At 44.8% G+C, this 57,671-nt stretch carries 50 protein-coding genes and 1 tRNA gene (2 of these 51 cut by a window edge); 23 read left to right on the plus strand and 28 right to left on the minus strand.

Annotated features, from left to right (window positions below):
* The 3 genes from AWV70_RS01445 to AWV70_RS01455 form a co-directional block, all read left to right on the plus strand.
* Positions 1 to 475 carry the 3' portion of a DUF2243 domain-containing protein gene (locus AWV70_RS01445; protein ID WP_201024296.1) on the plus strand. It extends 32 nt beyond the left edge of the window, so the window shows 475 of its 507 coding nt (coding positions 33–507); the start codon falls outside the window, past its left edge; its stop codon occupies positions 473 to 475.
* Complete coding sequence (locus tag AWV70_RS01450; protein WP_060203621.1) at positions 468 to 1,256, plus strand: cytochrome c oxidase assembly protein; 789 nt, start codon at positions 468 to 470, stop codon at positions 1,254 to 1,256. The genes AWV70_RS01445 and AWV70_RS01450 overlap by 8 nt, the downstream gene beginning before the upstream one ends.
* Positions 1,257 to 1,693: 437 nt before the next feature.
* Positions 1,694 to 2,758, plus strand: a complete 1,065-nt coding sequence (locus AWV70_RS01455; RefSeq protein ID WP_060203623.1) for a M24 family metallopeptidase — start codon at positions 1,694 to 1,696, stop codon at positions 2,756 to 2,758.
* Positions 2,759 to 2,861: 103 nt separating this feature from the next.
* Here AWV70_RS01455 and AWV70_RS01460 read toward each other — a convergent pair whose 3' ends face one another.
* From AWV70_RS01460 to AWV70_RS01490, 7 genes are all read right to left on the minus strand, one after another.
* The gene (locus AWV70_RS01460; RefSeq protein WP_060203625.1) at positions 2,862 to 3,788 is read right to left on the minus strand and encodes an AEC family transporter; all 927 of its coding nucleotides are present in this window, start codon (positions 3,786 to 3,788) and stop codon (positions 2,862 to 2,864) included.
* 364 nt (positions 3,789 to 4,152) lie between these two features.
* Entirely contained in the window at positions 4,153 to 5,283 is a 1,131-nt protein-coding gene (gene yfkAB / locus AWV70_RS01465) for a radical SAM/CxCxxxxC motif protein YfkAB (protein WP_060203627.1), read from the minus strand.
* 145 nt (positions 5,284 to 5,428) lie between these two features.
* The gene (locus AWV70_RS01470) at positions 5,429 to 5,836 is read right to left on the minus strand and encodes a VOC family protein (RefSeq protein ID WP_060203629.1); all 408 of its coding nucleotides are present in this window, start codon (positions 5,834 to 5,836) and stop codon (positions 5,429 to 5,431) included.
* Between the two features lie 12 nt (positions 5,837 to 5,848).
* Complete coding sequence (locus AWV70_RS01475; protein WP_060203631.1) at positions 5,849 to 6,331, minus strand: GyrI-like domain-containing protein; 483 nt, start codon at positions 6,329 to 6,331, stop codon at positions 5,849 to 5,851.
* Between the two features lie 118 nt (positions 6,332 to 6,449).
* Positions 6,450 to 7,175, minus strand: a complete 726-nt coding sequence (locus AWV70_RS01480; protein ID WP_060203632.1) for an amino acid ABC transporter ATP-binding protein — start codon at positions 7,173 to 7,175, stop codon at positions 6,450 to 6,452.
* 12 nt (positions 7,176 to 7,187) lie between these two features.
* Positions 7,188 to 7,820, minus strand: coding sequence for an amino acid ABC transporter permease (locus tag AWV70_RS01485; protein WP_201024299.1), 633 nt, complete (start codon positions 7,818 to 7,820; stop codon positions 7,188 to 7,190).
* 58 nt (positions 7,821 to 7,878) lie between these two features.
* Positions 7,879 to 8,697, minus strand: coding sequence for a transporter substrate-binding domain-containing protein (locus tag AWV70_RS01490; RefSeq protein WP_060203636.1), 819 nt, complete (start codon positions 8,695 to 8,697; stop codon positions 7,879 to 7,881).
* A 348-nt stretch (positions 8,698 to 9,045) separates the two neighbouring features.
* On the opposite strand from AWV70_RS01490, the gene mgtE reads away from it, so the two are divergent.
* Positions 9,046 to 10,404: a magnesium transporter gene (gene mgtE / locus AWV70_RS01495; RefSeq protein ID WP_060203638.1), complete on the plus strand. Its 1,359-nt coding sequence runs from the start codon at positions 9,046 to 9,048 to the stop codon at positions 10,402 to 10,404.
* Between the two features lie 209 nt (positions 10,405 to 10,613).
* On the opposite strand, the gene AWV70_RS01500 is transcribed toward mgtE, so the two are convergent.
* Positions 10,614 to 12,128: an acetyl-CoA hydrolase/transferase family protein gene (locus AWV70_RS01500; protein ID WP_060203639.1), complete on the minus strand. Its 1,515-nt coding sequence runs from the start codon at positions 12,126 to 12,128 to the stop codon at positions 10,614 to 10,616.
* A 144-nt stretch (positions 12,129 to 12,272) separates the two neighbouring features.
* A complete protein-coding gene (locus AWV70_RS01505; protein WP_060203641.1) occupies positions 12,273 to 12,911 on the minus strand; it encodes a LytTR family DNA-binding domain-containing protein in 639 nt (212 codons plus the stop codon).
* Positions 12,912 to 13,053: 142 nt separating this feature from the next.
* Between AWV70_RS01505 and AWV70_RS01510 the strand changes: the two genes are divergently transcribed.
* Positions 13,054 to 13,683, plus strand: a complete 630-nt coding sequence (locus AWV70_RS01510) for a CBS domain-containing protein (RefSeq protein ID WP_060203643.1) — start codon at positions 13,054 to 13,056, stop codon at positions 13,681 to 13,683.
* Positions 13,684 to 14,016: 333 nt separating this feature from the next.
* Here AWV70_RS01510 and AWV70_RS01515 read toward each other — a convergent pair whose 3' ends face one another.
* Positions 14,017 to 15,279, minus strand: a complete 1,263-nt coding sequence (locus tag AWV70_RS01515) for an MFS transporter (RefSeq protein ID WP_060203644.1) — start codon at positions 15,277 to 15,279, stop codon at positions 14,017 to 14,019.
* A gap of 144 nt (positions 15,280 to 15,423) precedes the next feature.
* Complete coding sequence (locus AWV70_RS01520) at positions 15,424 to 17,175, minus strand: M20/M25/M40 family metallo-hydrolase (RefSeq protein WP_235588509.1); 1,752 nt, start codon at positions 17,173 to 17,175, stop codon at positions 15,424 to 15,426.
* 179 nt (positions 17,176 to 17,354) lie between these two features.
* Here AWV70_RS01520 and AWV70_RS01525 point away from each other — a divergent pair, with 179 nt between their 5' ends.
* Positions 17,355 to 19,292: a GTP-binding protein gene (locus AWV70_RS01525; protein ID WP_060203648.1), complete on the plus strand. Its 1,938-nt coding sequence runs from the start codon at positions 17,355 to 17,357 to the stop codon at positions 19,290 to 19,292.
* A 221-nt stretch (positions 19,293 to 19,513) separates the two neighbouring features.
* On the opposite strand, the gene AWV70_RS01530 is transcribed toward AWV70_RS01525, so the two are convergent.
* Together AWV70_RS01530 and AWV70_RS01535 are read right to left on the minus strand one after the other, a co-directional pair.
* On the minus strand, positions 19,514 to 20,122 hold the full coding sequence (locus AWV70_RS01530) for a class I SAM-dependent methyltransferase (RefSeq protein WP_060203650.1): 609 nt from the start codon (positions 20,120 to 20,122) through the stop codon (positions 19,514 to 19,516).
* 269 nt (positions 20,123 to 20,391) lie between these two features.
* The gene (locus tag AWV70_RS01535; RefSeq protein WP_060203803.1) at positions 20,392 to 23,448 is read right to left on the minus strand and encodes an efflux RND transporter permease subunit; all 3,057 of its coding nucleotides are present in this window, start codon (positions 23,446 to 23,448) and stop codon (positions 20,392 to 20,394) included.
* Positions 23,449 to 23,606: 158 nt separating this feature from the next.
* Here AWV70_RS01535 and AWV70_RS01540 point away from each other — a divergent pair, with 158 nt between their 5' ends.
* The gene (locus tag AWV70_RS01540; protein WP_060203652.1) at positions 23,607 to 24,467 is read left to right on the plus strand and encodes a helix-turn-helix domain-containing protein; all 861 of its coding nucleotides are present in this window, start codon (positions 23,607 to 23,609) and stop codon (positions 24,465 to 24,467) included.
* Positions 24,468 to 24,512: 45 nt separating this feature from the next.
* Positions 24,513 to 24,887 (plus strand): VOC family protein, encoded by a 375-nt coding sequence (locus AWV70_RS01545; RefSeq protein ID WP_060203654.1) that lies wholly within the window; start codon positions 24,513 to 24,515, stop codon positions 24,885 to 24,887.
* A gap of 42 nt (positions 24,888 to 24,929) precedes the next feature.
* Here the strand turns inward: AWV70_RS01545 and AWV70_RS01550 are convergent, their stop codons facing one another.
* The 3 genes from AWV70_RS01550 to AWV70_RS01560 all read right to left on the minus strand — a co-directional run bounded on the left by AWV70_RS01550 (position 24,930) and on the right by AWV70_RS01560 (position 27,740).
* A complete protein-coding gene (locus tag AWV70_RS01550) occupies positions 24,930 to 25,217 on the minus strand; it encodes a hypothetical protein (protein ID WP_060203656.1) in 288 nt (95 codons plus the stop codon).
* Positions 25,218 to 25,312: 95 nt separating this feature from the next.
* Positions 25,313 to 26,950, minus strand: a complete 1,638-nt coding sequence (locus AWV70_RS01555; RefSeq protein ID WP_060203657.1) for a hypothetical protein — start codon at positions 26,948 to 26,950, stop codon at positions 25,313 to 25,315.
* Positions 26,943 to 27,740 carry an ABC transporter ATP-binding protein gene (locus AWV70_RS01560; protein WP_201024297.1) on the minus strand — a complete coding sequence of 266 codons (798 nt, stop codon included), beginning with the start codon at positions 27,738 to 27,740 and terminating at the stop codon, positions 26,943 to 26,945. The genes AWV70_RS01555 and AWV70_RS01560 overlap by 8 nt, the downstream gene beginning before the upstream one ends.
* Before the next feature lie 286 nt (positions 27,741 to 28,026).
* Between AWV70_RS01560 and AWV70_RS01565 the strand changes: the two genes are divergently transcribed.
* Complete coding sequence (locus tag AWV70_RS01565) at positions 28,027 to 28,680, plus strand: hypothetical protein (protein WP_060203659.1); 654 nt, start codon at positions 28,027 to 28,029, stop codon at positions 28,678 to 28,680.
* A 289-nt stretch (positions 28,681 to 28,969) separates the two neighbouring features.
* Here AWV70_RS01565 and AWV70_RS01570 read toward each other — a convergent pair whose 3' ends face one another.
* Positions 28,970 to 29,524: a GNAT family N-acetyltransferase gene (locus AWV70_RS01570; RefSeq protein WP_060203662.1), complete on the minus strand. Its 555-nt coding sequence runs from the start codon at positions 29,522 to 29,524 to the stop codon at positions 28,970 to 28,972.
* Between the two features lie 220 nt (positions 29,525 to 29,744).
* On the opposite strand from AWV70_RS01570, the gene AWV70_RS01575 reads away from it, so the two are divergent.
* Positions 29,745 to 30,023, plus strand: coding sequence for a hypothetical protein (locus tag AWV70_RS01575; protein ID WP_060203663.1), 279 nt, complete (start codon positions 29,745 to 29,747; stop codon positions 30,021 to 30,023).
* Between the two features lie 41 nt (positions 30,024 to 30,064).
* Here the strand turns inward: AWV70_RS01575 and AWV70_RS01580 are convergent, their stop codons facing one another.
* The 6 genes from AWV70_RS01580 to AWV70_RS01600 form a co-directional block, all read right to left on the minus strand.
* Positions 30,065 to 31,303, minus strand: coding sequence for a copper amine oxidase N-terminal domain-containing protein (locus AWV70_RS01580; RefSeq protein ID WP_060203666.1), 1,239 nt, complete (start codon positions 31,301 to 31,303; stop codon positions 30,065 to 30,067).
* 312 nt (positions 31,304 to 31,615) lie between these two features.
* Positions 31,616 to 32,041 carry a hypothetical protein gene (locus AWV70_RS01585; protein ID WP_060203669.1) on the minus strand — a complete coding sequence of 142 codons (426 nt, stop codon included), beginning with the start codon at positions 32,039 to 32,041 and terminating at the stop codon, positions 31,616 to 31,618.
* A 56-nt stretch (positions 32,042 to 32,097) separates the two neighbouring features.
* Positions 32,098 to 35,235: a DEAD/DEAH box helicase gene (locus AWV70_RS01590; protein WP_060203670.1), complete on the minus strand. Its 3,138-nt coding sequence runs from the start codon at positions 35,233 to 35,235 to the stop codon at positions 32,098 to 32,100.
* A gap of 218 nt (positions 35,236 to 35,453) precedes the next feature.
* On the minus strand, positions 35,454 to 35,639 hold the full coding sequence (locus tag AWV70_RS01595) for a hypothetical protein (RefSeq protein WP_060203673.1): 186 nt from the start codon (positions 35,637 to 35,639) through the stop codon (positions 35,454 to 35,456).
* A gap of 232 nt (positions 35,640 to 35,871) precedes the next feature.
* On the minus strand, positions 35,872 to 36,048 hold the full coding sequence (locus AWV70_RS24085) for a hypothetical protein (protein WP_201024298.1): 177 nt from the start codon (positions 36,046 to 36,048) through the stop codon (positions 35,872 to 35,874).
* A gap of 19 nt (positions 36,049 to 36,067) precedes the next feature.
* Complete coding sequence (locus AWV70_RS01600) at positions 36,068 to 37,636, minus strand: sensor domain-containing diguanylate cyclase (protein WP_060203675.1); 1,569 nt, start codon at positions 37,634 to 37,636, stop codon at positions 36,068 to 36,070.
* Positions 37,637 to 37,825: 189 nt separating this feature from the next.
* Between AWV70_RS01600 and guaC the strand changes: the two genes are divergently transcribed.
* Entirely contained in the window at positions 37,826 to 38,809 is a 984-nt protein-coding gene (gene guaC / locus AWV70_RS01605) for a GMP reductase (protein ID WP_060203677.1), read from the plus strand.
* 42 nt (positions 38,810 to 38,851) lie between these two features.
* Here guaC and AWV70_RS01610 read toward each other — a convergent pair whose 3' ends face one another.
* Positions 38,852 to 39,562, minus strand: coding sequence for a sulfite exporter TauE/SafE family protein (locus tag AWV70_RS01610; RefSeq protein WP_060203679.1), 711 nt, complete (start codon positions 39,560 to 39,562; stop codon positions 38,852 to 38,854).
* 219 nt (positions 39,563 to 39,781) lie between these two features.
* Between AWV70_RS01610 and AWV70_RS01615 the strand changes: the two genes are divergently transcribed.
* The 4 genes from AWV70_RS01615 to AWV70_RS01635 all read left to right on the plus strand — a co-directional run bounded on the left by AWV70_RS01615 (position 39,782) and on the right by AWV70_RS01635 (position 43,982).
* Positions 39,782 to 41,443, plus strand: a complete 1,662-nt coding sequence (locus AWV70_RS01615) for an ABC1 kinase family protein (RefSeq protein WP_060203681.1) — start codon at positions 39,782 to 39,784, stop codon at positions 41,441 to 41,443.
* Between the two features lie 99 nt (positions 41,444 to 41,542).
* A complete protein-coding gene (locus AWV70_RS01620) occupies positions 41,543 to 41,914 on the plus strand; it encodes a hypothetical protein (RefSeq protein WP_060203682.1) in 372 nt (123 codons plus the stop codon).
* A 259-nt stretch (positions 41,915 to 42,173) separates the two neighbouring features.
* Positions 42,174 to 42,245: transfer RNA gene (locus tag AWV70_RS01630), tRNA-Asn, on the plus strand.
* 72 nt (positions 42,246 to 42,317) lie between these two features.
* The gene (locus AWV70_RS01635; protein WP_060203686.1) at positions 42,318 to 43,982 is read left to right on the plus strand and encodes a ribonuclease J; all 1,665 of its coding nucleotides are present in this window, start codon (positions 42,318 to 42,320) and stop codon (positions 43,980 to 43,982) included.
* A gap of 41 nt (positions 43,983 to 44,023) precedes the next feature.
* On the opposite strand, the gene AWV70_RS01640 is transcribed toward AWV70_RS01635, so the two are convergent.
* A complete protein-coding gene (locus AWV70_RS01640) occupies positions 44,024 to 46,546 on the minus strand; it encodes an ABC transporter permease subunit (RefSeq protein ID WP_306464352.1) in 2,523 nt (840 codons plus the stop codon).
* Positions 46,547 to 46,704: 158 nt separating this feature from the next.
* Positions 46,705 to 47,253 carry a GNAT family N-acetyltransferase gene (locus AWV70_RS01645; RefSeq protein ID WP_060203690.1) on the minus strand — a complete coding sequence of 183 codons (549 nt, stop codon included), beginning with the start codon at positions 47,251 to 47,253 and terminating at the stop codon, positions 46,705 to 46,707.
* Positions 47,254 to 47,522: 269 nt separating this feature from the next.
* Here AWV70_RS01645 and AWV70_RS01650 point away from each other — a divergent pair, with 269 nt between their 5' ends.
* Positions 47,523 to 48,791, plus strand: a complete 1,269-nt coding sequence (locus AWV70_RS01650) for an OFA family MFS transporter (protein ID WP_060203692.1) — start codon at positions 47,523 to 47,525, stop codon at positions 48,789 to 48,791.
* Between the two features lie 32 nt (positions 48,792 to 48,823).
* On the opposite strand, the gene AWV70_RS01655 is transcribed toward AWV70_RS01650, so the two are convergent.
* A complete protein-coding gene (locus AWV70_RS01655; RefSeq protein ID WP_060203694.1) occupies positions 48,824 to 49,705 on the minus strand; it encodes a LysR family transcriptional regulator in 882 nt (293 codons plus the stop codon).
* A 111-nt stretch (positions 49,706 to 49,816) separates the two neighbouring features.
* Between AWV70_RS01655 and AWV70_RS01660 the strand changes: the two genes are divergently transcribed.
* From AWV70_RS01660 to AWV70_RS01690, 7 genes are all read left to right on the plus strand, one after another.
* Positions 49,817 to 51,010: a coenzyme F420-0:L-glutamate ligase gene (locus AWV70_RS01660; RefSeq protein WP_060203696.1), complete on the plus strand. Its 1,194-nt coding sequence runs from the start codon at positions 49,817 to 49,819 to the stop codon at positions 51,008 to 51,010.
* Positions 51,011 to 51,314: 304 nt separating this feature from the next.
* On the plus strand, positions 51,315 to 52,172 hold the full coding sequence (locus AWV70_RS01665; protein ID WP_060203698.1) for a DUF2167 domain-containing protein: 858 nt from the start codon (positions 51,315 to 51,317) through the stop codon (positions 52,170 to 52,172).
* A gap of 130 nt (positions 52,173 to 52,302) precedes the next feature.
* Positions 52,303 to 52,848 carry a sigma-70 family RNA polymerase sigma factor gene (locus AWV70_RS01670; protein WP_060203700.1) on the plus strand — a complete coding sequence of 182 codons (546 nt, stop codon included), beginning with the start codon at positions 52,303 to 52,305 and terminating at the stop codon, positions 52,846 to 52,848.
* Complete coding sequence (locus AWV70_RS01675; protein WP_060203702.1) at positions 52,823 to 53,845, plus strand: DUF4179 domain-containing protein; 1,023 nt, start codon at positions 52,823 to 52,825, stop codon at positions 53,843 to 53,845. The genes AWV70_RS01670 and AWV70_RS01675 overlap by 26 nt, the downstream gene beginning before the upstream one ends.
* 240 nt (positions 53,846 to 54,085) lie before the next feature.
* Entirely contained in the window at positions 54,086 to 55,528 is a 1,443-nt protein-coding gene (locus AWV70_RS01680) for an S-layer homology domain-containing protein (RefSeq protein ID WP_060203704.1), read from the plus strand.
* A 141-nt stretch (positions 55,529 to 55,669) separates the two neighbouring features.
* Complete coding sequence (locus AWV70_RS01685; RefSeq protein WP_060203707.1) at positions 55,670 to 56,221, plus strand: sigma-70 family RNA polymerase sigma factor; 552 nt, start codon at positions 55,670 to 55,672, stop codon at positions 56,219 to 56,221.
* Positions 56,202 to 57,284, plus strand: a complete 1,083-nt coding sequence (locus AWV70_RS01690; RefSeq protein WP_060203709.1) for a DUF4179 domain-containing protein — start codon at positions 56,202 to 56,204, stop codon at positions 57,282 to 57,284. Before AWV70_RS01685 ends, AWV70_RS01690 begins: the two co-directional genes overlap by 20 nt.
* Before the next feature lie 10 nt (positions 57,285 to 57,294).
* On the opposite strand, the gene AWV70_RS01695 is transcribed toward AWV70_RS01690, so the two are convergent.
* Positions 57,295 to 57,671, minus strand: partial view of a Gfo/Idh/MocA family protein gene (locus AWV70_RS01695; RefSeq protein WP_060203711.1) — the end only. It continues 571 nt past the right edge of the window; only the last 377 of its 948 coding nucleotides appear in the window; its start codon lies beyond the right edge, outside the window; it ends in the stop codon at positions 57,295 to 57,297.

Here is a 57,671-nt window from a genome sequence, read left to right on the forward strand (position 1 = left end):
AGGTAACAGAGCGACATTCGCGCGTCGTAACCTTTGGTCAGGCATTTTATTCGGATTAGGTTTTGTTGCGTTTCTTGATGAAACATTGTTCCATCAGCTGCTTCATTGGCATAAATTTTACGATAAATCGACTGTCGCCGTCGGTCTTATTTCAGATGGGCTGTTTCATGCATTTAGCTGGTTTGCGACTGTCGGTGGATTGTTCATTGTTGCCGATTTAAGGAGGCGGAATGCACTATGGCATAAAATGTGGTGGGGAGGGAAATTGCTTGGCGGCGGGGCTTTCCAGCTTTATGACGGTACAATCCAGCATAAGCTTATGCGCATCCACCAAATCCGATACAATGTCGATATTTTACCGTATGACCTTGTGTGGAATATTTCTGCAGCTATTATGATTGTCGTTGGTATCGGTTTGATTGTTAGTGCTAGACGCGAACGGCGTGAAGGGAGAGGGGTGTTTTCCAATGCATAATACTCATTTTCTATTGACCGATCTGCTTTTTGGCATTCCGGCATTGCTTGCGATCGGATTTTACATCGGGGCTGTGATAATCACAAACAGACAGGGACGCCTTCGTAAATGGCCATGGCTCCGTACATTCTCTTTTGTTGTAGGTGTACTTTTTGCCGCAGCAGCATTGATTGGTCCACTCGCTCGACAATCCCATACCGATTTCACAGCCCACATGGCAGGGCATTTACTGCTCGGAATGCTTGCCCCACTTCTCATTGCACTGGCTGCGCCTATGACCTTATTATTGCGCACGTTAAATGTCCACTGGGCAAGAAAGCTCAGCAGACTGCTGCAAGGTTCGTATGTTGGATTCTTCACCCATCCGATCGTCGCTTCCGCTTTGAACATCGGTGGCTTATGGCTTCTCTATACGACCAGTTTATATGCAGCGATGCATGCAAACATTTGGCTCCATATCATCATTCATATCCACGTCTTCCTAGCCGGTTATGTATTCACAATCTCTTTGGTTTATATCGATCCTGTCTCCCACCGTTTCAGCTTCACGTACAGAACTGTCGTTTTCATTTTTGCACTTGCCGGTCATGGCATCTTGTCAAAATTCATCTATGCGTATCCATCGGCGGGCGTCCCGGTAGAACAGGCAAGGATCGGTGCCATGCTGATGTATTACGGCGGTGACGCGGTGGATCTGTTGTTGATTTTTATACTGTTCAAGCATTGGTATCAATCGGTTCGTCCTCGCAAACTTGTTTCCGTGGCAGGGAAAGCAGTGTAGCTGCTTATCAGGGGAGCTTTTTTGATCTTATCGATCATTTCCCTGCGGATATCGTTCATTTCCCAAAAGATATCGATCATTTGTGTGCACTTATTGATTATTTCCCGAAAGATATCGATCATTTCCCAGGATATATGGTCATTTCGTGACCTTTTACCTACTTAAAAAACAGACTCTCTCTTGCTGATACTTCAATCACTTTCATTTACGTCACCAAAAAACAGCCTTCCCCAGCTCAAACAGGGCTGACTACAAAGTTATCGGTCACCTGCAGTGAGTTATCGATCACTTCGGTAGATTTATCGTCATTCCGTGACTTTTTACCTATCCGACATATTCACAATTCGCCTTGAATTGAACTCTGCAACCCTCTATTATTTCCACAATTCTTGTGTCATAGTAATAATGGGAATATTTCTATTAATGGGGGTTTAACAATGGACAAGTTAGTGAAGTTACGCGACGCATTTGACGGATTGGGAATTGACGGAATGCTTATTACGGATCCGTATAACCGGAGATATTTGACGGATTTCACCGGAACTGCGGGGACAGTGCTCGTGTCGAAAACGGAGGCGTATTTATTGGTCGATTTCCGTTATGTGAGCCAGGCGAATGCGCAAGAGACTGATTTCACTGTGAAAGAAATCGATCGAGCCATTATTTATGAGGAAATTTCAACGCTTGCAGAAAGCTTGGGAATCAAGAAGCTCGGATTTGAACAGCAGCACCAATCCTATTTTTATTACTCCCAGCTTTCGAAGGAAGTAAAGGCGGAGCTTGTTCCTGTCTCGAATGTCGTTGAAAAGCTGCGGATGATTAAAAATGAAACCGAAATGGTCATTTTGAAAAAAGCTGCCGAAATTGCAGACGCCGCCTTCGAGCATATTTTAACGTTCATTCAACCAGGTCGCACAGAGATTGAAATTGCGAATGAACTGGAATTCCATATGAGGAAATTGGGCGCGACATCTTCCTCCTTCGATATGATTGTCGCGTCCGGCGTACGTTCTGCGTTACCGCATGGAGTGGCGAGTGACAAAGTAATTGAGCACGGCGATATGGTGACGCTTGATTTTGGCGCTTATTACAAAGGATATTGCTCCGATATGACAAGAACGGTCGCAGTCGGCGAGCCTGATCCGAAGCTGAAGGAAATCTATTCAATCGTCCATGATGCTCTTGAAAATGCGCTGTCGGGTATCAAAGTTGGCATGACTGGGAAAGAAGCGGATGCATTGACCCGCGACGTGATCAGCGAAAAAGGGTATGGCGATAATTATGGGCACGGCATGGGGCATGGGATTGGTTTATATATTCATGAAGATATTTTCATGAATCCGACATGCGAGCTGCTAGTCGAAGAAGGAATGGTGTTGACCGTCGAGCCGGGCATTTACATTCAGGGGCTTGGCGGGGTGCGGATTGAGGATGATATTATCGTGAAAAAAGATGGGATTGAGATTATTACAAAATCGCCTAAAGAGTTGATTATTCTGTGATGGTTGCATTATAACCGCCTGATGAAAAAATATATAAAAATCAACGTAAAAACAGATGAAGCTATGCTTTCCTTCATCTGTTTTTTCAATAACTGAGCATCAATCAAACAAACAACACCGCAGACAAGTAGACGACAAATGTCACCGTAATTGCGCTTAACACAGTTGAAAACAGAACAGTTTGGGCTGCCAAATCCGGACATACGTCATATTCCAATGCAAGTGTCGAACTGTTTCTTGATGTCGGGAAGGAACTTGCGATGAAGAGCGATTGGGCGACAACGCCGTCCAGCCCGAAAATGAAAATGAGGAGCAACGCAACAGCTGGGCCGATAACAAGTCTCCCTAAACTGCTAACTACAATCGTCCGATTCACAATTGTCTTTAACTCAATTTGCGCGAGTTGTGCCCCTAGCAATATGAGCGCAATTGCCAAAAATGCATCCGCCAGATGGCTAATGGGCGTCCATAGAAAATGCGGAATCGGGACTTGCAGCCAATTTAACAGTCCACCAAGAATCATTGCGTGTATAATTGGCATTCTCAAAAGCGACCGTAAAATTTCCAACCCGGATTTTGTCGCGGATATTAAATTATACAAACCATATGTATACGTTAAAATATTTTGAAAGACCATCACAATAATTTGAATGGAGATGCCGAGAGGATTCGCTTGGAATAGCAGCTGACTGACCGGTATTCCATAGTTCCCCGAGTTGATCAATGAAATGCTGTTTTTGAATATTGCAGCTTCCCCTCTGTCTAATTTCAACAATTTCCCCAATACAGTTGTGACGATGATGATCAATAAACTGAAAGCAACTAAGTAACCGATGATTTCCAATAGGACTTGTACATCAATCTCCGTCTGATATAGATTGATGAAAACGGCTGCTGGCATAAGACAGTATGTAATCAGATTCGAAATTGCTTTTAAATTGAATGCAAATTTCCTCTGTAGACCTGCCCCGATTATTAATAGGATTAAGATAGGTATAATAATATTAATGAAAATGGTTCCTATGAACATGACGGCTACCTCCAGTTATGAGGCCTTGTTGTGGAAGTCTCTTCTATTTGAGTATACAGGAAAGTAATGCATTGTTGTAATTAGGAAAAAGTTATGACAAGGGATAAGAAAAGGACTTCCCTCTACTCGGAAGTCCTTTTCTTATGGTAAGTTGTATGGATACCGATCATTTCCCGACATTTATCGATCATTTCCCGAAAGATATCAATCAATTGCGGACAGATATCGATTATTTCCCAAATTATATCAATCATTTCCCAAGATATATGGTCATTTCGTGACCTTTTACCTAGCAGAGCTCTTTAATTGTCAAAGGCACTTGGCGCGAAACGGGGTTTCCATTTCATGTAACTTCCCACGGACATCATTCCACTACAATATTCGCCTGCTTCGTAGTGAAGTCTTCCTCTGGATAATACGCGTCTTTCACTAATAGATTCGGCCCCAAGCATTTCACAGCTGGGCAATGGCAGCCAATCGTTTTTGCAAGCGGACGGTCCAACCATCTGTCGAGCATTTCGGGCAGTGAATCATGCTGGATATTGCCCATCGGAGGTGTGTCGCCGAAATCGGTTACGATGACGTCGCCCGTGAAAATATTGACGTTCAAACGGGAGCGGCCGTCCGGGTCGTTGCGCACCGAGACGTTTTTACTGCTGTGAATGCGTTTCAACAACTTCAAATCCTCTTCATTTTGGCTGCAAGGATAAAACGGCAATGTGCCGAATAGCATCCACACATCTTCATCCCGCATATCTAATAATTGATGGATCGCTTCCCGCGTTTCATCGAGCGACAGCACTTCAAGCTGTGAGGCAAAATCACTTGGGTACATAGGATGCACCTCGTGCCTCGCGCACTTCATCTCCTCGACGATTTGGCGATGGATATGGCCGAGATGCGGGAGTGTCCGTTTATTCAACATCGTTTCTGCGGAAACCATAACGCCAGCCTCTGCTAAAGCGCGGCTATTGTCGATCATGCGTTGGAACTGTTCGGCACGGCGTTCCCTTGGCGGTTTTCTTTCCATATTCGCGAAGCCGCCATCTACGAAATCATCGACTGTGCCCCAGTTATGGGATATATGCAAAACGTCCAAGTAAGGTGCAATTCCCATATAACGCTCAAGCGGCATCGTTAAATTCGAATTCATTTGCGTTCGAACGCCACGTTCATGTGCATATTTCAATAAAGGCAAAACATATTGTTCAACCGACTTTTTGGAGAACATCGGCTCGCCGCCTGTTATGCTGATCGTCCGTAAATGCGGTATTTCATCGAGTCGGGACAGGAGCAAGTCAATTGGCAATGCGTCCGGATCTTTATGTTGCAGCATATAGCCGACCGCGCAATGCTCACATCGCATATTGCACAAATATGTAGTTGTAAATTCAATGCTCGATAATGTTAATTTACCATGCTCCTGCACGTCCAAGTAGGCTTCCCACGGGTCATAGGCAGGTGACATTTTTTTCAATGTTGCTACATTCTTCATTTCTAAGACTCCCTATTAGTTAATTACATTAAAATAGTATGAGCTTCATTCTGCTCATTTGCAACCTCAGACCCTTATACCAAAAAGACAAAAAGTATCAGGAGAGTGTTCTCTCGATACTTTTTGTCATAGCTGAAAAATTTCGTTATTCGGATTCCGGAACGATTGGCCAGTCGCTCCAAATGTCTAGTTTGTTTCCATCGGGGTCGTACACATAGAAGTTTTGTCCACAATCATGATTGTCTTCAATCGCCGTTATTTCCGCGCCATTCACCAGTAGTTCTTCATAAAGGCGATGAAAATCGGTAACTTGCAATGTAATCGAACATTGATCCTCGCCGCCAATTTCCGTGAAGTTTGCATTCACCCGATCCTTGCTTTGGATTAAAAAGATGAATTGTCCGGATTCTAATGTGAGTTGGACTTGCGTAGCATCTGATTCGACTGGACCAAGCGCTTTCAATTTCAAATGCTTGGCATACCAATCTGCAGATGCTTTCGGATTGGCAACCGGCAAATAGATCGTTTCAATTCGTTTGATGAAACTAGCCATCGTTCTCCCCCTTTAGTTTCGTAACGGAACAAACAAGTCAATTTCGCTATTTTCGCTTTCCCCTTGATATCGGTCATCCCAATATTCGATGTCTATTTCCCTCGATGGATCGCAATATTGCGTCCGCATCCATTCAGTGATTCCATCATACGTTTGGTGAATATTCGATTCCGGACCTTGGTGTAAAAAGTGAGCATAGCGACCCGCCGGTATTCTATACTCCACCATTCCCTCAGGGATGTGCTGATCAGTCGTTGCCCCGACGCCAACTATATTTTCATACGGGATGTCTGGTGTAAACGCCTTGTCTGTCGGATAAATTTGAATGAGATAGACTCCATCCCCAGTCCGTGCTTCCAATTCAGCCATTCGATTCTTAATCGTGTTATGCATATCCCGCACAAACCCTTTTTCAATGATATTGCGAAGACTGTCGGTTACTGTGAAGCCGATAATACGAACAGTCTCCATTTCTTTCAACTGTATTGGTTTCATTCTTGAACTCCCCCTTTCTTAGTCATTTCCATCATTATGCCATAATACTGATATTTTTGAAAAATATTCACCGAACATAAAAAAGCAACCTCCTTTTCATAGGAAGCTGCTTATCCATTCACAAATCCACCATCTCTAAAAACTGTTGTGTCCGCTCGTTTGTGGAATGGTTGAAAAAGGTTTCCGGGTCGGCATCTTCGATGATGCACCCTTCGTCCAACATGATAATTCGGTCCGCCACTTCTTTCGCAAATTTCATTTCGTGTGTGACGACAACCATTGTCATGCCGTCATTGGCGAGGTCTTGCATGACCCCTAGCACTTCGCCGACGAGCTCCGGATCGAGCGCCGATGTCGGTTCGTCGAACAATAACGCTTTCGGTTCCATCGCGAGGGCCCGTGCAATAGCAACACGCTGCTTCTGTCCACCCGACAATTTATTCGGATAGACATCCGCCTTATCGGAAAGTCCGACTTTGTCCAACAGGGAGAGCGCCAATTGCTTTGCCTTCTCCTTCTCTTCCTTTTTGACGATCAACGGTGCTTCCATAATGTTATCAAGCACCGTCTTATGCGGAAACAGGTTGAAGTGCTGGAACACCATGCCGACTTCCGCGCGTACTTTCGACAAGTCTTCCTTCTTCCGATCGATTCTCCGACCGTCTATCAAAATGTCTCCCTCTTGCGCCTTTTCAAGGAAATTCAGACAGCGCAACAATGTGCTCTTCCCTGATCCACTCACTCCGACGAGTACGACGACCTCCCCTGGATGGATGTCAATATCAATCCCTTTCAGCACTTCGAGATCGCCGAATGATTTATGGAGATTTGTTGTTTTTATCATATCGTTCCCTCCTTAAGATCCGTCAACGTTCAGCCGGTTTTCATACAACTTCAATAGTCCCGTGAAAATCAGGACGAGAACGAGGTAATACATGCCGACGACGAGGAATGTCTCGAATGGCAAGAAGGATGCTGCCGCCTCCCGATTCGCAAGGCCGAACAGCTCCGTCACCCCGATGACGTAGACGAGCGACGAATCCTTCAGTGTAATGATGAACTGGTTGCCAAGCGGTGGAATGGCGCTGCGCAATGCTTGCGGGAAAATGATCCGGCGCATCGCTTGTGTCCGATTCATGCCGAGCGCAAGACTCGCCTCCCGCTGGCCGCGGTCAACCCCTTGAATCGCCCCCCGGAACACTTCCGCAATATACGCCCCGTTATGGACGCCGAGTGCAATCGCCCCCGCCCAGAAATTCGATAAGACGACGATCGACGTAATTCCATAGTATAAAAACATGATCTGTACAATGAGCGGCGTTCCGCGGATCAATGTGATATATAAGTTTGCAATCGTTTGTAAAATTTTCGATCTTGATATTTTCATTAACGCAAAGATGATTCCGAAAACGGTCCCTAACACAATGGCAATGGCAGTTATTTTCAATGTGACAAGTGCCGCTTTCAGGAAGCCTTCGTACGTGCGCATGAACACTTCAGATAACGTTATCAATATATCAGGCACTGGTCACTCCCACTTTCTATTTTTATTCTAATAGCTCTGCATTTTCCAAGTCGATATCCAATAGATTCCGGCCGAACCACTTTTGCGAAATTTCATCATACGTGCCGTCATCAATCATTTCTTGCAGCGCTTTGTCAATCGCGTCACGGAGCTCTTCATTATCCTTTTTCACCGCGATCGATGGTTGCTCCACCCATAACGGAGTGCCGACCTCTTTAATGGCAAAGCCGTTATCTTGCGCTTCGAAACCAACAATATCCGCTGTAATGACGGCATCCAATCGATTCTCGACTGTCAAATCCTTCAGCGCAACAACATCACTGCTGTAGTATTGGATATTGTCGGACAGTTCCTTTGCCGGCTCTTCATATGTCGATTGAGCAATGACGCCAATCTTCTTCCCTTTCAGATCTTCCGGGGATTGGATTTCGTTATTGTCTTCCGCGACCCAGATCATCCCGCCCGAATAATAGTACGGCTTTGTGAAAGCGGCCTGCTCGGCACGCTTTTTCGTGTAGGCCATCGAACCGATGATGGCGTCGTATTTATTCGCAACAAGGCCTTGAAGGATCGTTTCAAATGGGTTCGTCACCGGATTCGACTCTAGACCCATTCTCTCCGCGATTTCCGCTCCGATTTCCATATCAAATCCTGTCAATTCACCATTTTCTTCAAAGTTGAACGGCTTGTACAAACCGCTTGCTGCGTATGTCAACTTGCCTTTATTAACAAGTCCGTACTCATTGTCAGCGTCGTTTGCACCGCTTTTCTTCGAACCGCACGCTGCTAAGACGAGCACTGTTGCCATAAGCAAAAATAATAGCGACTTCCATTTTCCCATTGAAAAAACTCCCTTTTTTAACCGACACCTCATGCCGGTTTTTTTTGCCTACTAACTCTCTTTCCCTATCATTTTCGCGCTAAACATCAAATTTTGTTGCTTTATAGAGATTGAGGTTTGATTGTCGATATTGATTCGCCCAGCGAAATGGAAGTCTGATGAGTTATCACCGTTCGACCGATATTCCCCTTACCTTTCTTCATAACCACCGACTCGATTGAATTTATCACCGATTGTCTACAATTCCATTTGGCGGAGCAATCACAATGCAGTTTATTTGCATAAGAACAGGGAAATGAACAGGTTAGCTAGACTTTCATTTATATAAAAAAGAGAGGTGAGGGATTCATGTCGTTACAAGGGGATCAGGAAGAAGTATCACGTGCAATTGTTCATGTATTGAAGGAAGGGCAGAAAGACACCTTTCAAAAAATCATAAGCGCATTATCTCCATATGACATATCCGTGCATTACCGCGGCCTGCCGCGAAAACGACGCATTCTATTTTTAGAATGGCTCTCTTTGGAACAGCTCATGACTCTGCTCAGATATTTGACGCGCAACGAACAGCTGCGTGTCTTAAAAAAGATTGGATCTGTTCGCTCCACGGAATTATTGGCTGGGTTGAAGAGCGATGATCTTGCCCATTTACTGTCCGACTTGCCAGATAAAGAAATCGATGAGCTGATTGCCACAATGCGTGATGAAGAGAAGAAAGATATCCGAAAAAAGATGAAGTATCCAAAAAAATCGGCTGGTCGGGCGATGATCAGCCAATATGTATGGGTTCATGAATCTTATTCTGTTGAAAAGACGATCAGCAAATTGAAGTACTTCAGGGATTTTGCGGATTACTTGAATTACGTGTATGTCATCAATGATAACAAGCAATTGGTCGGTGTCGCTTCTTACCGCGATCTGCTCTTGAGTGAACCTGGAGAAGCGATTACCAATGTGATGACGACAGACATCGTCAAGGTGCGTGAAGATGCAAAAGAGAGTGAGGTCGCCAGAATGATCGGGCGACATGATTTCCTTTCCGTGCCTGTTGTCAATGATGACAATATTTTAGTCGGCATCATTACAGCAGATGATGTGCTCGATATTGTCGTTCGAGAGGCGAATGAGGATATTGAAATGTTGCTTGCTTCCGGCAAGGAGATCGATTTCCACACAAAACCGTTAGTTGCAACGTATAAACGGCTTCCATGGCTCATTTTGCTATTGTTTATCGGGCTCGTGTCAGGCAGCATCATCGCGAAATTCGAGGCGACACTTGAAGCCGTCGTTGCATTGGCATTTTTCATGCCGATGATTGCGGGGATGACCGGAAATACGGGAACCCAATCGTTGGCTGTCGTCGTCCGAGGTCTTGTCACTGAAGAACTGACGATGAAGAAGACGCTCAGCCTCGTTTTCCGCGAGTTGCTCGTCGGCATCATGCTCGGAATTGTTTGCGGAGCGGTCATTTCCGTGATCGCTTATATTTGGCAAGGCAGTTTCACACTTGGACTCGTCGTCGGATCCTCCCTTGTTGCTACGCTCATCATCGGTACGTTGGCAGGGACCGTCATTCCGTTGATTTTGAATAAATTCAAAGTCGATCCCGCAGTTGCTTCTGGTCCGCTTATTACGACAATCAACGACATTTTGTCCCTACTGATTTACTTTGGAATTGCAACGATGTTCATTTCCAAATTGATGTAGGTGAGAAAACCTTTATTTGTCGAAAGGCATTTGGCACGATTAAGATTAAGGGTTATTTTTTACTTCTCCACGGAACGACGGATAGGCACGAAGTCCCAAAAAAAGCATAACTCACCTAAACTCGCGCAAAACGTCCGCGCAGCAAAAAAGCAGCCCTAAGTGGCTGCTTTTTTCATTATCGGTATATAGCAAAGCTTGATTAGTGGACGTTAGATACGTTTCTCCGTAACGGGGCGCATTGTGCCGTGCTGCATTAGATTCATATGCCATGAAAACGCCTTTTCAAGTACATGCGGTGTGTGGCCGCCTCTTTCCAGCGCCTCGTAGTAGTATTCCCATAGCTGTCCACGGTACATTGGGTGTGCGCAATTGGCGATAATCAGGCCAACGCGTTCCCTTGGTGCAAGCCCCCGTAAATCCGCGTACCCATGCTCTGTCACGATGACATCGACATCATGCTCCGTATGATCCACATGCGACACGAATGGCACGATACTTGAAATATCGCCGTTTTTGGCAATCGATTTCGTGACAAAGATGGCAAGTCTTGCATTCCTGGCAAAATCACCGGAGCCGCCGATGCCATTCATCATCTTCGTACCTGTAACATGCGTCGAATTGACGTTGCCATAAATGTCGAGTTCAAGCGCTGTGTTGATGGAAATCAAACCGAGTCGGCGGATGATTTCCGGATGATTCGAGATTTCCTGAGGGCGCATGATTAGCTTCTCCCGATATTTGTCCAAATTCCCAAATACCTTTTCCATCTTCTCCTGCGACAATGTGATCGATGCACACGAAGCGGTGCGGATTTTGCCCGCATCGATCAAATCGAACACCGCGTCCTGCAGCACCTCGGAATACACTTCCAAATCTTCGAACTCCGATTCCAGCAAACCATGCAGCACCGCATTTGCTTGGGAGCCGATTCCCGATTGAAGAGGAGCTAGCCGCTTCGTCAATCGACCCGCTTCCACTTCCGAACGCAGGAATGACAGCAGATGTTCAGCCATGACTTCGGTGTCGTGGTCAGGCTGGGTGATCGTAGACGCGGAATCCGGTTGATTCGTGAAAACGATTCCCTTCACCCGATCCACATCAATCGGGATGCCGATTGTTCCAATCCGGTCATTCACTTTTGTCAGAGGAATCGGATTCCGTTCCCCTTGTTTGCCCGGATCATATAAATCATGGATGCCTTCCCATGCAGTTGACTGTGCTGTGTTTATTTCAATAATGATTGATTTTGCATGCTTTGCAAACGATAACGAGTTGCCGACGGAAGTCGTAGGAATGATCATTCCATCCTCCGTCACTGAAATCGCTTCCAAAATTGCAAAATCGATCGGTTCAGTCACATTTGAGCGAATCCACTCCGCTGTATGGGAAAGATGATGGTCGACAAAAAGAAGTTCCCCATTGTTAATGCCATTGCGCATCGCCTTTTCCGCTTGGAATGGCAGCCTCTTTTTCACAATGCCCGCTTCCGCGAATAACTTATCGATATCCGAGCCGAGAGATGCCCCCGTGAACACATTCACTTTGAACTTTTCTGTTTCAGCGCGCTTCACCAAAGCCATTGGAACCGCTTTCGCGTCGCCTGCACGTGTGAACCCGCTAAGCCCCAATGTCATTCCGTCTTTGATCCAAGAAGCAGCCTCTTTAGCCGAAACGACCAAGTCTTTCAATTTTTCAATTCTGATACGATCCATATGGTTACCCATTTAAATCGCCCCTTTTCATAACTTTTAGATAATTGAATTATACCTCGTCAATGGTCTGAAAAGGGGTTTTATGAATGAAATACCGGATTTACAAACAGACAAGCTCATTCAACGACTGAACCAGCATATTTTCGATTAATCACCTCAAAACCCTAACAGTTTACGAAAATAGCTGGAATACGATTGACTGACCGGAATTTGTGAACCATCATTCATAGAGAGGATGAATGTCGAGTGGGTATCCGGATAAATCGCTTTAATTTGCGTCACGTTAACGATGAACGAACGATGGCAACGGACGAACAACTCATGCGGCAGCACGAATTCGAAGTTTTGCAATGAATGCCGATGGGTACCTGTAATATGATCGGCAACGACAACCGTTTTCCGATCCCGCACTTCAATATACTTCACTTCGGAAAATGGGACCGGCACCCAGCCATCCTGTGTTTTCACTGTGACGACCGACTTCCCTTCCGTATACGCAGGGTAGATGGCAACGACGCAACCGTCCAAAACGCCATTATCATGAAACGGAACGGCCATGCCGTGATACGGCACACCAAACACATCGCGGTTGATGAATTCGGAAACCTTCTGTCCTTCCGTGAGAGCTTTATAGGCAATCGTCCCTTCCCGTACAGGGTCGCCTGGCCTAATTTTCAAATCGATTCGCTTGCTTGGCCGGTAATAGATATATTCTTTCGTATTCGATACAACAATGGAGATTTCATCAGCAAACAACTCGCCGACGACATCGAGGAGTGAGTCCAAGTTCAACAAGGTATTTCAAGCCCCTTTCGCGCTTCAGTTACTACTATTATAAGTTTTCATGTACAACAATCCAATTTTCAATTATAATGGATAGCAATCTAAACAAAAATTTAGACTTACCAGAAACTACAGTTAATAAGGGGGAGCTATTATGCACATTCGGGATTTGATCGTAGAAAGACTAGGTGTTGCTTCGGTCAAGGTGGACCAAAGCGTATCTGAAACACTAGCAAAAATCAACGAGACAGGATACCGCTGCATCCCTGTCGTCGACAACGACGACGCCTATAAAGGGATGATTTACAAAGTTGATCTACTTTCCTATCTTTACGAGGACAAAGGGGATGGCGAAAAGTCAATCGACTTCCTGTTAAGACACCAAGACACTTACTTATATGAAAACGCTTCTTTCTTAAGCGCATTGCTTAAAATCAAAGCATTGCCTTTCATTAGCGTTGTCAGGGACGGCAAACTGCTCGGCATTTTGACGCATAATAAAATTGAGAGTGTCCTGGAAGATGCATTCGGGCTAAAAACAGGCGGCATCAATATTACACTTGCGTCGACGGAAGCACGCGGTATGATCAGAAAGCTGACAACTACGCTGAAGGACGAGAATATTGAAGGCATGCTCACACTCGACAACGGCTCAGCGCTCGCACGAAGAGTCGTCATCACACTCGAAGACGGAAAATCCGACGAAGAAATGGTCAAAATGCGCGAAAAACTTGAAAAGCATGGGTTCCGCATTTTGCAGATGCAGCGGATTGAACCAAAATAAGATAAGTACTGCAAATAGAAGACTGTCCAGAAAGTCGATGAATCGACGCTCTGTGACAGTCTTTTTCTTTGGGGGCATTTTATGATCACTTGCCACGGTTTATGATCGCTTGCAACGGGTTATGATCACTTACCAGGGTTTATGATCATTTGCCACGATTTATGATCACTTGCCGGGGTTTATGATCACTTGCAACGATTTATGATCACTTGCCGGGATTTATGATCACTTGCAACGGTTTATGATCGCTTATACAAATGTAACGGGACTGTCCGGAATGTTGGTGAAAACCGACTTTCCGGGCAGCCCCTGTTCTTCATTTTATAACGAATTTCACGCAAGCTCACTTTCCGGCTTCGGCACCATCCGGAGCAAAATACCCCCGATGATGAACAGGATGACAAGACTGAACACACCATATGCAGAGCTGCCGGTCAATGTAGCGGTCACGCCAAGCAATAGAGGGCCCATGACGGACGCGAATTTACCGAAAATATTATAGAAGCCGAAAAACTCATTGGACTTTTCTTTCGGCACCAATTGAGCGAAATACGAACGGCTCAGAGCCTGAATGCCTCCTTGCGACGTCGCAACAAGCATTGCCAGTATCCAGAAATCCAATGTTGTCGATAGGAAGAACGCATAAATGCAGACAATAATATAAACAAATATCCCGACATACAACATCGTCTTCACAGAAAAGCGCTGCGCAAGCCTTCCATAAAGAATCGCAAATGGGGCTGCGACAACTTGGGTGACGAAGAGGACGATGAGAAGATCGGTCGCCTCGATGCCCAGATCCGTTCCGTATGCCGTCGACATCGAAATGATTGTACCGACTCCATCAATATAGAAAAAATACGCTAATAAGAAGATGAAGACAGTCCTGTATTTCTTAATTTCCTTGAACGTTTCACCAAGCCTGCGGAAGCTGCTTGCCAAAATCCTAGGTTCACGTTCAATGGCGTGCACTTGGACAACGTTTTTCAACATCGGGATCGTAAAGGTGAACCACCAAATTCCCGTGATGACGAATGCAAGCTTAGTTGCTACACCTATCGAAAGCGGGATCACTCCATTGTCAGCCAAAAGAATGATCGCGATACTGATGATGAAAGGAATCGTACTGCCGATATACCCCAGACCGAATCCGCGAGCGGACACTTCATCCATCTTCTCCTCGGGCGTCACATCGACGAGAAATGCGTCATAGAAAATATTTGCCCCGTGGAAGCCGATCGCGGTGATCGTATAAATGATCAATAGCGGCAGCCATGTACCCTCTGGCACAAACGCCAATGAAACTGTCGAAAGCGAACCGATCAGGAAGAAGGCGAGGAAAAACTTCTTCTTCAACCCTTGATAGTCCGCAATCGTCCCTAAAATCGGGCCGATCATCGCCAAGATGAATGTCGCAATCGCCACCGTATACCCCAAATACGCCGTCGATTGATTTAAACTGACGCCCGCCTCAGTCGCCATTGATTTATAAAAAATCGGAAATACCGCGGTTGTGATGATGATCGAATAGGCCGAGTTCGCCCAGTCATAAAACATCCAACTTTTTTCCGTCTTTGTATACTTCCCCTTTCCCATCTGTCCCACCCCTTTCTCAATCTTCAAAACTATGTCTCTACAAACAGTGTACAACTAATGTCCGCCAAACAGTAGTGAGGAATGAATTTTTTATTCATCACAAAAAAGCCAACCCTTGAATGAAATGGGCTGACCTTGCGTAAATCACGCTTTTATTGAAACAAACATGCTTTCAATGACTTTCGTCAACACATGAGGTGTATAGAGGAACGCGCTCTTTTTGTGTAATCGCTCTGTTAACTTATGTGCATCTTTTCCAAACGGCCCGATATTCAGTACAGGTGCCTGAAGTTGCTGCATATCCGTGAAAGGAATGCTGTATATCTCTCCCCAAACGGGTGTGTTGTGTTGATACGACTGCCATCCCGAATCCTCTGCATCGTAGTTCACATAACTGAGATCCGAAATCCCATTGAAATAATGGACTTGCTTCGCTTCCACTTGAAACTGTTCCCGTAAAACCTTTTGCGCTAGGGCAATCTTTTCTTGGACAAGCTCGTTATTGGATGAATTGATCGCCGGATAATAGGGAGGCGCATAAAAGAGGACGACAGCCGGTGTTAATTCCTGACAATGCAACAGCAGACGATCGCTGATGAGCATGGACATTTTCCGCTCGTCAAGCGTTTCATCCGCCATGACATCTTCAATAATCATCTGTACTTCCTCTTCACCGATTTTATCATTTGCATACGCAAGCAATTCACGATATTCCAACACGTTAATATCCCCGATCGGCTCGACACCTTCACGTTCACAAACCGCACTATAATCCCTTTCACATTCCGCCATGGCCCGTACAACGGTATCCTTGAATATCTTCATGATTCCGTCTGCGTTTTGCCGCATCACAAAGACATTGTACAAAGCCGCACTATGATGGGATGTTTGAGTCGAGTAATCCTCTTTCAAATCAAGTTGCTGCAAACAAACCGGCAAAGGTGTCCTTTCCCCGTATGCCTCTTCTACGAAATCGGCATTGAACTCCATTGCTTTTGTCAGATACGACGCCATATAATGGCTTGTCATGCCACTCAATGGCTCTCCCGCGTGCGTCTCTCTCCCGTAAAACAGAGCGGAAGGCATGATCTTCCCAATTGTTCCAGAGTAAATATAATAATTCGGATCTTGTGGTTTTTGTGAAAACGACGGCTCTCCGTTTAAAAAAAGCTCATATTCCAATTGATATTCTTCCCTTAATTCAACAAGTCCCTTCACAGCAGCCCTCATTCCAGAAGAATTCACTTCTTCGTCGGGCACTGTCAATAAAAGAAGATTGATGGGCCATTTCTCGACACTTGCCCTTTCCAATAAATGAAGATGCAAAGCAAGTCCCATCTTCATATCCATCGTTCCGCGGCCAAAAAGGTACTCATCCGAAGCCAAATCCTCTTGCGCATCTTCCGGCAATTCCTCCATCCGGCTTTTCAATTCCTCCGTCAGCTGTTTAGGCAAGAAAGCAAGATCTTCCAAACCTGCACCAAATTCCTCTGTATGAACGGTATCAAAATGGCTGATCAACACGATTGTTTTCCTTGTCACCCCGCTGCTATAAAGGGCTGTTACCGCATTTCTTCCCTTGCCCGCATCATGGAAATGAATATATGAACTGTTCTCCTGGAAATATGGCAATTCCAGCAGCTTTTTTACGATTCTCGTCGAAAACTCGATTTCCCCTGCTGTCCCCGTACGGCTATCCCAACTGACCAATTCACATAATAGGTCCTCCAGTTGTTCAGGTCGATTCCACATCAATTCCCCTACTCCCATTTTGTTGCCCCCTCTACCTGTATCTGCTGTTTTAAACGTACGACGGCAAGAATTGAAAGTCAATTTAATTTTATCAAAATGATCAATATGGGGGCGGATGTTCGATTTATAAGTACTTGCTGTCATTTATGAGTGCACCTACAAGTTATGCGCAAGTTCGGACTAGCTTTGCTTTTTTCGGGACTTTAGACCCCCGCACAGGAGCAATCTACAACAAGGCTCCACTCCAAGCAAACTTCCTTTTCACCCACGTTTATGTCTAAAATAGGAGTACAATCATCCAGAAATGAAATCGAGGTGCACCTATGCATAAAACAATTGGAATCGTCGCGCACGTCGACGCAGGCAAAACGACTTTTTCCGAGCAGCTGCTTTTCCATACACATAGCATTCGCCAACGGGGTCGCGTCGACCATCAAGACACGTTCCTCGACAGCCATGAAATCGAAAAGAACCGTGGCATCACCGTCTTCGCGGACCAAGGTGCCTTCACATTCAACGGTTGGGACTACACGCTCATCGATACGCCGGGTCACGTCGACTTTTCACCTGAAATGGAAAGGGCCATCCAAGTGATGGATGCCGCCATCGTCATCATCAGCGCGGCCGATGGAGTGGAAGGGCATACTGAAACGGTTTGGCAATTGCTGAAAAAGCATCGCGTCCCAACCTTTTTCTTTTTGAATAAAACCGATCGCGAAGGCGTGAACCTACAGGACGTCGTAGATGAAATCCGCGGCAGTCTGTCCGAGGACATCTTTGATTTATCGGAAATGGAAGAAGGCAGTATGACCGAAAGCCTGATTGAATTCATTGCGGAACGCGACGAGACATTGCTCGAGCACTATATGGATGCCGGCTATGATGAAGCACTGTGGCTCGGCGCTTTGAAACGGATGATCACTAATCGCGACGTTTTTGCATATGGGTATGGCTCTGCTTTGAAAGACGTCGGCGTCCTCGAATTTCTTCAAAAGTTCGACCTGCTCACCGTTACGGATTATGCCGAGACAGGAGATTTCGCGGCGCGCGTCTATAAAGTACGGCATGATGAAAACGGCAACCGGGTGACGTTCCTGAAAGTGCTGCAAGGGGGTTTGCATGTTAGGGATGAAGTGCAGTTTGCCGGCAAGCAGGAGAAAATTACGCAGATCAGAAGATATAACGGGAAGAAGTTTCAAATGATAGACGTTGCTCATGCGGGAGAAATCGTCGCTGTAACTGGGCTTTCTGAGGCAGGCGCGGGTGATCCACTCGGCGCAATCGTTGAGAAGGCGGAGTTTGACTTGATTCCTACGTTGAAATCAAAAATCATTTTTGATTCTTCCATCCACGTGAAAGAAGTGCTGCGCTGCTTTAAAATGCTGGACGCGGAAGATCCTTCGTTGCGCGTCGTCTGGGACGAGCATGTCCAAGAAGTGCATGTTCATGTCATGGGGGTCATCCAGCTTGAGGTGTTGAGGCAAATTGTGCGGGACCGCTTCCACTTCGACGTGTCGTTCGGCGATCCGAAAATCCTGTACAAGGAAACGATCCGTTCCGCCGTCAACGGCTACGGACATTTCGAGCCGCTGAAGCATTATGCGGAAGTCCATTTGAAAATTGAGCCGGCCGTACGGAATAGCGGCATTTCATTCGACAATGTATGCCATACGAATGATTTATCCATCGGCAATCAAAACTTGGTGCGAACCCATATTTTTGAGCGGGCGCATCATGGTTTATTGACAGGATCGGCATTGACTGATGTAAAAATCACTTTGATGACAGGAAGAGGCCATAATGAACATACGTCCGGCGGCGACTTCAGGGAAGCGACATTCCGCGCATTGCGGCAAGGGCTGGAAAAAGCGGATAACGTCCTACTCGAACCGGTTTATGACTTCAAAATTAAAGTCGGAATGGACCATATCGGCCGCGTTCTTTCTGACATTCAGCAAGCGTCCGGTAGTTTTGCTCCACCTGAAACGATCGGTGAAACAACTGTCGTAACAGGCCGTGTCCCGGTTGCCACTTTCATGAATTATAGCACCGTCTTTGCCTCATACACGAACGGAAAAGGCGCGCTCACCTTACAGTTCGGCGGCTATGACGAATGCCATAATCCCGAGGAAGTGATCGAAGCAATCGGCTACAACAAAGACGCCGACCCGGAATACACATCCACATCAATTTTTTGCGCGAAAGGCAAGGGCTACCCTGTTCCGTGGCATGAAGCGGAGGCGGCGATGCATTTGTTGTGATTGATTTGTTAAGTGGCATTAGGCGCGGCGGGCAAGGGCTACTACTTTTTCTCTTCCGCGGTCATTTTCATCGCAAACGACGAGCCCACTCGCGCCAAATGCCTTTGACAAATGCAAAAAACCTCTAGGTACAAGGTCACAAAATGACTATATATCTTGGGAAATGATCGATATATGCCGGGAAATGAACGATATCCTTCAGGAAATGATCGATATCTCCCCTACTCACCTAATCGATAGATCAAAAACCGCTCATTTTCATTTTTATCATAAAGCCGGTCGACTTTAATTTCCTTCCAAAGCACAAACGGTGTCTGGTTGTCCATAAATTGCACATATTCCGCGGTCGGGTAATAAAGGATGACGTCAACTGGGCGAGCAACCTGCTCCACAGACAGTAGAACATTTCCGATAACCGTCATAAAAATTTGGATGGAAAATGGATTAAAGAAGTAAAATTTATTCTCCGAAGGATCGATGTCATACGTTTCTGCGAAGCATCGTTCAAAACGGATTGCCCCGCCATAGCGCTTCGCTTTGCGCCGGTAACGAGCCAAGTTTTCAATCGCATCTTGATAAAGCTGTCCATTCATTTCAATGCCGGTAACCGATGCCCCGAAATGATGATGAACATAAAATGAGACACGCGCTTTGCCGCATCCGAAATCGACGAAGCCGTCCGACTGCTGCAGCTCATATGATTTGAACAGTTCATCCAACGCTTCGTAAGGTGTCGCTTCATAGCGGTTATAATGGGCAGACTGGCTTAGCAACTCAAGTGTTCCGGCCGTTTTAATTCGAAGAAGGTTGTCATATTCCTTTTCATTCAACGAACTCACTCCCTTTCTTCATCGCCTCATTGTAGCCGTCTTGCTTGCCGGAAGACAAGCGGAAAAACACGATCTCCATTTTCATGAAGATCGTGTGAAGACATTTATGCGGCTTTCTAGCCATTTATGAGCAGCTATTAACATTTATGCGCCATTGTGCGATTTTATGCGTTAATCATTCAACTTATGCGTGTTTGGAACATTTTATGCGGTAATAACTTGATTTATGCGTGTTTAGTACACTTTAAGAGTTTCTAGCTTCTCATATTTCATTTCACAGGTTCAGCCAACCGTGTCGCTACACGCTTCTTCCGCTTAGAAGTCACCGCTTCCGCCACTCTCTCAGTCTTCGTAAACAAACGGTACACCGAAGGAATGAGTAAGAGCGTTATGAAAGTCGCAAACAGCAATCCGGAGATCAACACTGTTGCGAGCGGCGCTTGGTAATTGCCCGACGCACCCGAAGCGAGTGCAAGCGGCAGCATGCCGCCGACTGTCGTCAAAGTCGTCATGAAGATTGGACGAACCCGGTTCCTTCCCGCTTCAACCAACGCCTCTTGCACAGACATCCCCTCCCTACGAAGCTGGTTCGTCCGGTCAATCAAGAGAATCGCATTATTCAACACGATGCCGATCAGCATAATGATGCCCATCCCGGACAACAGATTCAGTTCCATCTGTGTGACGAATAATCCGATGATAACGCCGATGATTGCCATCGGAATGACAGACATGACAATGAGCGGCTGGCCAAGGTGATTGAACTGGACTGCCATTACGAAATAGACGAGGAAAAGCGCAATGCCAAGCACTAGAAGCATTTCCATCATGAGTTGCTGTTGCTGTTCGATATCGCCGGCCACATCGATTGCATAGTCCGCGGGCGCATTGAATTCGCTAATGACTTTTTGCACGTCGCGATTGATTGCCCCTAAATCCCTTCCTTCAATATCCGCCGATACCGTGATGAATCGTTCTCCGCTGATATGCGTGATTGCGTTTGGCGTAAAGACAGCTTCCAAGCTAAGAAAAGCCGACAATTTCTTATCGCCTTCCATCGTCAGGATTTCCAAATCGAATAGCGCTTCACGCGTATCCGTTTTCGATTCCCAACTAACCATTAAAGGCACATTTTCTCCCTCATGCATCATTTGACCGACAGGCATTTCAAGGAAAGCCTGCTCGATGAACTGCTTCACCTGTATTTGCGATAAGCCGGCATCCGCAATTGCCTTCTCGTTAAGCACAATTCTCTTTTCCTCGGACGTGCGTTCCATCGAATTGGTCAAGCCGACAATTCCTTCAACCTGGCCGAGCTGTCCCATGAAGTCCTTCGCAATTGCCTGCATCTGACCAAAGTCTTCTCCTTTAATCATCACTTGGACAGGCGCGCCGCTAATTTCGGACATCGCCAATTGCACGGTTCGTATCAGTTCCGTATCTTGGAATTCACGAAGTGATCGTAAAATCTGTTCATTCACTTCCTTTTGCTCATGAAGGACAGCATCGCCTTTTGTCATATTAACGATGACAAATAGTTCGTTTCCACTACTGTCCAAGACATAGCTGGACTCGACATCTTCAATGCCGGTCATCTTGTCATTCATCAGTTGCGCCAGCCGCTCTTTTTCAGCAGGCTCCACTCCTGTTTCCAATGCTACAACGATTTCACTATACCGATTAAAAACATCCGGCATGACGGTCATCGGAATTTTATTCACGAGGAAAAGCGATCCCGCAAACAGCCCGAAAAAGACGGCCATCACTAAAACACATCGACGCTTTTTCCCGACAATCCAAGAAACGACCGCGTTGTAGCCTTTACCGAAAAGATTCTCCTTTCGTGCATGGCGGATGCCCCGATACCGAAGGAAATTCTCCGAAAGCGCAGGGATAAGCGTAAATGCGACAAGTACAGAGCTGATCAATGTTATCGCCACGACAATTGCAAGGATGATCATGAATTCGCCCAGCCCCCCGCCGATGAAACCGATCGGCAGGAACACGACGATCGTCGTCAGCATGGATGCGAAAACAGCGCCCGCCACTTCCTTCGTCCCCGCAAGGACCGCCTCAAACTTTGAAAGTCCGAGTTCCCGTTGCCGGTATATCGCTTCCAAAATGACGATCGACGAGTCCACCATCATTCCAATCCCAAGCCCCAGACCGATAAGCGTCAGCATATTAAGACTGTATCCGAGCACATATACCGTCAAAAAGGTCAACAGTACAGATGTCGGGATCGAGACCGCGATGATGACCGTGGCACGTACATTTCTGAGGAATAAAAGCAGAATCGCAATCGCCACAATGCTGCCGATCAGAATATTGACGACGACTCCATCGATCGATTCCTGAACGATATCCGCCTGCGCCACCATTTCATTCAACGTAAAGCCTTTCACGAGCCCTTCATCACGTATCTTTTGAATCTCGGCACGAACTGCTTTCGCCATGTCAATCTGCGTAATATTCGCAGCCCGCCCTACTTGGATGAACACCAATTCCTTCGCCCCGTTCTTCCATACGAATGACGAATTTTCCAGAGGCACTAGTGTTACATCCGCAATATCTTTCAGTTGAATAAAGCCTTCTGCCGTAGGAATTTCAATCCGCTTCACTCCGTCAATGTCCGCAAGCTTCGAATTCCAACGGAGCAGCGACGCATTCCCGCCATCCTGCAGCTCGCCAATTGTCGCTTCCGAGTTCGCTTGCGCAATGAAGCCCGCAACTTGCGAAATATCCAGCCCGTACTTTTTCATTTCATCCCGTTTGAACGCAATGGACACTTCCTGCTCCGACACACCGGACAGCTGGACATCTTGAACCTCCTTTAAGCTTTCTAGCCTCGGTTCAAGTACATCCTTGGCAAATGCAGTCATCGCTTGAAGATCATCGCCCGAAAGGTCCAAGAAAAACTCATAGCCTTGCCTGACACCATATTGACTGGCCATGGCCTCCCGGATTTCAGGACGCTCGGCTTTTGTTTCATTCACCGCCGTCTCTACTTCTTTCATGACCTTATCGCTCTGTCCGCGGGCAATCGTTATACCAATGGAACTGCTCCCCATTGCCGTCGTCGAATGAATCTCCTCGACACCTTCGATCCCTTCCAACTTCTGTTCCAGCGGCGAAGTGATAAACCGCTCGACATCAATCGCGGCCATATCTCCCGCATCAATCATTACGTATGCGCCATCCATTCCAACTGATGGCATGATTTCCTTATCCAGTTTGACTACCGCAAAACTCCCCAAAGCTACTATCAATACGGTCAACAAACCGACCAATACCTTCTTTCGAACTATAAACTCCAATGCCCTCACAACCATTCCCCTTTCCAGCTTCATTGTCCATTAGCTTAGCAAGTTTTTCCACATCCTATAACAAGCCCCAGTCCGATTCCCTCTCAGACTTTTGATGTAGATAACTTCGGGAAGTGGTATACTTTTGATTAATCAGAAAGTACCGTCAGGGTGAGATTATGAATGTAAAAGAGTCCTCCAATTTTATATTGCATGCAAAAAGCAACGAGTTCTATTGGGAAGGCAACGGACAGCTTTCCATTAAGACATTCTCGAATGGCAGAGCCCTTTACAAAACGAATAGAGGTTTCTTTGCGGTCGAGGAAAATCGATATCTTCTTCTGAATGAAGGGCCGTACACAATCGGGATTGAAGAGAAACAGGATGTCGAATCGTTTTGCATGTTTTTCGGCGATGGATTTGCTGAAGACGTCTATCGGACAATGGACGCCTCGACAAATGAACTTCTGACCGATCCTTATAAAAAGGCGAGTCCCCTCTACTTTTTCGAAAGAACGTATACAACTAGCCCTCTCTTAGACGGGCAGATCAATACGTTGAAAAGACACCATAAACAATTGGATGCGTGTTGGCATGAAGAGCAATTCCATCAAATTATGCAAACTCTGATTGTCGAGCAATCAACGACTCTACGGGAAATTGAATCGCTTCAAGCATTGCGCAAATCCACACGTGACGAATTATTCCATCGGGTGACAACCGCCCACGAATATATCCGCGCATTTTTTGCAGAGCCCCTAAAGCTAGCTGATATTGCAAGAATCGCCTGTTTGTCGCCAAATCATTTATTGCGTTCCTATGCGCAAGTTTATGGGAAAACGCCACACCAACATATTTCGGAGCTGCGGATTCAAAAAGCGAAAAAACTGTTGGCAAACTTCGAACTCAATATGACCGATATCGCATTTGAAATCGGATTTTCAAACCCTGTTTCATTCAGCAAAATGTTCAAGCAGCACATAGGCATGTCTCCTCTCCATTATCGTAAAAAGGTGATTTTGGATAAGAAATCGGATTAATAGTTATGTATGATAAAAGAAACAGAGAAAAGGGAGAGATTTCACATGGGGTCAATTACGAAAATCGGGCAAATCGCTTTACCTGCAACAGACATCATGCGAGCAACTGCTTTTTACAAAGATCGTTTAGGTTTGCAGCTTTTATTCACAACGGAAACGATGGCGTTTTTCGATTGCGACGGCGTACGACTTTTCATAAGCCTTCCTGAAAAAGAGGAGTTCGGCCATTCAAGTTCCGTCCTTTATTTCCACGTGGAAGATATTCGACTGGCCTATGAGGAATACAAGAAAAAAGGAATTGTTTTCATCGATGAACCGCATATGGTCGCGAAGATGGGGCAAACGGAAACGTGGATGGCGTTTTTCAAGGATACAGAAGATAATATGCATGCGTTGATGAGTGAAGTTGTGGTGGGATAAAAAAAGCTTTGGATTCCGTAATGGCATCCAAAGCTTTTCTATTTATGCATTATCCAATATTTTTCGCTTACGGAACAAGTACACGAACGCCGCTAGCGATAGCAGAATGACAATCGTCAACACTTCATACATGCCCCCATAGCCGAGGCTCGGAATGACAACACCTAAAAAATATGGCCCAAATCCTATGCCGGAATCCAGGAAGATGTAGAAGGTAGAGGTGTCAATGCCGAGCCGTTCAACAGAAATCCCTTTCAATGCAATCGCTTGGGCACATGATTGGAAATTCCCGTAGCCAAGTCCGAAAATGGCACCTGCCGCAAGGAGCATGATGCCACTTGCTAACTTGAGCGAAGTAATAGACAGTCGACAACAAATGAAATACTCCTTCTGTCGCGTTGAACAAGAAGGAGTACTCTTTATTTCTATCGAACAGGCACGTCATTTTTCATCGGAAACACCTTGCGCCATCCGATGAATATCGCAATCAGCAACAAAGCAATATATACGTAAATCCCGCCCGTTATGGCAAGCGCTATTAGATGACCGACAACAAAAATCCCCGCCAGCAACGTAACCAAAAACAGTTTTGCAGAGCCTTCTGATTGGGCAAACTCAAAGGATTGCGTAAACGGAAAGGTACTTGAATTAAGCCATTTATACGTAAGCAATGTCTGAAGGATCGCTCCCAACAATACAGCGAACAGATCGGGCACAATACGCCACGAAAAAATTGCGATGAATGCGATCGACAGTAAGACGAAAACTGGCATGTATAGCTTCACTAAAAACGCCTTTAGCGTCCCACTGTATGCTGCAGCAGGCTTCTGGATCGGTGCTGCCATGAACAGCCAATTCCCTTTATAATTCACGGAAAATTGCATAGTGTGAATAATCGTCGGGATCATCATATTGCCGAAATAGATGAGCAAAAACATTTTTCCTGTGGAGATATCCGCCAGCGTCCTCGTTTGCAGTTCCATAAAGATGAAAATGAACGGAAAGACGAGTGAAAAGCCGAGTGAAGGATAAACTTTCAGCTTGAATTCCCGTTCCTGCTGCATCATTAAAGCGCCAAAACGGAAAAACGTCTTCTCTTCCCTGTTTCGGCAGCAAAGCTTCGCCCAAACATCTACCCACCAGCTCGATTTCTTCTTCCTATTTTTCGACTCGCTCATCAACTTATCCATATTGCGTTCGAATGAAGGCATGAGCCGTACGTAGATATACATGGAGATGATCGGGACGAGCAAGGCAAGTACTGATAACAGAATCAGCACATTTGAATAGTCTTGATTCAACAACAGCTCAAACGCTGCACCAAACCACATCGGCGGTAAAAACAGATGCCACCAGCTGAATGTATATGTCAAATCCAAGTCGACAAAATCGAAGGCGCGTATAACAATCTGATAGCCGACGATGACGCCGATAGACAGCAAAATCTGCACATAGTTAATAATATCCTTTAGCTTTTCGCCGTCAAAGAATCGCAGAACGACAAAATAGACGAGCGACGTCATCACAACGATAAAGAGCATCGTGAACAGCAAAGCAGCAAGGAAAATGAGTGTAAATACAATTCCTTTTGAAAACAGCCCGACAACAAGCGGGATGGCAATGAAAGCCCCTGTTATGAAGAACATATAGATCAATATATGAATGATTTTTGCGGTATTGATCGTCTTGCTGCTCACCGGTTTCGTCTGCAAAATCGTCTTATCTCTCACATCCAATAAGACTGACGAGAAGTCGGACACCATCGTCGTTGCCAAAATGAACATGATGATGCCGAAGACGATACTCATTTGAAAAATATAATGACCGTCCCCGAACAGAAGGAACGGGATCACCATGAGTCCATATAATCCATAGATCCATAAAGACTTCAGGAACTGATTGCCGTCCTTTTTCTTTTGCCCATTGAAAATGGTCGGCGTTCGTCTGCCATCCATCGTCAATTTCATGCGCAAAATGGTTTCCATTGCGCCATAATCAATTCCTGCTTTAATGAAAATCCGTTTAAATCTAGAAAGGATCGCCAGCGTCCGGAATTCATGCATCGGCAGTTCCATCCTCTACAATCGAGATGAATCGCTCCGCCCGACTCGCGTGATCCGTGAATCCTGTCAGCTGGTTGAAGATGTCGGAAAGAGACCCCTCTTCACTCATTTCCTGCAATTCCTCAAAGCTGCCATCCGCGACAACTGTCCCTTTGACGAGGAGCACGATCCGATTGCTGATCTTCTCGACGACATCCATTATATGTGATGAATAAAAGATCGTTTTTCCTTGCGCCGCCAGTTGCGCGAGCATTTCACGGATGACCATCATGCTGTTCGCATCCAATCCGCTTAACGGTTCATCGAAAAACAACAGATCAGGATTATGCAGTAAGCTCGAAATAATAAGCACCTTTTGCCGCATCCCTTTGGAGAAGGAAGAAAGCCGCGAGTGCATGACGTCGCCCAGTTCAAATTCAACCATCAGTTTCTGCGCTTTTTCTTCCACAAACGCACGGTCAAGTCCGTACAACTCCCCTGTGAATGCCAAGTATTCCAATGCCGTCAAGTTATCGTACAACTCCGCTTGCTCCGGCACATAGCCAATTCTCTTTTTATAAGATGGATCTCCTGAAGCAATATCCTCGCCAAAGATGACGACTTGCCCCTCATAATCTTGAATCATGCCGAGCATGATCTTCACAGTCGTACTTTTCCCAGCACCATTCGGACCGATATATCCGATGATCTGCCCCCGTTCCACTTCCAAATTCACGCCATTTAATACAGCATGCCCGCCGTATGATTTTGTCAGATTCCGAATTGAAAGCACTTTTTCAGACACTTCCATTCCAACACCCCCTCTATCTATTCTTCGAGTCTACCATTTATTATCCAACAAATGTACAAAATCACGAATACTCAAAAAGCCTTTTGTCTTCCATAAGTGGACTCTGCTCCATGTGTAATAAAAACCATTTTCATAGATTCATCATTTACTGAGCTTCCAGTCCTCACTTGGAGGGATTTCTAGATAAAAGGCGAGGAAATTCTCACCAATCTCTCATTTATTTCACAGAGTCCTTTAAAAAAGCGAGGGTAAAATTAAGTCATGCCAAAAAAAGGAGAGAAAAAACATGAAAAAAATTTTCACAACTACATTGAGTGCAGTACTACTAACTACAGGCAGTTTCGGAGCAGCAAACGTTCTTCACACAGATAAGGTGGAGGCCGCTGCAACAAAATATGAATCTTCCTACTCGAACCATGAAGCAAGATACCAATTGAGCATCACAGCAGATGCACTGAAGAAACTTCCTGAATACGCAACAATAGCTTCCAAGATCGACGTGAACGGACTAACCGCAAAAGTGACGGAAGACAATAACTACAAACGCGTCATCCTATTCAGCGACGCACGTGGACAAGGCAAATGCAAATCCATCTTCTTGAAAAACACAAACAACTTGAAAGTCATCGACTTCCGCGGAGGCGAAATCTTTTTTGGCACTGTACAGCCGTCTGAAATTGCACCGGAAGCAACGAAGCCTGAGAGCAAGCCGGATGCAGACCAAAACAGCACGCTTGCTGAACATTCTAAGCTTTCTTCTATTGTTAATGTGGACAACTTAAACTTGCAAGTCATCGAAGACAATGCAAGCAAACGCGTTATTACTTTGAAGGATCAAAACGGACGCACGCAGTATAAATCAATCTTCATAAAACGCACCAATATGTTGAAAGTTATCGACACAAGAAACGGCCAAATCTTCTACGGGTCTATCAACTAACAAGCAATTTCTACAAGAAAACACCCAGAGACGAAAATCTCTGGGTGCACTTGTACGTGGTGGTCTTCATTTATTTTCATTCACGAGGCACCTGAATCGACCTAAGCGTAAACGTTTCTAATGCTTTTTTAGGGTCATCAAATACAAAAGCTCCGGAGTAATGATGATAGAAGTAACTTCGGAATCGAAAACCGATGTCATAGTTTTTCAATTTATCGTCTAGTAGTCGATTTGTATTTCTATTTACAAAAAAGAAGAAATCAAGGAGAAACCTCAGAGACTTTACTGTTCATTCAAAAGATCGGTCATCCCTTAAAAGTGAATACATGTACAAATCGTCAAATTCACCATTGACCTTTTCGTATTTCCGCAATAAACCTTCTTGCATGAACCCTTGTTTTTCAAATAGCTTTTGCGAGGCGGTATTATCAGGTTCAATCAATGCCTGAATCCGCATGAGCGCCATCTTTTTAAAGCCATAGTGAACGACAGCCGCTAAAGCTTCCGTCATGATGCCGCTTCTCCAATATTCCTTTGCAAGCTCCGCACCTACTTCCGATCTAGCGTGACGTTCCTCGTACTGAAGAAAACCGCAGCTTCCAATCACTTTGGACGTGCCTTTTAACGTTATTCCCCAACGGATACCTGTCCCTTCGTCAAAAATACGGCGATACCAGCCGATCTCCTCTTCTGCTTCCCTTACATCCGTCATCGGGGATATTCCGTAATACTCCATCACTTCTTCATCTGAAAGATAATGAAATACACTTGTTGCATCTTCCGGTTTCACTTCCCGCAATAACAACCGTTCCGTTTCCAATACCGGAAACTCTTTTTCTTCCATGTCGATTCCCCCCATACGAGCGCTCTTCCCACGCACTTTTAATTGTATGCTACTCTTTCCATAAAGCAACTTGGAAGAGGTGAACGAATGCCCATGAAAAACGATGAGCAAGGGTCCAAAAAACAGGCTATGCTGATCTGTGGGAAGCAGAACTTGCTGCTGGATTCATTCTAACTTTTCAAATGGAGAACCCTTTTCACTAGAAAAGATTGCGGTCAGTGTGAATGAAAAAAGCGTCAATACAACATACCGGGTAAAGGAAAGTGGAACCATCGTCGTTTCACAAGTATTCGCGAGCCTTCAACTTTCTCCAGAAGGAATTGTTGGCGATTACCCTATCGATTACGACGATCTGAATATGATCAAACAGGCAAACGCCGATGCGATTGTGGAAGTGGACAGTGAAAAGTCGGCAATTGCTAGGATTTATTTGAAACGATTAGTACGGCAAGTCTCCACAGGTATATGGACAGTTGTTGGATATGATTTGAAGAAATGAAACACGAAACGGCAACGCATTGCGCGCTGCCGTTTTTGATTTCAGTCAATAAATACGGTCTTCACCTTGGGATCCCACAGTATCGAATTACCAAATGAAGCACTTACTAACTGTAGTGGGATCATCGTTTGCCCATTCACAATGATCGGTGCCGTTGAAAGCGTGATGTCCTTTCCATTCACTGTTGCTCTCTTCGAACCAATGGCCATTTTCACGGACGGTTTCGCTATTGTAATAACATCGTCTTTTTTCTGCAGCTTCACTCCCGGATTAATCGCCTCGAAGACTGCCCGCAGTGGAACGAGTACTTCACCGTTTTGCAGGACTGGCGGTTGGTGAAGCGCAAACCATTTCCCATCAATCATCACTTGGTTCTCGCCCAAGTCGGGAATGAGTATTTCAAATGTAATTCCTTCACCGAAATACTCGGCTCGCATGTCTGAAATGGTCTGAAGTGAGTTCTCGCGTTGGTCAAGGATGCCATTCACAGTTTTCGATTTTTGTGAAAGGATTTTATCAGTCGTGGAATCAATTGTCCGGCTGATGTCCTTGTTTAACTTTGAAATTTCTGATTGAATATGTTTGCGCTCTTTTTGAAGCATTGCATTCCATTGCTTCAGTGCTTCTTTTTGGGATAGTTTGCCTCGTTTATGCTGCTGTATAATTCCGCCCAAATAGCTGTCTCGGCTATTGTTTTTGAGTTTCGTCATCGGACCGCCCAAGTAATTTTCATTCACAGTGTTTTTATAGGCAGTCATCGGGCCCCCAAGGTAGTTTTCATTCACCGCGTTCTTGTAAGCTGTCATCGGGCCGCCCAAATAGTTTTCATTGATAGCATTTTTATAGTGGGTCATGAGCCCTCCCAAATAATTTGGATTGATGCTTTGCGCGTATCTCTGCATCGGGCTTCCTAGCGATGTTGGGCTGATTTGGCTGTTATACTTTCGGAGCTTTTCAGCAAAATCTTTGTTCCCGCCATATTGAGATTCGAGGCGTGTCAAATCTTCACTCAAAAATTTCGTCAGTTTCGTCAAGTCTGCATCCGTCTGCTTATCAAACGCATCAAAAGACGCCTGCTCTTTGTCACGAAATACCTCATATGCCTTCCTCGTCTTCTCACGGTACGTCTCAAAAGTGTTTGTCGTTTTCTTTTCATAGGAGGCATATTCATTTTTCACTTGGTCAAAAATCTTCTTATTTGCCGCAGATGCATTGCCTGCCAAACCGAAAAGCAAAATAAAGGCTGCCGTGATACAGAATATCCGTTGAATGCCTTTCATATTGAAACACTCCTTCCATAATTGGGTATTTTACAATTAAGAGTAAATGAAATGCTACTATTTCGAAATATGCATGAAGCACCAATTAACAAACCATGGTTTTAGTTTCATATATTTCAATCTTATCCGAGGGATAACTATCCATCTTCCCTCTTTGAAACTTTCTCCGAACAATCCAGTTAGGTTAAATGCCCCAAAATGACAATAACTTTTGGGAAATGATCGATATCTTTCGGGAAATAACCGGTAACTCCCCGACACCCTCTTTTCCGACGAAAAACCGCTCCAGTCACATTCGACTGAAGCGGTTTTTCATTTAAACAACTCTTTATACGCCAACGCCTTCAATGCAAGCATCTCTTCGTCCGTCAGCCTGCTTTGGATTTTATCGAACAGTGCTTGTTGCTCGGACGCCGTCATGCCTTGCCTTGCTTGGATTTGTATGTCGTTAATTTCACTGAGATCAAATTTCTTCAGCAAGACGCGGGTCGCTTCCTCTTTCGTTTGGAATGGCAGCTTTGAGCTGTCCACGTTTTTCCCTTCTTCAATAAATGCGCGCAATTCAGGGTCATTTTGGACTTCTTTTTTAATGTTTTCCAGTTCGCCGCTTGCATCAAGCTCCGCAGCAACTTGGCCCATCACCTCGTCGGCAATGTACTTCGTGCCGAAATGATAGACGCCGAATGCTATAAAGGCAAGTACTATGACGGTTCCAACCAAAAATTTAAATGCTTTCATCTGATTCACCTCTACTTCCGTTCAGTGTCGTCTTTTCCGGCCGCCCTTAAACATCGCTAAACCTGTAACAAATCCAATATATCTTCCTCCGTCAATGAACCCATCTCCGCATCAATGACTTCGCCGATCAAATTCCTTTTCCTCTCCTGCAGCTCATTCATTTTATCCTCCACCGTTCCACGTGCAACGAGCTTGATGACGTGGACAGCTTGCTTTTGGCCGATCCGATGAGCACGGTCTGCCGCTTGTTCTTCGACCGCCGGGTTCCACCATAGGTCATATAATATGACGGTGTCTGCCCCTGTTAGGTTCAATCCAGTTCCGCCCGCTTTCAATGAAATCAAAAACAGATCACGCTCACCTGCATTGAAGCGATTGCATAATTCCAACCGTTCTTCTGAAGGCGTCTGCCCGTCCAAATAAAAGAAAGGCATCCCTTCCATCGCCAAATCCTTGCCGATGATGTCGAGCATTTTTGTGAACTGCGAGAAAATCAGCACCCGCCTTCCCGCACGCCTCGATTCCTCAAGCAATTGCTTCAACTGCTCATATTTCGCGGACCTTCCTTCATAGCCATCGACGAACAACACCGGGTGGCAACAGATTTGCCGCAATCTCGTCAGACCCGCCAGAATCCTGATTTTATTCTTCCGCAATGTATCCTTATCCAAATGCCACAGCGTATCATGCCGCAGCTTTGCCAAGTAAGCAGCGTAGAGCTCCTTCTGTTCAGGCATCAACTCCGACGACTCAATCGACTCAACCTTATCCGGCAGCTCCTCAAGCACATCCTCTTTTACCCGTCGCAGCAAAAACGGGCGGATACGCCGCGCGACCGTTTTCCGCGACAACTCGCTGAATTCTCGCAAGCCCATGAACAACTCCGGAAAAACGACATGGAAAATCGACCATAATTCCTCCAAGGCATTTTCGATAGGCGTCCCCGTCAACGCAAACCGGTGGGTCGCCTGCAATTTCTTCACCGACCTTGCCGTTTGAGTGAACGGATTTTTGAACGCTTGCGCTTCATCGAAAAAGACGGTATGGAAATGCTGCTTTTCATACCATACGATATCCCGCCGTATCAACGGATAGGAAGTAATCAGGACATCTTTTCCATCCGTATCAGCTTGTCGCTCAGCCCGCTCCTTTTTATTCCCATCCAACACAATGGCTTCAATTTCCGGCGCAAACTTCTTCAGCTCACTCAGCCAGTTGTATGTGAGAGAAGACGGACAAATGATTAGCGCCGGCCGCTTTTCATCCCGAATTTTCGGCAGTTCGGACACGATGAACGCAATGCTTTGCAATGTCTTGCCGAGCCCCATATCATCCGCCAGCACCCCACCGACTCCGAATTCAGCGATTGTCTTCATCCATTGATAACCCGTTTTTTGATAATCGCGCAATACGGTTTCCAATGACGATGGGACATCCCACGCGGCAGTCTCGGGATGCAAGAGCCTTTCAAAAAACCGGCGAGCCGACTCCTCAATGGAGAACATTTCATCTTCACCAACTATATCTAGGAAGTGTATTCCTCGGGTGATCGGCATATTTAATCCCTTTTCCAGTTCGTCCAGCTCTCCTGACACTTCATTCATAAAGCGTCGGATTTCCTCAAACTCCCTCGTTTCCAATGAAAGAAGGGCGCCGCTCCGCAATCGATAATATTTCCGTTTTTCTTCAAGCGCCTCGAGAATGCCGCGGATCTGCTTGTCCGGAATGCCATCCATGCTGAATTTGAACTCCAGCCAGTTCGTCCGGTCTTCGAACGCTTTCACGCGAATGCGCGGTTTTGCGCTCCCCCTGAAAATCCGAATGCGAATCGCAGTCGTTGCATAGACACGCACAAGTTTCTCAAGCTTCGGAAGGATGTTGTAGAGGAATTCATATTCCAATTCCTCGTTATGCAATAAATACCCTTCATCCATCTGGGCGAATGAACTTTCCTCCATTAACCGCAGGATTTCCTCTTCCTTTTCCAAATCGCGGACCAACACGGAGCTTGCCGGCAACTCCCGTTCGACTAGAGGATTGATCGCGAGATGATCGTATTGGAATTCAAGACCTGCAAGCAATCGATTATTCACCCGGTCGAGATACAGTTTCGCGTTCAACGGGGATTTCACAAGCTGATCCAACACCGTTTCATCGAGTTGAACTTCGCCGATCCTCCGTAAGCCCGGTACAACCTTTTCGATGAAAAAGCCGATTTGTTCGTTAGAGATCGGCAACTGGCGCGTACCTGACGATTCAACCATTTGCTTCAAATCAGCGAGCCGTTTGCAATCCTCGCCGGAAAATCGGAACAATTTCCCACTGCAAAGGACAAGGTTATAAGCCTGCAATACGAGGACATGTTCCAATCCGTCGATTTTCAAGAAATGACCTGTTTTCGGTCTTTTGTAGAATTGGAACCTGACAGGCAATCCTGTTTCCGCAATACGGAAGTCAACCGCCCGATCGCTGCCGCTTTCCAACACAACTTCAGGCGCTTCTTTCAAAACCGACAAAAGCTTTTCCCATGAAGCAGGAGGGATAATCAATGTTTGATGTCCGACTCCGTGGTAGGTGTATGCTCCGTTGTTGACCTCAATAAGCCGTTGCAAAACAGCATCCGCCTTCCGTTTGAAACAATGTAGACTGGTGTCAAACGTGAATGCGGAATTCAATTTGCTTGTACGTCCTTCATTCACATCCTCCAAAAACTGCCGGACATCTTCTACTGATACGCCTTCCACTTGCAGCTCAATGCCGAGCATATACCCTTTTCCAGTTCTAACTGGTAGCAAGGTGAACGCCAGCCCCAGCACTTCCCTATCTTCAAAATGAAGCTGATGCCCGCTCGGCCTCGGCTTGCTATCGAAAAGGGACAGCAAGCCTTCCGATAATCCCTGTTCAGTCGGCACTTCCATCTGTTCATTCACAGCAATCAATACAGCCGCCACATGTTGGCATTTGTATCGATAGAACGGAAGGGAGGGACAACTGCATTCTGTGCGGATTTCCTTGCCGTTTTCACAATCAATCTCCACATGGAAGTTTTCTTTCCCCTCCACAATCGCTTTGCAATATATGTCGTTATATTGTTCCAAAATCACTTTCCCTGCACGGTAATACATCTCGCCCCGTTTGAACGAAACGGAGCCGCATAGATCTATGATTTTTTTGTGAGTTAAATGAATGCTCAATTCGTTCGTCTCCTTCCGGGAACCATCACACTAATTCTATTTTATCACTCAAACCGCGGTCCGGGTTTCATCAACCGAATGAGTCAAAGGTTCCGAAATGACAATATATCTTGGGAAATGATCGAAAAGTTTTCGTGGAGGATCTGTAACGATGCTTTTGTGCAAAAACCGCTGCAGTCACGTAAGACTGCAGCGGTTTTTTACTGTTACGAAAACCTTCATTGCCAGTTTTCTAAAATAATGGCTTCAATTTCATTAGTTGTCAGCCTTGTCACCAAGGCTATTGTTTCCGTGGAGAAAGCCAAGCCATGCATTGTCAGCACTGTGGAAACCTTCTCTTGGCGGATGCCTTGATTCAATCCCTTCAAGCGGGCCTCCTCCAATTCCTCTTTCCAATTCTGCATTTGACTCCCTCCCTTCAACTATATGATAGTTCCTTCCATCACTATAAAACAAACGTTCCCATTAATCAATAAAACTGTTTTTCAATTCTGAAGAAAAAACAGAGACAGATTATTCGCCTTGACGGGCCTTGTCTTATTCACTCCCCCAAAAATGCAAACACGGATAACGGTTGAATAGGCATCCTTTGCATGTAAAAAAACGGCAGCATCCTCTACACGCTGCCGTTTACAATCAAAGCTCCTGATAATCCTTCATGAACCTTCCGCTTTCCTTCACTTCGGAGTGGTACAATGCCTTCAAGGCAAAACTCTTCTCCAATTCGTGTTCCTTCATAATCTGTTTGAGCCGCTTCGTCAATTCCGCGTTGTTTTTCACAAGCAGTTCCATTTTCGACTTCGAATATTGCATAATCGTGTCCTCCTCGCTCTTATTTCATCAGTGTAGCACATTCAACCGTCCGATTACGTCCCGCCCGTTTCGCTTCATAGAGACATTGGTCGGCCAACTCCAACAGTTCCGCAGGATGTGTCCCGTCTTTAGGGTATGTAGCCATACCAATGGAAATGGTCACTACTTCTCCGCAAGGACTGATTGTGCTTTCCAGTTTTTTACGTAATCGTTCCGCGATATGAAATGCGGCACTCTGATCGGTTTCCGGCAATAGGATGACGAACTCCTCACCACCGAACCGGCAGCAAATATCCTCTTTCCTAGTTACCTCAAGCATTGACTCAGCCAAGTACTTCAATACTTCATCCCCCACGGCATGTCCGTATGTATCGTTCACACGTTTGAATTTATCAATATCAAATATGAGCACTGCATAAGGGATTTCTTGCTCTGTCCAAGTTTTCAAATGTGCATCCATCGCCCGGCGATTCATCAATTTTGTCAGTGGATCGATTGTTGATTGGTGAATAAAGAAGTTCACTCGGTCCTGGAAGAAATTCAAGCTATAATTCAATGCCTTCTTCAATTGAATGGCTTCATAATACCAAGCACGCACTTTGTTAATCTTCTCTTCTTGGTTATTCTCCGTGCTGGATTCCGCATAAGATGCTAGTTTTGTTAATGGATTTGCAATTTGATGGGCAATATATAAAATAACAAGCAAGGAAATGACTAAAAAAGGAATCGTCATCTTAGCCATTTCTTTTATCATCACGACAGACGGGGCCAAGGATTCCTCCTTTGATCGTTGCGTCACTACACCCCAGTTCGTAATTTGCAACGATGCATAGCCAGCCAGCATTTCGACGTCCTTTGTATTTACGACTTCCATTGCACCACTTCTGCCTACTAATAGTTGCTGCACGACGGGATTCTCCAAAACAATATCATTTACACGTTCTTGATTTTGGTGATAAATGATTCTTCCGCTTTGATCGACAACATAGACATACGAACCATTCTCATAAAAGTGTTCTCCCAAAACTTCCTGAAGGATATTGTCCTCCTTCAAATAAATTGTTCCGCCGATTAAACCAAGATATCTCCCGTTCTCGTCAAAAATCGGGTGAGAGATGAAAATGATCAATCGGCCTGTAAGTCCGACATACGGCTGCGAGATATAGGCTTCACGCTTCTTAAGCGCTTCCTTACCGCCTTTCGAGTCTAACTTTTTCCCCATCAGATCCAATGTTTGAGGAGAAGTTGACAAGATTTCACCTTCCTTATCAACGATTAAAACTGAATTGAATGTATTCGTCTGTTCTTTCAACCGGTTCGTTTCAGGAATCAGATATTCATCAACATATTCCGGACTCATATATGGAGAAAGATGCTTTGCGCTTACTTTTAGGGTTTGCAATGTAGAAGAAAAAAAAGAATCCGTTGACTTTGCCATTTTTTCCGCGTAAGCGCGGTTCGTTTCCAAAGTACCATCAATCAAGGACTGCTGCTCCGCACGATAACCTGATATAATGCTGGCCGCCAGTGTCAGTACTACTGATAACAACGCAACCAGTCCTATTAAATACTTCAAAGACAGCCTCATTGCGACCAATCTCCTCTGCTAAAAATAAAATCTTTATCCATCATATCATCTATACACGTGCCGAACACCCTTATATTGGAATATACTTTGCTTTTCGAGTTGACGAACAGGGAAAAATGATGTAAATTACAAAAGTACGAACGTTTATATCTAATTAAAAAATATTATTCGCCTTTAGGAGTGTAATGAATGGATACAGTATTTGATTATGAAGATATTCAATTGATTCCCGCTAAATGTATTGTGAATAGTCGCTCAGAGTGTGACACGTCCGTCACGTTAGGTAAACATAAATTCGCATTGCCGGTCGTACCTGCAAATATGCAGACGATCATTGATGAAAAGATTGCCATCCAGTTGGCGGAAGGCGGTTATTTCTACGTCATGCACCGTTTCAATCCAGAGACACGTGCCGATTTCATTAAAGATATGCATGCCCGTGGTTTGATTGCGTCAATCAGCGTTGGTGTCAAAGAGGAAGAATACGGTTTTGTCGAGCAATTGGCTGCTGATCAGCTTATCCCTGACTACGTGACGATCGATATTGCACACGGCCATTCAAATGCAGTCATCCGCATGATCCAACATTTGAAAAAGCATTTACCCGAAACATTCGTCATCGCAGGCAATGTCGGTACGCCGGAAGCAGTTCGCGAGCTTGAAAATGCTGGTGCGGATGCTACTAAAGTAGGCATCGGGCCAGGGAAAGTTTGCATCACGAAAATCAAAACAGGTTTCGGAACTGGCGGATGGCAGTTAGCTGCACTCCGCTGGTGCGCAAAAGCCGCTTCAAAGCCGATCATCGCTGACGGCGGCATCCGTACGCATGGAGACATCGCGAAATCGGTTCGGTTCGGCGCTTCCATGGTCATGATCGGTTCGCTATTTGCCGGACACGAAGAATCCCCAGGCAAGACGATCGAAGTCGACGGCAAGCTGTTCAAGGAGTATTTCGGATCTGCATCGGAATACCAAAAGGGTGAAAAGAAAAACGTTGAAGGTAAAAAAATGCATGTGGAATACAAAGGGAAGCTGCAGGACACATTGACTGAAATGCAGCAGGACCTCCAATCGTCCATCTCCTACGCGGGCGGAACGAAATTGGATGCCATCCGTAACGTTGACTATGTAATCGTTAAGAATTCCATCTTCAATGGGGATAAGGCTTATTAATAAACAGAAGGGCTGGCGGCATGCCAGCCCTTCTGTTTATGTTTACGTGCTAATAAGTAAGTAAACCCCCGTAAATAATAAAATGATATACATGAAGATGCGGAAGCCGGTTTGATTGACCTTCAGGAATAAATACTGACCCGCGTAGAGGCCAAGCCAAACGAGCGGCAAAGCGAGAAGGCTCGATTTCCATACGGTCGTACTCGTACCCGCGAAGACGATCTGGATGAGCAAACTGATGGAATAGATGAATAAATAATAAACGAGCGTCGTGCCGCGCAATGTCTCTTTCGCCGTGTCCGTGCCTGAAAAATAAAGCAGCAATGGCGGTCCCGGCATGCCGATGCTCGTCGTCAAGGATCCGGCAACTCCACCGATGGCAACGTCCCTGTTTGGTGTTTGTTTAATCCTCAACTTGAGCAGCAAAAGGGCTGTCAATAGAAGGATGACAATTCCGATGCCCAACTTCAATTTCGGAATATCGACGAGCAGAAACACAATGATTCCTAGCGGCAACCCGATAAAGCTTCCGCCGATGAACCGCCTCAACACGCCTCTGTCAATATCCGTCCTCACTTTGCGGTACATTGCCAGTGAAATGACCAATGATAGAAGCAGATTGATCTGGATGGCGTCTCGCGCGTCAAATAATAATAGAAGAAACGGCGTCGCGACGATGGAGAAGCCGAACCCGGTCCCCGTCTGGAGGATGGAGGCCAGTAGTATAATTGCGATGAATATAAGAATGTCCAATAGAATCCCCACTTTTATGTAGTACGTTTCTCCATTTTACCATTTCTCCGACACAAAAAAAGGAAACATTCCAAAAGTTATAGATGTTTTTATTCGCAAATCAATCAAACGCAGTCGCAACACCACTTCCTCCGACCATCCACCAAATCCCATGGATAACCTGCCAATCAAAAGGGTATATATGTCATACCGCCACTACATAATTTTGGAGGGATTGGCTTGTTCAAGATTCGGATTCGGCATACGAAACGATATAAGGAAATCATCAATACATTTTTACGAAACGGGCTTAGCCACTTCCTATTTCGGTTGGGCCTTACAAATCGGGATCCTAAACACGAGGGAGATGGAATGAAGCTGCAAGATATAGGTGTGAAGCTGCGGGAGTCCTTGCAGGAGCTAGGACCGACGTTCATCAAGCTAGGACAGATTGCGAGTTCAAGGCGAGATCTTGTTCCACCGAAGATTGCGTTGGAGCTCGAGAAGCTGCAGGATCACGTCGCTTCCGTTCCATTTGAACAAATCCGCAAAATTATCGAGTCTGAGTTGGAGGGCCCGCTTGAGGACTTTTTCGGCCATTTTTCTGAACAGCCTTTGGCAACTGCCTCAATTGGACAAGTTCATGTTGCAAAATTGCATTCGGGTGAAGAGGTTGCCGTCAAGGTGCAGCGTCCCGATATCCGGCCTACCATGGAGACCGACCTTGCCATCTTGGACGATTTGGCGAGCTTCTTGGAATCGAAAGCGGATTGGGCGAAAACCTATCGCTTGCATGATATGATCGTTGAATTTTCAAGGTCATTGAATAGTGAGCTCGATTACCACGTGGAAGGGCGCAACTGCGAGCGGATCGGACAACAATTTGAGGAACAGCGCGAGATTGTTGTCCCGAAGGTCTATTGGGATTTTTCAACGGATAAAGTGTTGACGATGGAAAGGATTCAAGGCATCAAAGCGAATGATTTCGAAAAACTTGATAAGGGCGGATACGACCGGAAATTGATTGCCCGAAGGATTGTCGATTCGATGCTTCATCAGATTTTGGACGAAGGATTTTTCCACGGCGATCCTCATCCGGGGAATATTTTTATCCTGCCCGGCAATATTGTGTCTTTTTTGGACTTCGGCATGGTCGGACGGCTAGACAACAAAATGAGATACCACTTCGCCCCTCTTATCCTTCATATGCGCAATCAAAACACTGAGGGGATCATCGACATTCTTGCCGAAATGGGTATTCTTTCCGATGACACGGATATCTACGCATTTTCAAGGGATATGAATGAGTTGCAAAGTAAATATTATGATGTGCCATTGGATGAATTGAGCTTGGGCACCGTTTTTATCGAGTTGTTCCAAGCCGCTCAGCAACATCATATTTTCATCCCGACCGAAATCGCTGTATTAGGAAAATCCATACTTACATTGGAAGGATTGATTTCAAAACTGGACCCTGAATTAAATATAATGGAGGCGGTCGAGCCTTTCGGGAAAAAGTTGATGTGGAAACAGTACAACCCAAAGAGTGTTATCGAAAACTCTTGGATTGAATTCATCGAAAACTTCGGGGTCATTTCCCATTTCCCAAAGGATTTGAAAGCAGTTGCAACGACCATCCGCAAAGGGAAGCTCCAATTGAATCTCAATGTTCACCAATTGCAAAAGTATCTGCATATGCTCGATCGAATCAGCAACCGCCTATCATTCAGCATCGCTTTGCTGTCCTTCAGCATTCTCTTGGCAGGAATGATCATCGGCTCCGCGATCATCGGTCAGACGAATGTCCTATCGCATTTCCCAATCATCGAAGCCAGTTTCATCATCGCCTTGCTCATGTTCCTTTTCCTCTTTTACACCATCATCCGGTCCGGACGGATGTGAAATAATTTATGGCTTTTTCTCCCCGCAGCCTCATTCCGTAGAATGTCCAACATAGAATACTATAGAAAGATTTCTATGTTGGAAGGTGGTGTGGGGAAAATGGGGAAAACATTGATGAAGATTTCAGTTGTTTATTTCATGATCGGCATTTCTTTCGGTTTATTCATGTCTTTTACGCATGTGTTTAACATGACGACCGTGCATGTCCATTTGAACTTAGTCGGCTGGGTATCGCTTGCATTGGCGGGGGTTTTCTATCATCTTTATCCGAGTCTGGAGCAGTCCGGTTTGGCGAAAGCGCACTTTTGGCTTCACAATATCGGCTTGCCGATTATGATGATCAGCATTGCAACGGCTATTCTCGGAGGGCCGGAAATATTCTTCCTATTGGCAACGTTAGGAGGAGCGATGACCGTATTGGGCGTCCTTTGCTTTGGCTTCAACGTGCTATTCGGTTTGAAGAGAATTTAATGTAATCATTATGTGCACCTTCGATTTGGAATTGGAGGTGCTTTTCTGATGCTTTAGTCATGATTTGGTGATAATTTTCGGTATTCAATAGATAACTTCCTTTATTCGACAGATAACCGCAGGTATTCAATAGATATATTCCTTTATTCGATGGATAACTTCCTCTATTCAATAGATAACTTTCCGCTGTCCAATATTTTATGGAAATCAACATGAATAATCCCCCACATTTTGCACATGATAGGTTTACTACTATCTTTCCGAAATAGCTCAGCGGTGGAGCAATCGGCTGTTAACCGATAGGCCGTAGGTTCGAATCCTACTTTCGGAGTAAAGGCTGTCTCTGTCGAAATGACGGGATAGCCCTTTTTCATTTTTATTACCAGTGTGGGAGGACATCGATGTGGACACAAAATTAGCGGTTTTTGCGTTAGGCGGCATCAATGAAATCGGGAAAAATATGTACGTCATTCAATATGAAAACGATATCGTCGTCATCGATTGCGGTTCTAAATTTCCGGATGAGAATTTACTCGGCGTCGACCTTATCATCCAAGACATTTCCTATTTGCGCGAACACCGGGAAAACGTTCGTGCACTTATCGTAACTCATGGTCATGAGGATCATATCGGCGGCATTCCGTATTTCCTCAAACAGTTAAACGTTCCTGTCTATGCGACAAGGCTGACACTCGGACTGATCGAATTGAGATTAAAGGAGCATGGCCTGCTTCGGGAAACGAAACTTACATTAATCAACGGAGATTCAACGATTGATCTCGGTGCAATGTCCGCCACCTTTTTCAAAACGAATCACAGCATTCCCGATTGTCTTGGCATCGCCTTTGAAACGCCTGAAGGAACGGTCGTGCATACCGGCGATTTCAAGTTCGACTTAACGCCTGTGAACGATGAATATGCAGATCTTCATAAAATGGCCGAACTCGGGAGAAAAGGTGTCTTGCTTTTATTATCTGAAAGCACGAATGCAGAGCGTCACGGCTTTTCGCAGTCCGAACGGGTTGTCGGCGGACATATTATGGATGCATTCCGGAAAGCGGACGGTAAAATATTCATCTCGACGTTCGCATCGAATGTCCACCGTGTGCAGCAAATCATTGAAGCTGCACAAATGACAAACCGGAAAATTGCCTTGCTTGGCAGAAGTATGGTGAACGTCGTTGCGGTCGCTGACGAGCTCGGATATTTGGACATACCTGAAGGAATGCTAATCGAGCCGCAGGAAGTGGATCAGATGGATCCTGAAAACGTCGTCGTCATTTGTACAGGCAGCCAAGGCGAACCGATGGCGGCTTTATCGCGTCTTTCGAGCAATAACTTCCGCCAAGTATCCGTATACCCCGGAGATACAGTCATTTTCGCCTCTAGTCCAATACCGGGGAATGAAAAAAGCGTCTCTCGCATTATCGATAATCTCTATCGTCTCGGAGCGAACGTCATTTATGGGACAGGCGGCGCAACCGGCATGCATGTTTCCGGACATGCGTATCGTGAAGAGTTAAAGCTGATGCTTTCGTTAATGAAACCGACCTATTTCATACCGATCCACGGGGAATATCGCATGCTGCAGCTGCATCGGGATATGGCAGAGTCCGTCGGTGTGGAAAGTGAAAATATTTTTATTTTGAATAACGGCGATGTTGTAGACATTGAAAACGGAGTCGCACGCCAAACGAGGCATGTTGAAGCAGGCAATGTCTTTGTGGATGGGCTAGGTATCGGAGATGTTGGAAGGGTCGTCTTGCGCGATCGCAAACTGCTTTCCGAGGAAGGAATGCTCATCATCGTCGTTTCGATGAGCAAAAGGGATGGCCGGATAATTTCGGATCCCGACACCATTTCACGAGGCTTCGTCTACGAACGCGATGCGAATGAGCTGTATAAGGAAGTAAATGAGCTGGTCGTCTCAACAATCAAGGAAGCAAAGCCATCCACCCGCTATCGACGGAATGACTTGAAACACGCTATCCGGAAAGCGGTTGAAAAGCTTCTTTATACCCGAACGAAAAGAAGGCCGATGATCCTGCCTTTTATTATTGAAATATAAGAATGAAGCGGAGGACATCGCTTGTCCTCCGTTTTTTACGATCACGCCATTGTTGTTCGATCTCTTCTGCTCGCAATCAACCAGCCAATACCAATTAGTCCAACAGTGGACACCAATAGTACAAGGCTCCCGGTCATCCCGGTGATTTGATAATTCTCCGCCAACACCGCAATCTCCCCGTTCGTAATGCGGGCCACATCAAAATACGTGAATGGCGAAAGATGAAGCAAGTTGCCAAGTAATTTGTGGCTGCCTATATAACCGACAAACCCAATTACAGCTACAGCACCGATGACACCTGCCTTGCTTCGGATGAATTGGGATAAAAAGATCGATAACACAATCGCAAACCATAGGACAAGCAAGAAAAGCCCCATCGTTTCCAGAAGATAATTTCCGAGCGGCATGAGATGGAAGCCGTCAGTTATAGAAGTCGCTTCCTTAAATAAGGAAAAAGGATCGTCAATCCACTTCTGGTCGTAGTGTAAAACAGGGTATGCCCAGTCTCCGAACCGATTTACCAATGTGCCGATGAGGGCTAGTAACCCGAACAAAGCAACACAACCGATGATTCCTATCATCGAATTTGTGAACACCTTCCCAAGAAACAGGTCCCGTTTCCTCACAGGCTGCGTTAGAAGTAATTGCAGCGTCGGTCTTTTCCCTCTTTCGCTTGCGAATCCCATTCCTACTAAAAAAAGAAGAACAATACCGGGAATGATATAAAACTTGTCGGTAATATTCAGGTAAAGTGAAAACAGCCCGCTGTTATCAACTTTCTTATAAGTGTCATAATAGAATTTCTCAAGTTCTTTGTCTTCATACTCATCAAAGATTGTCGGTGTAAGTTCCCCGGACAAGACCGGACGAAGATTGCGCCCCAACAGCCATTCCTTTTCCGCAATGCTCACGGCATAGGTGAAAGGACTTAACGGGTCGTAAGTGGATTCTCTAGCTCTTCGTTCTTCATTGAGGGCAAGCTGGGATTCGTAGAACGCAGTCCAATCGTTCTGTTGATAATGATCTATCACATTTACGCGCATGGCGACTAGATTCCGATAATCTTCTAATAGCTCCTCTTTGCGCTCTAGCGACTTAGGATCATTATAATAGACGATTAAAGTTTCATCCCCTTTCTCTTCTGCCTTTTTCTTGTCCTCATCAAAGGAAGTGATCTCCTGCTGAAGACGGTATACTAAATTAACATTATAATCATCGGCTAATGCCTGTAAGTCCTGAAAATACTCTTCTTCCTTCAGATCCGTCTGATGTGAAATGAAAATATAGTCCACAATTAAGAGAAGTATCAACACAATCGCTACTGAGGCAAATAGCGGATTGCGCCTCATCTTCCGCCATTCAAATAAACTCACCCTCAACATGGAAGGGATCCTGGCTTTAATCTTTCCGTTAGCGAAGGGACTTTTGTTTGCGGAGGCTTGGAACAAAGCCGATGCTCTTTGAGGCATAAAGATTGCCCAAACCAGCAATAGAAGGCTCCAGCCTACAACAAATAAAAGTGTCCACCAATCGGAAAGCTCCGGCCCTTTCTCTAGGAACTGTGAAAAAAGAAGCAGACGGAATGGGTTCCACACTGCATTAAGGATATTGTAAGTGGACGTGGAAAATGCACTGATAAGTAAGATAAATCCTGTCAACATATAAAGGGTAAATGAGTTTCTTACGAATGACCCCAAAAAGAACGTGAGGCTTAGAGTGAATATGCCTGCCAGTATAAATAAAAGGATTGCCCTCATGATGTACTGTCCTGTGGAGATAATTGAAACAGTATCACCTATTGTGACAACCGCCGGGTATTCAAATAGAACGGGATGGCCACTATGGATCATCGGAATGATAAGACTCGCTGAAACACCAATGACAATGAACAAGATACTCATTAAACATACGCTTATATACTTTCCTACAATTAAACGCCCTTTTGCTATAGGTTGCGTTCTGACGGTCAGCCAAGTTTTATGTTCCTTTTCAGTAGTAACGATATTTCCGAAAAGAAGGATGACTAGCCCTATCCCGACAACGCCAAATAAGACTGTCGCGCTCTCCTTCAGAAACAAGGCTGGGGAGATCGGGAAGTCTTCATCTTCGTAAGCGAGACTTTGGGTGAGCATCCATTCATTCCTTTGCATCGTAATCTCCCGCTCAGTATCACGCAAAGATAAGAAACTATTCTCATAGCTTTCAAACAGATGCATATGAGTTAAAAAATCCTGTTCAATTGCCGGAATGGCCTCCCATTCCTCATTATAGATTGCACTCTTCCAGTGAAAAAGGGCTGTCGCCATCAAGTTCGCATGCTCTAGCTGCTTCTCCTGCTTCTCATCCAAACCGATTGTCCTCTTCATATTGTTTAGAATTTGAAACAATTTATCCGATTCTTCGACATAAGGCTCAATTTTCTCTAACGCTCGTTCTTGAAACTTGGATGGTTGTTTGACATTTTGGATATACAGACCGGCTGTTACGAAAAGGGTTACGGCGAATAGAACAAGCAGTTTCTTTTGACACAGGATCTTTTTGAGTTCAAAACGGATGATACTCAGTTAGGGCACCTCCTTTCCGGTTAACCTGTTCCCACTCTCCCGGTTGACTGAATAATCTAACACAACTATACGATTGAAAGAATAGTATGTCAATAGTTTCCAAGTAACACTAATAAAGTGCCTACCCCTTAAAGTCCATATTTAGGGTAGGCACCTTGCTATTTACCGTTTATTCCATCCACTTTCACCATTCCAAATACATAATGATCGACAAACTTGTTATATAGCCATTCAGCTTGTTTAAGATGACCTTCTTGCTGGAATCCAAGCCTAACTGGTATTGCCATACTCTTTTTATTTTCAGTCGCTGTACGGATTTCAATCCGATTTAGTTCTAATTCATTGAAACAATAGTCAACAACCGCCTGGCAAGCTTTCGTCATCAAGCCTTTGCCTTCAAAGCCACTTCCTAGCCAATAGCCAATTGATGTCGATTTGTTTGACCAATTAATGCCATGCAAGCCAATCACGCCGGCAAGCTCCCTTTTGTACCAGATGCCCGCCTGGAAGCCGTCATTTCTGCTGAACTGCTGCAAAGTGCCACCGATGAAATTCTTCGAATCCGCAACCGTCCTCGTAAAATCGATCCACGGCAGCCATTCACGTAAGCTTTCCCTTGATTGGTCGGTCAACTGGAATAGCTGGTCGGCATGTCTATGCTCTAATAAACGCAATTCAATATCTTCATCTATTTTGTAACTAAACATTCCACTGATCCCCCTTTTTTGATGATCATTTAATCTTTAATTATAATGTAGTTTTTTGGAAAAGGTGTTTTATTAAAGACCTTTTTTCTAATTACTCTATCTTTATGTACGGAGTTAGTATATAATCACGTTATTAACTTTCGTGAATAGATATAATTTCAATTAATATTATCCTAATTCACTTATATTATAAATCTAAACGCGAACGAATGCATTTAAAACTAATAAATAGTTCGTTTTAATCTATATGTATAGAAAGGGGTTTTACTTTGGAGAAATTTGAAAATAAGTGGATTCGTGCTGTACTTCCAGCTTTATTAATTCACTGTAGTATTGGTACGGTGTATTGTTGGTCATTATTCAAGAATGATATTGCAACTTACATTGAAAGGCCAGTTGGTCAAATCGAATGGGCGTTTAGTTTAGCCATTTTTGTTCTTGGTATGTCGGCTGCATTCGGCGGAAAATTTGTCGAGAAAGATATACATAAGTCGTCCCTTCTAGCAGCATTATTTTTCATCGTCGGAATGGCAGGAACAGGTTTCTTCATTTATCAAAAGTCATTGATAGGGATTTATATTTCTTATGGAATTGTGATGGGAATTGGGCTTGGCATCGGTTATTTAACGCCGGTAAAAACATTAATGCTTTGGTTTGAGACGCAAAAAGGTTTAGCAACAGGCCTTGCTGTCGCAGGGTTCGGCTTGGCAAAGGTGATCGCAAGTCCATTAATGGAGAAACTGCTTGGAGATAGAAACAGGGAGGGTATCTTAGTAAATGCTACGAATATATATACAATGTTTTATATTTTAGCAGGTATTTATTTAATCATGATGGTGATCGGACACTTGCTTCTTAAAAAGCCAGCCGGTTATGAAGAAGAAAGTATACATACCAAAAGTTTTAGCTATCGAAAAGTGTTAACAAATAAAACATTCATCGGCATTTGGTTGATGTTCTATATTAATATTACATGTGGATTAGCGTTGATTTCACAAGAAAAAGGAATTTTGGCGTTCATTGGATTTGGAGCGATTGGTTTCGTTAGCTCGTTGACAGCTATTTTCAATGCAGGTGGACGGATTATTTTCTCTTCATGGGGCGACCGCTTAAAAGATCGCAACTCCATCTACAAAATTATCTTCATCTCCTCTATATCAGCCATACTACTAACCATTTTGCTTGATGGCATTGAGAATTCCATAGCAATTCTTGTTATTGCGCTGCTTTGTATCGTGAATGCAGGTTATGGCGGAGGATTTTCATCATTGCCCCCATTGTTATCTGACCGCTTTAGTCTAGATACGATTTCTACTGTGCATGGCTTGGCTTTATCTGCTTGGGCATTGGCAGGACTGTCGGGCAATCAATTGAGTGCTTTTATTCTAGAAAAGACACAATCCTACGACGCGGTGTTATATGTCATTATGGCTCTCTTCACGGTCGCGACGCTCATTAGTATTCTCGTTGTGAAACCTGATAAAGTATCCTTGGAAAATGAAGAATCGAATTGGAAGAAAAAAATAGTAACGAATTAAAAAGGACACCTTTTTAGGCATCCTTTTATTCATTACTTTACCAACAAATCCCAGAATCTTGTCGAAGCCGGCGAGAGCGGCACGCTTTTCAATGAACAGACGCCGATGCTCCTATGCGGAATCTGCTCGGCCAGCTGGACTTCATGAAGTGCCCCGCTTTCCAAATAGTCTTTTGTAAATTCCCTTGTGACACAAGCAATCCCCATATTCATCCTCGCAAACTCTACCACAAGGTCATGCGAGCCCAATTCGAATTCAGGCGAGATCTTTACTCCTTCAGATAAGAAATGCTCTTCGACATATTTCCTCGAATTCGAACTTGGTTCAAGAAAAATGAGTGGCAACTTGGCGAGCTCCCGGAATCCGACCGGCCTTGCAAGCAATTTCCTGTATTTATCGCCGTAGACGAACGTATCGTGGATATCCATGCAAGATGTAACATTCAACGAAGGATCGCTGACAGGCAAGTTGCAGACGACGATATCGACTTCCCCCGATTTGAGGAAGGAAATAAGTTCATCCGTCGTGCCATTTTCGATTTTTAATTTGATATTCGGGTATCGATTACGGAAGGCTTCCAGTTGGGGCAGTAGAAAATACTTGGAAATGGTATCTCCGACGCCAATTCGAAGTTCGCCGGTCGTCAGATTTTTGAACTCAGCAATCTTTTCTTCACCGATTTCGATTAAATTGATGGCCGAATTAACATACTCCAAAAGAAGGCTTCCTTCATTCGTCAACGTGACTCCTTTAGGCGTCCGGTTGAAGAGTCGCGTATCGAGCTCCCGTTCCAGCTGCATAATCGATTGGCTGATGGCCGGCTGCGTCATAAAAAGTTCCTTCGCGGCTCCGGAAAAGCTTTCATTTTTGCCAACGACACAAAAAATGCGATACAAATCTAATTTGCTTACCACATAACCACCTCTTATACCCATTATTAGAGATATTAATTTTACTTATACCATTAAACGGTAGTATAGTACAAGTAGATCGTCAGTAAAGTTTTGCGATAAGGAGCGATAACATTGGAAAGAGTTGTAGGAACGGTTGTCAGAGGTCTTCGTTGCCCGATCATCAATAAAGGGGACAATATTGAAGAAATCGTTGTAGATAGCGTGTTGAAAGCGTCAGAAGTCGAAGGAATTACCATCAATGACAGAGATATTGTCACAATCACGGAATCCATCGTAGCTCGTGCGCAAGGAAATTACGCAACAATCGACCATATTGCGAAAGACGTACAATCGAAATTCGGCGACAGCACAATCGGCGTCATCTTCCCGATTTTAAGCCGGAACCGATTCGCCATCTGTCTCCGCGGAATCGCGAAAGGTGCTGCAAAGAAAATCGTTTTGATGCTTAGCTATCCATCCGATGAAGTCGGCAATCACCTTGTCGATATCGACACGCTCGACGAAAAGGGTGTCAACCCTTGGACGGACGTATTGAATGAACAAGAATTCCGCAGCCATTTCGGCTACAATAAACATACATTCACTGGTGTCGACTACATCGACTACTATAAATCAATCGTTGAAGAGTACGGCGTGGAATGCGAGGTCATCTTCTCGAACAACGCGAAGACGATTCTCGATTACACGAAAGACGTGCTCACTTGCGATATCCATACGCGCCAAAGAACGAAGCGCATCTTGAAAGCGAACGGCGGCGAAAAGATCTATAGCCTCGATAACATCCTTGCAGAATCTGTCGATGGCAGCGGTTTTAATGAAGCATACGGACTTCTCGGCTCCAACAAAGCAACAGAAGACAGCGTGAAGCTTTTCCCACGCAATTGTCAGCCGATTGTCGATACGATTCAAGCTTCATTGAAGGAGAAGACTGGAAAAACGGTTGAAGTCATGGTGTATGGCGACGGCGCTTTCAAAGACCCAGTCGGCAAAATCTGGGAACTCGCGGATCCGGTCGTATCACCTGCCTACACAGCAGGCCTTGACGGCACACCGAATGAAATCAAACTGAAATACCTTGCAGATAACAACTTCGCAGATTTACGCGGCGAAGAACTGAAAAAAGCGATCAATGACTTCATTGAGAATAAAGAGGAAGACCTCGTCGGCTCGATGGAATCCCAAGGGACTACTCCTCGTAAACTGACGGACCTCATCGGCTCTTTATCCGACTTAACTTCAGGCAGCGGCGATAAAGGAACTCCGATTGTGTTCATCCAAGGATATTTTGATAACTATACGAAGTAATCCATGCCCCCTAAACCAATGAACGGTTTAGGGGGTTTTTGGTATTCGTCTATTTACGAATTGAAAAAAACGGAAATTAATCATATCGAAATAGCTAGAGTGCAGTAAAACTTTATAGGAACTAGTAATTATTTACTTGAAAAAAGAGAACAAATTCCATTATTAAATATTATTTTTAAAAATAGTTGATATAATCATAATTGGTTTCATTTGGAATATTTCTTTCTTCATTACTACAGTGAATGAGTGTTTCACATGGATACTAATCTTAGAAAAAATCATAGACAATGGGGGATTTATCAACATGAAACGATTGTTGGGAATGCTTGCAGTATTCTGCTTGACGTTCAGTGCAACAGCAAGTGCGGAAAGTGAGTATAACTGGATTGAAGGAGGTGTGTCGGTTGATCTGGGAACTGTAGCCTCTATTGAACTTGACCCTGAATTTATCTTTCTTGATGCAGAGGATACGAAGCAAATGTCACTAGATTATGGTGATCCAGTTTCTGGGTTTGAGGTGGGAAGCATCTTCCCGATGGATGACAATCAAACATGGGCTGTTTTTTTCGATTATGAAGAAACAGGTCATATAAAAGACGATGAGAAAGAAAAGATCAATGCCAAAGCACTGTTGAAGAGCTATAAAGATGGCGCGGAAGAAGTGAATAAAGAGCGTCAACCAGGAGACCGCTATTATGTAACCGGATGGGACATTGAACCTTTCTATGACGAAAAAACCAATAACCTCACTTGGTCCCTATTACTCGAGGATGAGAATAAAGAAACCTTTTTGAATTATAATACACGTATTCTCACGAGAGAAGGAAATATCTCGGTCATTCTTGTGACAGACCCGAATAATAGAGAGATTGACAAACAAATCCTCGATGAAAAGATCCTGTCCATGCTCAACGTGAAAGATGGCAATAAATACTCCGATTTCGACAAGTCCACAGATAAAGAAGCAGGGTTTGGATTATCCACGCTTATTTTGGGAGGAGCAGGCTTAGCTGTTGCCAAAAAGGCAGGTTTACTCGCAGTCATCCTTGCATTCGGTAAAAAGTTCGGCATTTTGATCATAGCTGGCGTTGCTGCAATTTGGAGCTTTCTACGAAAAAAGAAGAAGAGTACTAGCGACCCTGTTGAACCTGCGGGAGAATAAAGGAAGCTTGGCCCTATCGTGATAGGGCTGAGCTTTTTTCATTTAGACTTCCCCTCCCATTACTCCCTATTAAAATAGTTGAAACGTTTCATCCATCCCGTTCACCTAATCTATAGAAGGTGGTGATTCCATGCCGAAAAAAGAGAGGCTGATAAAGCAAGCGATCAAGGGGGATCAGAATGCATTGCAACTGCTTCTGAAAGACGAGAAAGACAAACTGTATAAAATGGCATTCATTCATATGAAAAATGAACATGATGCCATGGAAGTAATTCAGCAAACCATATTGGAAGCCATTGAATCCATACACCAACTCAGGAATCCGGCGTATTTCAGTACTTGGATTACGCGGATTTGCATTAATGTTTCATTGAAGGAACTCCGCAAAAACAAAAAGATTGTCACGATGGAAAGCTATTCAATTCCTGATGTTGTAGAGGTGAGCGGCTCTCTTGAAGAAAAATTGGATTTGACCAATGTCCTTTATGGATTAGATGAAAAGTACAAATCCGTTCTCGTTTTGCGCTTTTATCATGATTTCACAGTCAATCAGATTGCGGACATTCTTGGATGTCCTGAGGGTACTGTCAAAACGAACTTACACAGGGGTCTGGCCCTGTTGAAAACAAAAATGAAGGGAGCTTATATGGATGAAAGACGAAACGAAAGTTATTGAAGAAACGATGGAAGCCATTCATGTGCCAAGTGAGAAGCTTGATTTGATCATTGAGAATTCATTTAAATCGGAGGCTCCACCCCGTAAAAGGACTGGCAAAAGACGTGCTGGATATGTACTTGCTGCCACATTGGCAATTAGCATTTTAGGCGGAACGGTACTGTTGAATCCAGCAATGGCGAATATGATAAGCCAACTGCCGATCATCGGAAATGTATTCGACTATTTCGGTTCAACGAGTCAACCAGCCTATAAGGAGTTCGGACAGCTTGCGACAGACGTCGGACGGACTGCGGAGGATAAAGGCGTTTTAATCAATATCGACCAAGGGGTGTTCGATGGGACGACCATCACTTTGGCAGTGACGATGCAAACAAAAAAAGATTATGGCTCAACCTTAATTTTTGACGGCTGGCCATCTGTTAAGGGCGTGCCTCCTGGAAATACTGGCGCCTCCTTTGAGAAAGTGAAGGGATTAGGCTACGCAGGCATTATGACCATCACTCCCCATTTTGAGGACACACCCGATGAGGTAGACATCGTTTGGAAGCCCAAAATGCTGCTTGGCGATAAAAAAGAGGTGAAAGGCGACTGGAAGCTCGATTTCTCCCTGCCGCGAATCGAAGCCGAAGTGCAGACTTTGAATAGGCAAGTTGAAAAAGATGGTGTAGCTATCCTATTCAAGGAAGTGAGAAAGACACCGCTAACCTTCAATATTTACTATCAGCAATTGGTCGATCCTGCATTGCTGGATGATTGGACGGCAGTCGAGGCGGAATTGAAAGCGACGGATGATCTGGGGAATGAATACAAAGTTCCTTATAACGGCGGGTTTACTGAGGGCGGTGCTCGCACTCGGGAGGATCTGCAATGGAGCGCAACCATCCATAATATTGATCCGCAAGCGACTAAACTCATATTTCACCCGTTTGCGACTGTGAGTACACTTGAAGGTGCAAAAGTGATTCACTTTGAAGACATTGAAGTTGAATTATAAATAGTAGCCCACTGTCGGTCGTGTAAAAATGGCCGACAGTTTTTTATTGATCATTTCCCGGGATATATCGATTATTTCCCGGAAGTTATCGATCATTTCCCAAGATATATTATCATTTCGGGACTTAATGCCCGCTTCATTTCTTCACTTTTAGCAGCAATGCCGGTCAAAAAAGCCTCTCAGATCATTTTATATGTTAAGATACTATCAAAACATTCAATTATCAAAGGAGGCCATCAAATGTTCATTCGAAAACTAAAGTTAACTGTTGGAGCACTTGTGATTGCGGGCAGTTTACTAGTTTCTCACACAATTGCTGCGAGTGTAGGCAGCTTCACAGACGTCCCGGCGGCGAAACCATATGCGAATGCGGTTTATGAACTTGCTGAACGGAATATTATCGGCGGTTATGAGGATGGGACATTCAAGCCGGCTGCTTCCATAACACGCGGACAGGCAGCAGCCATTATTGCGAAGTTGCGAAACCTCGATACAAAGAATGTGAAAGATCCCGGATTCAAGGACGTGTCACAATCGCAGTGGAACTACGGAGCAATTGCCGCACTCGCCAATGCAGGCGTCATCAACGGCTACGGGGACGGGCGATTCGGCCCCAACGACTCGATTACCCGGGGGCAAATGGCTTCCATTCTCGTGAAAGCTTTCGGACTACCGCCATATCCCTACAGCAGTAGTGAAAATCCATTCACCGATACCCAAAGGCTCGCGAGCCACCAGACGACGATCAATATCTTATACAAGATGGGCATCACATCGGGTACGTCACCGACAACATTCAGCCCAAATGCACCTATTTCCAGAGCACAGGCTGCAGTGCTGATCGTCAAGACAGAGAAAGTGAAAGAGTCGACGATTACGCTAAAAGCGGCGGACTATGGATGGGACTCCTTCTATACGTATACAAGCTATGACCAATTAGACGATGTCATCCATTCAATTCCAAGTGATCGTTCCACGTGGAGGGAGATTCAAATCATTCCGATGCGCGAAGGGACAGCCACTCTTTCATTAGTAGGGAAAACAAAAGATCCTGTCACAGGAGAGGAGTCGCATGAGGATTACCGGAAGCTTTACGTACATGTGAAGCAAAAAGACGGTATATGGAAGACGACGCTCGAGCAATCGGAAGATATTAATACAACTGAAGTCAGCCTGAATACAGGGCCTGAAAAAGTGAAAAATATTTTGCTCGCCACGATGGAAGGTGCGATGCTTCAAGAGGAAGTGAAGCTAAAGTCATGTAACTACACGGTCACCCAGCCTGTGTCCTCCTGTTTCTTCATTGATAAACCAGGAGAATATATTGCGACCGTGCATTATGAAAACGAAAAGGTCGTTCGTTATGGGGTTTCGGCTGCTGTTCATGAATCCTCTTTCAATTTACTCATCCAAACGATTGAAGAACAACCAACTGTTACGATTGAACTCCGCGGCTCTGCAAGCGAGCTCGGAAAGCATGTCATTCCAAAGGACAGCGAAAAAATCGCCATCATAAAGAGGGATGAAAACACGAACATATTCCATATTGAAGGGATTTCGGATGGCACGGTCAACGTGAAATTCCCTGACAGTAAAGGCGCTTATGAGGAATTGTCTATAAACGTCCAAAAAATAGGATCCATTATTAAAGTGATCGCTTCCCCTTCGGATAGGTATCATTAATATACAGCCCCTTAACCGATGCAAACCGGTTAAGGGGTTTTATTGTTAAATTAAACACTTTATGAAATGCTGCGAATTCCACCGTTCCCTATTCGTTATATAGGGTGTAGAAGCTTTTACAAAGGAATAAAGGAGAAAACTATGAAGTCTAATGAAACCAACTTTATCAAACGTCTCCAATCAGGAAAGGAAGATGCCTTGGACTATATCGTCGATCGCTATTTGCCGCTGCTGAAAAGTGTTGTGCGGCAAGTTCTCGGACCGATTCAACAGGAAGAATTGATTGGCGAATGCGTGAATGATGTTTTTCTTTCGGTTTGGCAGAACGCAAAAAAGTTCCGCGGAGGTGATGAAAACGCCTTTAAAAACTGGATTTGTGCAGTCGCCAAATACAAAGCGATCGACTATTACAGGAAAGAGGCGAAGAACTTTGAAATCACTTCGGAGTTTTTGGAAATCCCAATACAAGCAGCCACTGAAGACGACATGGAAGATACGGTCAATGAACTGCTTCATCAATTGGAACCGATCGACCGGCAGATTTTCATTATGAGATATCTGCTCGGGTTTTCAGCAGAAGAAACAGCGGAACAACTTAATTTGAGCAAATCCGCAGTCGATAATCGGGTGTACAGGGGAAAAAAGACTCTTCGGCATAATGGGAGGTTATTGTATGAAGAAGGACGTGTATGATCACTTAAATGATATGAAAATGGACATCAACCAGTTTGAAGTGGAGGAAGTGGAGGAAGTGAGCGAGGCGGAAAAATCAAGAGTGATGATGGATTTGAAAAGGAAAATCAGAAAGCCCAAGCCTGTTAGATGGAGAAAGATGGCTGCAGCGGCGTCGATTACGATTGGATTGTCTTCAGCTGCATTATTTGGACTGTCTTTCACTTCGTTTGCGCAGGAAATCCCGATTATTGGGCAAGTGTTTAAATGGTTTAACGATGATGGGTTCTATCAGGATTATGATGAGCATGCCAATACACTTGCAATGACGCAAGAGGATAACGGGATCAGAATGACGGTGAATGAAGCGGTGTTTGACGGGAAAACGCTTTACATCACATATGATTTGATAACGGAGACGGATTTAGGAGAAACCCCTTGGCTGGATGGTATGCCCAAAATGCTTGACGAATCCATTTCGCGCCTTGTATCTGCCCAACACAATGTGAAAAAGATCAATGATACTCACTATGCAGGAATTACAACAGCCACTCTTTGGCCGGATTATCGAGTGGAAGAAGGCAGCTTTGAATTCAATATCAATGGGATATTGATGGAGCCGCGAGATGACGCGGAAGTCATTCCTGGAAATTGGAAGTTCCAGTTTGATTTGAAGGCGACTGATAATAAGGAACAAGTGGTCAAATTGACATCCGCCAAGAATGGCGTTGCTGTCAATATCAAAAGAGCTGTATTTACGCCAATGTCATTTATCATTTACTATGATGAAAGAGTATCAACGGAGCAACAAATAAAATGGGATTTTATTAGCGTCGATATTGAAGTTAGGGATGATTTAGGAAATATATATGCAAATGAACATAATGGCGGCTTCGACAGTCAACATTCCAATACATTTGAGAAGCTTAATCCTAAAGCAACAAAGCTAATTATTACGCCAAGTGTAAGACTTGCGCAAAGGGATGGCACGAATGAAAATGGGTCATACTACCGCAATGAAGGCAGCACTGCACCGATGGAAGAGTTTGAGCTGGATGAGATTGTTATTGAAATAGAAAAGTAGAGGGTCCCCTCTACTTTTCTTTTCTTAATTCTTCCAATATCTTCTGCGCTTGGTAGCCGACTTCAAAGTCATAAAGATCCGCTTCTTGCCCATTCACTGCTTTTACCAACTCGTCAATTAAACGCGGGTGAGTGGTGGCTTCAAGGGAAATCGGTTCGAGAGTGTCACCCATTTTCCCTCCCCTTACCTCTCCCCAGTTTTCTAGCGTTAGGACGCCTTCCGTTCCATATGCTGTGAAACCGATGTGCTCCTTGCCCGCAAGTCCGCTCATTCCCTCAATCAACACAGGCGTACCATCTTCGAGTTCGGATGTGGCAATGATGCCCGTCTCGCCTAGCGTCGGGTCATCAGGGAATTCTAAACGTGTTTGGATATTGTGGATTTCAC

The organism is Sporosarcina koreensis (assembly GCF_001531445.1).
GTDB lineage: Bacteria > Bacillota > Bacilli > Bacillales_A > Planococcaceae > Sporosarcina > Sporosarcina koreensis_C.

Bases quoted from the DNA above. Each gene is read 5' to 3' on its own strand.
- AWV70_RS01545 (WP_060203654.1), top strand. From the start codon at position 24,513: ATGGGGTCAATTACGAAAATCGGGCAAATCGCTTTACCTGCAACAGAC.
- AWV70_RS01555 (WP_060203657.1), bottom strand. From the start codon at position 26,950: ATGCATGAATTCCGGACGCTGGCGATCCTTTCTAGATTTAAACGGATT.
- AWV70_RS01475 (WP_060203631.1), bottom strand. From the start codon at position 6,331: ATGAAACCAATACAGTTGAAAGAAATGGAGACTGTTCGTATTATCGGC.
- AWV70_RS01470 (WP_060203629.1), bottom strand. From the start codon at position 5,836: ATGGCTAGTTTCATCAAACGAATTGAAACGATCTATTTGCCGGTTGCC.
- AWV70_RS01455 (WP_060203623.1), top strand. From the start codon at position 1,694: ATGGACAAGTTAGTGAAGTTACGCGACGCATTTGACGGATTGGGAATT.
- AWV70_RS01515 (WP_060203644.1), bottom strand. From the start codon at position 15,279: ATGGGAAAGGGGAAGTATACAAAGACGGAAAAAAGTTGGATGTTTTAT.
- AWV70_RS01460 (WP_060203625.1), bottom strand. From the start codon at position 3,788: ATGTTCATAGGAACCATTTTCATTAATATTATTATACCTATCTTAATC.
- AWV70_RS01560 (WP_201024297.1), bottom strand. From the start codon at position 27,740: ATGGAAGTGTCTGAAAAAGTGCTTTCAATTCGGAATCTGACAAAATCA.
- AWV70_RS01500 (WP_060203639.1), bottom strand. From the start codon at position 12,128: ATGGGTAACCATATGGATCGTATCAGAATTGAAAAATTGAAAGACTTG.
- AWV70_RS01570 (WP_060203662.1), bottom strand. From the start codon at position 29,524: ATGGAAGAAAAAGAGTTTCCGGTATTGGAAACGGAACGGTTGTTATTG.
- yfkAB (WP_060203627.1), bottom strand. From the start codon at position 5,283: ATGAAGAATGTAGCAACATTGAAAAAAATGTCACCTGCCTATGACCCG.
- AWV70_RS01620 (WP_060203682.1), top strand. From the start codon at position 41,543: ATGGGGAAAACATTGATGAAGATTTCAGTTGTTTATTTCATGATCGGC.
- AWV70_RS01580 (WP_060203666.1), bottom strand. From the start codon at position 31,303: ATGAAAGGCATTCAACGGATATTCTGTATCACGGCAGCCTTTATTTTG.
- mgtE (WP_060203638.1), top strand. From the start codon at position 9,046: ATGTCGTTACAAGGGGATCAGGAAGAAGTATCACGTGCAATTGTTCAT.
- AWV70_RS01550 (WP_060203656.1), bottom strand. From the start codon at position 25,217: ATGCTCCTTGCGGCAGGTGCCATTTTCGGACTTGGCTACGGGAATTTC.
- guaC (WP_060203677.1), top strand. From the start codon at position 37,826: ATGGATACAGTATTTGATTATGAAGATATTCAATTGATTCCCGCTAAA.
- AWV70_RS01450 (WP_060203621.1), top strand. From the start codon at position 468: ATGCATAATACTCATTTTCTATTGACCGATCTGCTTTTTGGCATTCCG.
- AWV70_RS24085 (WP_201024298.1), bottom strand. From the start codon at position 36,048: ATGCAATATTCGAAGTCGAAAATGGAACTGCTTGTGAAAAACAACGCG.
- AWV70_RS01685 (WP_060203707.1), top strand. From the start codon at position 55,670: ATGAAGTCTAATGAAACCAACTTTATCAAACGTCTCCAATCAGGAAAG.
- AWV70_RS01510 (WP_060203643.1), top strand. From the start codon at position 13,054: ATGCACATTCGGGATTTGATCGTAGAAAGACTAGGTGTTGCTTCGGTC.
- AWV70_RS01595 (WP_060203673.1), bottom strand. From the start codon at position 35,639: ATGCAGAATTGGAAAGAGGAATTGGAGGAGGCCCGCTTGAAGGGATTG.
- AWV70_RS01665 (WP_060203698.1), top strand. From the start codon at position 51,315: ATGAAACGATTGTTGGGAATGCTTGCAGTATTCTGCTTGACGTTCAGT.
- AWV70_RS01480 (WP_060203632.1), bottom strand. From the start codon at position 7,175: ATGATAAAAACAACAAATCTCCATAAATCATTCGGCGATCTCGAAGTG.
- AWV70_RS01675 (WP_060203702.1), top strand. From the start codon at position 52,823: ATGAAAGACGAAACGAAAGTTATTGAAGAAACGATGGAAGCCATTCAT.
- AWV70_RS01585 (WP_060203669.1), bottom strand. From the start codon at position 32,041: ATGAAAGCATTTAAATTTTTGGTTGGAACCGTCATAGTACTTGCCTTT.
- AWV70_RS01600 (WP_060203675.1), bottom strand. From the start codon at position 37,636: ATGAGGCTGTCTTTGAAGTATTTAATAGGACTGGTTGCGTTGTTATCA.
- AWV70_RS01525 (WP_060203648.1), top strand. From the start codon at position 17,355: ATGCATAAAACAATTGGAATCGTCGCGCACGTCGACGCAGGCAAAACG.
- AWV70_RS01670 (WP_060203700.1), top strand. From the start codon at position 52,303: ATGCCGAAAAAAGAGAGGCTGATAAAGCAAGCGATCAAGGGGGATCAG.
- AWV70_RS01490 (WP_060203636.1), bottom strand. From the start codon at position 8,697: ATGGGAAAATGGAAGTCGCTATTATTTTTGCTTATGGCAACAGTGCTC.
- AWV70_RS01540 (WP_060203652.1), top strand. From the start codon at position 23,607: ATGAATGTAAAAGAGTCCTCCAATTTTATATTGCATGCAAAAAGCAAC.
- AWV70_RS01690 (WP_060203709.1), top strand. From the start codon at position 56,202: ATGAAGAAGGACGTGTATGATCACTTAAATGATATGAAAATGGACATC.
- AWV70_RS01485 (WP_201024299.1), bottom strand. From the start codon at position 7,820: ATGCGCACGTACGAAGGCTTCCTGAAAGCGGCACTTGTCACATTGAAA.
- AWV70_RS01565 (WP_060203659.1), top strand. From the start codon at position 28,027: ATGAAAAAAATTTTCACAACTACATTGAGTGCAGTACTACTAACTACA.
- AWV70_RS01680 (WP_060203704.1), top strand. From the start codon at position 54,086: ATGTTCATTCGAAAACTAAAGTTAACTGTTGGAGCACTTGTGATTGCG.
- AWV70_RS01645 (WP_060203690.1), bottom strand. From the start codon at position 47,253: ATGTTTAGTTACAAAATAGATGAAGATATTGAATTGCGTTTATTAGAG.
- AWV70_RS01520 (WP_235588509.1), bottom strand. From the start codon at position 17,175: ATGACAGCAAGTACTTATAAATCGAACATCCGCCCCCATATTGATCAT.